At 61.6% G+C, this 57671-nt stretch carries 50 protein-coding genes (1 of these 50 running past the window's edge); 33 read left to right on the forward strand and 17 right to left on the reverse strand.

What is annotated here, in order from left to right:
* Nucleotides 1–266: 266 nt before the first annotated feature.
* From MRX98_RS18235 to MRX98_RS18260, 6 genes are all read left to right on the forward strand, one after another.
* Nucleotides 267–1226: a biotin--[acetyl-CoA-carboxylase] ligase gene (locus MRX98_RS18235; RefSeq protein ID WP_246913424.1), complete on the forward strand. Its 960-nt coding sequence runs from the start codon at nucleotides 267–269 to the stop codon at nucleotides 1224–1226.
* A 6-nt stretch (nucleotides 1227–1232) separates the two neighbouring features.
* Nucleotides 1233–1781, forward strand: a complete 549-nt coding sequence (locus MRX98_RS18240; RefSeq protein ID WP_246913426.1) for a biotin transporter BioY — start codon at nucleotides 1233–1235, stop codon at nucleotides 1779–1781.
* 15 nt (nucleotides 1782–1796) lie between these two features.
* On the forward strand, nucleotides 1797–2567 hold the full coding sequence (locus tag MRX98_RS18245) for an energy-coupling factor ABC transporter ATP-binding protein (protein WP_246913428.1): 771 nt from the start codon (nucleotides 1797–1799) through the stop codon (nucleotides 2565–2567).
* A complete protein-coding gene (locus tag MRX98_RS18250) occupies nucleotides 2555–3310 on the forward strand; it encodes an energy-coupling factor transporter transmembrane component T family protein (protein ID WP_246913430.1) in 756 nt (251 codons plus the stop codon). Before MRX98_RS18245 ends, MRX98_RS18250 begins: the two co-directional genes overlap by 13 nt.
* Before the next feature lie 106 nt (nucleotides 3311–3416).
* Nucleotides 3417–4781, forward strand: coding sequence for a Trk system potassium transporter TrkA (gene trkA / locus MRX98_RS18255; RefSeq protein WP_246913432.1), 1365 nt, complete (start codon nucleotides 3417–3419; stop codon nucleotides 4779–4781).
* On the forward strand, nucleotides 4781–6232 hold the full coding sequence (locus MRX98_RS18260; RefSeq protein ID WP_246913434.1) for a TrkH family potassium uptake protein: 1452 nt from the start codon (nucleotides 4781–4783) through the stop codon (nucleotides 6230–6232). Before trkA ends, MRX98_RS18260 begins: the two co-directional genes overlap by 1 nt.
* 105 nt (nucleotides 6233–6337) lie before the next feature.
* On the opposite strand, the gene MRX98_RS18265 is transcribed toward MRX98_RS18260, so the two are convergent.
* The 5 genes from MRX98_RS18265 to MRX98_RS18285 all read right to left on the reverse strand — a co-directional run bounded on the left by MRX98_RS18265 (nucleotide 6338) and on the right by MRX98_RS18285 (nucleotide 14101).
* On the reverse strand, nucleotides 6338–8068 hold the full coding sequence (locus MRX98_RS18265; protein WP_246913436.1) for a long-chain-fatty-acid--CoA ligase: 1731 nt from the start codon (nucleotides 8066–8068) through the stop codon (nucleotides 6338–6340).
* 264 nt (nucleotides 8069–8332) lie between these two features.
* Nucleotides 8333–10420: an acetate--CoA ligase family protein gene (locus tag MRX98_RS18270; RefSeq protein ID WP_246913438.1), complete on the reverse strand. Its 2088-nt coding sequence runs from the start codon at nucleotides 10418–10420 to the stop codon at nucleotides 8333–8335.
* On the reverse strand, nucleotides 10417–11256 hold the full coding sequence (locus MRX98_RS18275; protein ID WP_246913440.1) for a DUF169 domain-containing protein: 840 nt from the start codon (nucleotides 11254–11256) through the stop codon (nucleotides 10417–10419). Before MRX98_RS18275 ends, MRX98_RS18270 begins: the two co-directional genes overlap by 4 nt.
* Nucleotides 11257–11691: 435 nt before the next feature.
* Nucleotides 11692–12930 carry a hypothetical protein gene (locus MRX98_RS18280; RefSeq protein ID WP_246913442.1) on the reverse strand — a complete coding sequence of 413 codons (1239 nt, stop codon included), beginning with the start codon at nucleotides 12928–12930 and terminating at the stop codon, nucleotides 11692–11694.
* Between the two features lie 31 nt (nucleotides 12931–12961).
* On the reverse strand, nucleotides 12962–14101 hold the full coding sequence (locus MRX98_RS18285) for an SPFH domain-containing protein (RefSeq protein ID WP_246913444.1): 1140 nt from the start codon (nucleotides 14099–14101) through the stop codon (nucleotides 12962–12964).
* 293 nt (nucleotides 14102–14394) lie between these two features.
* On the opposite strand from MRX98_RS18285, the gene MRX98_RS18290 reads away from it, so the two are divergent.
* The 6 genes from MRX98_RS18290 to MRX98_RS18315 all read left to right on the forward strand — a co-directional run bounded on the left by MRX98_RS18290 (nucleotide 14395) and on the right by MRX98_RS18315 (nucleotide 19733).
* Nucleotides 14395–14592: a ferredoxin gene (locus MRX98_RS18290; RefSeq protein ID WP_246913447.1), complete on the forward strand. Its 198-nt coding sequence runs from the start codon at nucleotides 14395–14397 to the stop codon at nucleotides 14590–14592.
* Between the two features lie 150 nt (nucleotides 14593–14742).
* Nucleotides 14743–15894, forward strand: coding sequence for an efflux RND transporter periplasmic adaptor subunit (locus tag MRX98_RS18295; RefSeq protein ID WP_246913449.1), 1152 nt, complete (start codon nucleotides 14743–14745; stop codon nucleotides 15892–15894).
* Nucleotides 15891–16571, forward strand: a complete 681-nt coding sequence (locus MRX98_RS18300) for an ABC transporter ATP-binding protein (protein ID WP_246913451.1) — start codon at nucleotides 15891–15893, stop codon at nucleotides 16569–16571. Before MRX98_RS18295 ends, MRX98_RS18300 begins: the two co-directional genes overlap by 4 nt.
* Complete coding sequence (locus tag MRX98_RS18305) at nucleotides 16568–17773, forward strand: ABC transporter permease (RefSeq protein ID WP_246913453.1); 1206 nt, start codon at nucleotides 16568–16570, stop codon at nucleotides 17771–17773. Before MRX98_RS18300 ends, MRX98_RS18305 begins: the two co-directional genes overlap by 4 nt.
* A gap of 45 nt (nucleotides 17774–17818) precedes the next feature.
* Nucleotides 17819–19018: an ABC transporter permease gene (locus MRX98_RS18310; RefSeq protein ID WP_246913454.1), complete on the forward strand. Its 1200-nt coding sequence runs from the start codon at nucleotides 17819–17821 to the stop codon at nucleotides 19016–19018.
* A 418-nt stretch (nucleotides 19019–19436) separates the two neighbouring features.
* Nucleotides 19437–19733 carry a hypothetical protein gene (locus MRX98_RS18315; RefSeq protein ID WP_246913463.1) on the forward strand — a complete coding sequence of 99 codons (297 nt, stop codon included), beginning with the start codon at nucleotides 19437–19439 and terminating at the stop codon, nucleotides 19731–19733.
* 14 nt (nucleotides 19734–19747) lie between these two features.
* On the opposite strand, the gene MRX98_RS18320 is transcribed toward MRX98_RS18315, so the two are convergent.
* The 11 genes from MRX98_RS18320 to MRX98_RS18370 form a co-directional block, all read right to left on the reverse strand.
* Complete coding sequence (locus MRX98_RS18320) at nucleotides 19748–22801, reverse strand: PAS domain S-box protein (RefSeq protein WP_246913465.1); 3054 nt, start codon at nucleotides 22799–22801, stop codon at nucleotides 19748–19750.
* Nucleotides 22802–23075: 274 nt separating this feature from the next.
* Nucleotides 23076–23927, reverse strand: coding sequence for a glycine betaine ABC transporter substrate-binding protein (locus tag MRX98_RS18325; RefSeq protein ID WP_246913466.1), 852 nt, complete (start codon nucleotides 23925–23927; stop codon nucleotides 23076–23078).
* Nucleotides 23928–24018: 91 nt separating this feature from the next.
* Entirely contained in the window at nucleotides 24019–24861 is an 843-nt protein-coding gene (locus MRX98_RS18330; RefSeq protein ID WP_246913468.1) for an ABC transporter permease, read from the reverse strand.
* Nucleotides 24861–26063, reverse strand: coding sequence for a quaternary amine ABC transporter ATP-binding protein (locus MRX98_RS18335; protein WP_246913470.1), 1203 nt, complete (start codon nucleotides 26061–26063; stop codon nucleotides 24861–24863). The genes MRX98_RS18330 and MRX98_RS18335 overlap by 1 nt, the downstream gene beginning before the upstream one ends.
* Before the next feature lie 72 nt (nucleotides 26064–26135).
* A complete protein-coding gene (locus MRX98_RS18340) occupies nucleotides 26136–26672 on the reverse strand; it encodes a MarR family winged helix-turn-helix transcriptional regulator (RefSeq protein ID WP_246913472.1) in 537 nt (178 codons plus the stop codon).
* Between the two features lie 171 nt (nucleotides 26673–26843).
* Entirely contained in the window at nucleotides 26844–29120 is a 2277-nt protein-coding gene (topA, locus tag MRX98_RS18345; RefSeq protein WP_246913474.1) for a type I DNA topoisomerase, read from the reverse strand.
* Between the two features lie 65 nt (nucleotides 29121–29185).
* Complete coding sequence (dprA, locus tag MRX98_RS18350) at nucleotides 29186–30292, reverse strand: DNA-processing protein DprA (RefSeq protein WP_246913476.1); 1107 nt, start codon at nucleotides 30290–30292, stop codon at nucleotides 29186–29188.
* A gap of 15 nt (nucleotides 30293–30307) precedes the next feature.
* The gene (secF, locus tag MRX98_RS18355) at nucleotides 30308–31339 is read right to left on the reverse strand and encodes a protein translocase subunit SecF (RefSeq protein ID WP_246913479.1); all 1032 of its coding nucleotides are present in this window, start codon (nucleotides 31337–31339) and stop codon (nucleotides 30308–30310) included.
* A 112-nt stretch (nucleotides 31340–31451) separates the two neighbouring features.
* Nucleotides 31452–33035 (reverse strand): protein translocase subunit SecD, encoded by a 1584-nt coding sequence (gene secD / locus MRX98_RS18360; RefSeq protein WP_246913480.1) that lies wholly within the window; start codon nucleotides 33033–33035, stop codon nucleotides 31452–31454.
* A 114-nt stretch (nucleotides 33036–33149) separates the two neighbouring features.
* Nucleotides 33150–33497 carry a preprotein translocase subunit YajC gene (gene yajC / locus MRX98_RS18365; protein ID WP_246913482.1) on the reverse strand — a complete coding sequence of 116 codons (348 nt, stop codon included), beginning with the start codon at nucleotides 33495–33497 and terminating at the stop codon, nucleotides 33150–33152.
* 500 nt (nucleotides 33498–33997) lie between these two features.
* Nucleotides 33998–35467 carry an Rne/Rng family ribonuclease gene (locus MRX98_RS18370; protein WP_246913484.1) on the reverse strand — a complete coding sequence of 490 codons (1470 nt, stop codon included), beginning with the start codon at nucleotides 35465–35467 and terminating at the stop codon, nucleotides 33998–34000.
* Nucleotides 35468–35750: 283 nt separating this feature from the next.
* Between MRX98_RS18370 and leuS the strand changes: the two genes are divergently transcribed.
* A complete protein-coding gene (gene leuS, locus MRX98_RS18375; protein ID WP_246913486.1) occupies nucleotides 35751–38333 on the forward strand; it encodes a leucine--tRNA ligase in 2583 nt (860 codons plus the stop codon).
* On the forward strand, nucleotides 38326–38880 hold the full coding sequence (locus MRX98_RS18380) for an LPS-assembly lipoprotein LptE (protein ID WP_246913489.1): 555 nt from the start codon (nucleotides 38326–38328) through the stop codon (nucleotides 38878–38880). The genes leuS and MRX98_RS18380 overlap by 8 nt, the downstream gene beginning before the upstream one ends.
* 107 nt (nucleotides 38881–38987) lie before the next feature.
* Here the strand turns inward: MRX98_RS18380 and rpsT are convergent, their stop codons facing one another.
* Nucleotides 38988–39254: a 30S ribosomal protein S20 gene (gene rpsT, locus MRX98_RS18385; RefSeq protein WP_246913491.1), complete on the reverse strand. Its 267-nt coding sequence runs from the start codon at nucleotides 39252–39254 to the stop codon at nucleotides 38988–38990.
* 71 nt (nucleotides 39255–39325) lie between these two features.
* Here rpsT and murJ point away from each other — a divergent pair, with 71 nt between their 5' ends.
* The 19 genes from murJ to dapF all read left to right on the forward strand — a co-directional run.
* On the forward strand, nucleotides 39326–40990 hold the full coding sequence (murJ, locus tag MRX98_RS18390) for a murein biosynthesis integral membrane protein MurJ (RefSeq protein ID WP_246913505.1): 1665 nt from the start codon (nucleotides 39326–39328) through the stop codon (nucleotides 40988–40990).
* Nucleotides 40987–41283: an FtsB family cell division protein gene (locus MRX98_RS18395; protein WP_246913507.1), complete on the forward strand. Its 297-nt coding sequence runs from the start codon at nucleotides 40987–40989 to the stop codon at nucleotides 41281–41283. The genes murJ and MRX98_RS18395 overlap by 4 nt, the downstream gene beginning before the upstream one ends.
* Before the next feature lie 127 nt (nucleotides 41284–41410).
* The gene (locus MRX98_RS18400; RefSeq protein ID WP_246913509.1) at nucleotides 41411–41680 is read left to right on the forward strand and encodes a hypothetical protein; all 270 of its coding nucleotides are present in this window, start codon (nucleotides 41411–41413) and stop codon (nucleotides 41678–41680) included.
* A complete protein-coding gene (locus tag MRX98_RS18405; RefSeq protein ID WP_246913511.1) occupies nucleotides 41674–42168 on the forward strand; it encodes a hypothetical protein in 495 nt (164 codons plus the stop codon). The genes MRX98_RS18400 and MRX98_RS18405 overlap by 7 nt, the downstream gene beginning before the upstream one ends.
* 23 nt (nucleotides 42169–42191) lie before the next feature.
* The gene (gene coaBC / locus MRX98_RS18410) at nucleotides 42192–43391 is read left to right on the forward strand and encodes a bifunctional phosphopantothenoylcysteine decarboxylase/phosphopantothenate--cysteine ligase CoaBC (RefSeq protein ID WP_246913513.1); all 1200 of its coding nucleotides are present in this window, start codon (nucleotides 42192–42194) and stop codon (nucleotides 43389–43391) included.
* 102 nt (nucleotides 43392–43493) lie between these two features.
* Complete coding sequence (locus tag MRX98_RS18415) at nucleotides 43494–44243, forward strand: uracil-DNA glycosylase (RefSeq protein ID WP_246913515.1); 750 nt, start codon at nucleotides 43494–43496, stop codon at nucleotides 44241–44243.
* A gap of 49 nt (nucleotides 44244–44292) precedes the next feature.
* Nucleotides 44293–45603 (forward strand): NfeD family protein, encoded by a 1311-nt coding sequence (locus MRX98_RS18420; protein WP_246913517.1) that lies wholly within the window; start codon nucleotides 44293–44295, stop codon nucleotides 45601–45603.
* Between the two features lie 179 nt (nucleotides 45604–45782).
* Nucleotides 45783–46526, forward strand: coding sequence for a slipin family protein (locus MRX98_RS18425; protein ID WP_246913518.1), 744 nt, complete (start codon nucleotides 45783–45785; stop codon nucleotides 46524–46526).
* Nucleotides 46527–46850: 324 nt separating this feature from the next.
* A complete protein-coding gene (locus MRX98_RS18430) occupies nucleotides 46851–47177 on the forward strand; it encodes a Rho termination factor N-terminal domain-containing protein (protein ID WP_246913520.1) in 327 nt (108 codons plus the stop codon).
* Nucleotides 47178–47251: 74 nt separating this feature from the next.
* Nucleotides 47252–48187: a site-specific tyrosine recombinase/integron integrase gene (xerA, locus tag MRX98_RS18435; protein ID WP_246913522.1), complete on the forward strand. Its 936-nt coding sequence runs from the start codon at nucleotides 47252–47254 to the stop codon at nucleotides 48185–48187.
* A gap of 25 nt (nucleotides 48188–48212) precedes the next feature.
* Nucleotides 48213–48773 carry an ATP-dependent protease subunit HslV gene (gene hslV / locus MRX98_RS18440; RefSeq protein WP_246913524.1) on the forward strand — a complete coding sequence of 187 codons (561 nt, stop codon included), beginning with the start codon at nucleotides 48213–48215 and terminating at the stop codon, nucleotides 48771–48773.
* On the forward strand, nucleotides 48766–50139 hold the full coding sequence (gene hslU / locus MRX98_RS18445) for an ATP-dependent protease ATPase subunit HslU (RefSeq protein ID WP_246913526.1): 1374 nt from the start codon (nucleotides 48766–48768) through the stop codon (nucleotides 50137–50139). The genes hslV and hslU overlap by 8 nt, the downstream gene beginning before the upstream one ends.
* Before the next feature lie 153 nt (nucleotides 50140–50292).
* Entirely contained in the window at nucleotides 50293–51903 is a 1611-nt protein-coding gene (locus tag MRX98_RS18450) for a transposase (RefSeq protein ID WP_246913527.1), read from the forward strand.
* A gap of 207 nt (nucleotides 51904–52110) precedes the next feature.
* Nucleotides 52111–53010, forward strand: coding sequence for an acetylglutamate kinase (gene argB, locus MRX98_RS18455; protein WP_246913529.1), 900 nt, complete (start codon nucleotides 52111–52113; stop codon nucleotides 53008–53010).
* A 19-nt stretch (nucleotides 53011–53029) separates the two neighbouring features.
* Complete coding sequence (locus MRX98_RS18460) at nucleotides 53030–54223, forward strand: acetylornithine transaminase (protein WP_246913531.1); 1194 nt, start codon at nucleotides 53030–53032, stop codon at nucleotides 54221–54223.
* Between the two features lie 110 nt (nucleotides 54224–54333).
* Entirely contained in the window at nucleotides 54334–55545 is a 1212-nt protein-coding gene (locus MRX98_RS18465; protein WP_246913533.1) for an argininosuccinate synthase, read from the forward strand.
* A gap of 13 nt (nucleotides 55546–55558) precedes the next feature.
* Nucleotides 55559–56953 (forward strand): argininosuccinate lyase, encoded by a 1395-nt coding sequence (gene argH, locus MRX98_RS18470; RefSeq protein WP_246913535.1) that lies wholly within the window; start codon nucleotides 55559–55561, stop codon nucleotides 56951–56953.
* 67 nt (nucleotides 56954–57020) lie between these two features.
* Nucleotides 57021–57548, forward strand: coding sequence for an LPS translocon maturation chaperone LptM (lptM, locus tag MRX98_RS18475; RefSeq protein WP_246913536.1), 528 nt, complete (start codon nucleotides 57021–57023; stop codon nucleotides 57546–57548).
* A gap of 92 nt (nucleotides 57549–57640) precedes the next feature.
* A protein-coding gene (dapF, locus tag MRX98_RS18480; protein WP_246913541.1) for a diaminopimelate epimerase crosses the window boundary here: on the forward strand, nucleotides 57641–57671 show its start. It continues 797 nt past the right edge of the window; 31 of the gene's 828 nt are visible here — the first part of the coding sequence; the start codon lies at nucleotides 57641–57643; the stop codon falls past the right edge of the window.

Consider the following 57671-nt stretch of genomic DNA (forward strand, 5'->3'; position numbering starts at 1 on the left):
ACTCTCCCCGGCCCACCCGCCGGCGGTGGTTCAACGCACGATACGTATCTCCTCACCATTCGCGTTATTCAACAAAGATCGGATTTCCTATTTTACATTCACATTCATACGAAATCGATTTCGATCCCGATTCCGATTTCGATTTCAAAAAAACCATTATTGCGGTGGGGGGATCCATTTCAAGCGCGATCCCCATTGACACTGCCTCTCATAATTTGTAAACCATGCGAAACGTAACGGTTAACGAAAGGTGCTAAAGGCTAACCATGAAAGCCAAAATCCTTGCGCATCTGCAACAGGCCGATACCCCAGCTTCAGGAGAACGGCTCAGCAAACGCCTGGGGGTCTCCCGGGTTGCGGTCTGGAAACACATGCGGCAATTGCAGGAGGTGGGCTATCTCATCGAAACCACCCCCAAGGGGTATCGCCTGGTCCGGGCACCCGACGCCCCTTTTCCCTGGGTGATGGGCGACCGCGGACCCCTGGTGCACTACCACCTGGAATTGCCGTCCACCATGGACGCCGCCATGACCCTGGCGCGCAAGGGGTGCCCGGCCTTCACCACGGTGGTGGCCGAGCGCCAGACCAAGGGGCGGGGCAGGTTGCAGCGCCGATGGCAATCCACACCCGGCGGCCTTTACTTCACCATGGTATTGCGGCCGCGCATCGCCCTGGCTGAAGCACCCCTGGTCAATCTGGCCGCCGCAGTGGACCTGGCCGACACCCTCCACGATCTCTACGCCGTTGATGTGCAGCTCAAATGGCCCAACGATCTGCTGGTGGAGGGGCGCAAGCTCTCCGGCATCCTTTCCCAGATGGCGGCCGAGCCGGACCGCATCGACTTCATCAATCTGGGCATCGGCATCAATGTGCATAACGACACCCGTGGGGTCAAACCGTCTGCCGTGGCCGTGGCCGTCCTCACAGACCGCAGCGTCTCCCGCGCCCGGATCCTGGAAGGGTTCTGGGAACGTTTGGCCCTGCGGCTGGCCGGTGATCGCCTGGACGGGGTGGTGGACCAGTGGAAGCCCAGGGCGGTGACCCTGGGCCGGATGGTGACGGTGCAGACCCTGACCGACAAGGTGTCGGGGCGGGCTCTGGATGTGGCGCCCGACGGGGCATTGGTGGTGGAAACGGAGACGGGGCGACACGTGAAAGTGCTCTACGGCGATTGTTTTCATGGCGATTCGAACACCAAGGCCACGCGCCTTCCAGCTTCAAGGTGACCCTGCATGTCAGAAGCGATGGATACCGCTGTTTCTCTGCGAATGATGGTTTATGCCGCCCTGATGGCGGCCCTGATTGCCGTGGGGGCCTTTATCGCCATCCCCGTGGGACCGGTGCCCATCGTGTTGCAGAACCTGTTCGTGCTGTTGGCCGCCGTGCTGCTGGGGTCCAAGTGGGCCGCCGTCAGCGTGGGGGTCTATCTGCTTGCCGGCGCCTGCGGCCTGCCGGTGTTCGCCGGAGGCACCGGCGGGCTGGGCCGCCTGTTGGGGCCTACCGGCGGCTACCTGATCGGCTTTTTGGCCGCCGCCGTGGTCACCGGCCTGCTGGCCCGCTGGTCACGGCGCCGGGCAGCCCTGGAGGTGTTGGCCATGGCGGCGGGGGCTTTGGTGATTTACTTGCCCGGCGTATTGTGGCTGCAGTGGGTGGCCGGCATCACCCCGGCCCAGGCATTGGCCGTGGGCTTTTATCCTTTCCTGCCCGGCGATGCGCTGAAGATCGCCGCCGCCGTGCCCATCGTGCGTGCCGTGCGGCCGCTCATCAACCCGCAATCATAGGCCGGAGGTTTTCTTTTGCCGCCCCACGACCACCATCACCCCATCCTCGCCACCCAAGGGCTCAGCCACCGGTTCAAGCCGTCGGGGCGTGGCCTCCATGACATCACGCTTTCCATCCCCAGGGGCCAATTCGTGGTGCTGGCCGGTCCCAACGGGTCGGGCAAGAGCACCCTGCTGCGCCACTTCAACGGCTTGTTGACGCCCCGGGCCGGCACGGTCTGGCTGGACGGCGTGCCCGTCGCCGCCGATCCGGCCCGTGCCAGGCGGATGGTGGGCTTGGTGTTTCAGGATGCCGAGAGCCAGATCGTCGGCGAAACGGTGCGCGACGACATCGCCTTCGGCCCGGAAAATCTCTGCTGGTCCTGTGACGCGGTCGACGCCGCCGTGCGGGCCGCCATGGATCAACTGGGGCTGACCCATTTGGCCGACGAGAGCCCTCATTTACTGTCGGGCGGCGAGCGCCGTCGCTTGGCCATTGCCGGCGTACTGGCCATGGGACCCGAAGTGGTGATGCTGGACGAGCCCTTCGCCAACCTGGACTACCCGGGCATCCGGGAGGTGCTGCGCCAGGTGGTGGCGATGCATGGGCAGGGGCGGACCATTCTCCTGGCGGCCCACGACCTGGAAAAGGTGGTGGGTCATGCCCAGCGGCTGATCATCATGGACAAGGGCCGTATCGCCGCCGACGGACCGGTGGTCGATGTGTTGCCTCTTGTGGAGCAATACGATGTCCGCCTGCCGTGCCAGGCGCGGCTGGGAATGTCGGTGACCTCATGGCTGAACTGAGCGCCTTCGGCTTCCGGCAGCGCCTTACCGTACTGCACGCCTTGGACGCCCGCGTCAAGCTGGCGGCCCTGATGGCCTTGAGCACCGCCGCCCTGGCCGCCGGACCGACCGGTCTGGTGCCGGCCACGGTGCTGGCCGCCGGCGCTTTTTACCAAACCGGGGTGACCCCCCTGCGGGCCGCGGCCGAGATGCGCTACTTCCTGCTGCTCCTGGCGATGGTCTGGCTGGCGCGGGGCCTCAGCAGCCCGGGCGATCCCCTCATTACCTGGGGCGGCTTTGCCGTTACCCACCAGGGACTGGCGGCCGGGGGGCTGCTCTGTTGGCGCTGGCTGTTGATTGCCCTGCTCGGTCTGAGCCTCTGCGCCACCACCCGCTCGGCCCACATCCGGGCGGCCGTGGCGTGGTTCCTGCGTCCCCTTCCCGGTCCCACGGCGCACCAGGTGGGCACCATGATCGGACTTCTGCTGCGGTTCATTCCCGTCATCCTCACCCAGGCCAAGGAGACCACGGATGCTTTGCGCGCCCGGGCCATCAAAAACCGCCGCAATCCGCTGCGCCGTCTGCGGTACATGACCCTGCCCCTGCTGCGCCGCACCTTCCTGACCGCCGACCGCCTGGCCCTGGCCATGGCGGCTCGCTCTTTCGGCGACCGGCGCACACCCCATCCATGGCAAATGAATTACCGGGACTGGGCGGCGCTAATCACCGTGGGCACCGTCTGTGCAGTGATGATTTCGGTTTGACACCCCCGCTCGCACCATAGTATCTATCCCACCGCATTTCATTCGATTCATGAAGGCTGCGACGGCCGTATCGGCCTTGCGATACACCCTGGGGGAGACTTCCGTTTTGAAAATCGTCATCGTGGGGGCCGGTGAGGTCGGATTCCATATCGCCGGGCGTCTGGCCATGGAAAACAAGGAGGTGGTGGTGGTGGAGCGGGATCCCGCCGCCATCCGCCGGGTTGCCGACAGCATGGATGTGCAGACCGTGATCGGCAGCGGCAGCAGCCCGACGGTGCTCGAGGAGGCCGGCATCAAGCAGGCCGAAATCATGCTGGCCGTCACCAACCAGGACGAAACCAACCTGGTGGCATGCCTGATGGCCGATATCCTGTCGCCGGCCACCAAGAAACTGGCCCGCCTCCGGGGTGCCGACTTCGATGCCTACCACGAAACCCTCTGTCAACAAGCACCCCACATCGACACGGTGATCAATCCGGAGGTGGAGGTGGTCAAGACCATCGAGCGGTTGATGCGTGTGCCCGGAGCGGCCGATGTGGGCGAATTCGCCGAAGGGCGCCTCAAGTTCGTGGGGGTCTACCTGGATCCCGATGCCCGCCTGGCAGGGGCGCGCCTGATGGATCTGCCCGACATGTTGGGCCATCGGCGCTTGTTGATTGTGGCCGTGGTGCGGGAAGAGAAGGTGATCATTCCCCGCGGGCCGGACCGTTTGCAGGCCGGCGATCTGGTCTATTTCATCAGCGAGGAGCCGGATTTGCCGGAATTGCTGGCCGCCCTGGACAAACGCCCGCAACCGGTCCGGCGGGTGCTGATCGTCGGCGGCGGGCGCATCGGGATGCGCCTGGCACGGCACCTCGAATCCCGTTCCATCTACTGTAAGATTATCGAAAAAGATGCGGAACGCTGCGCCAAATTGGCTGAACGGCTCAACAAGGCCGTGGTGCTGCATGGCGACGGCTCCGACCAGGGGCTGCTGACCGAGGAGCATATCGGCGATATCGATGTGGTGGTCACCCTCACAGACGATGAGGAGACCAATATCCTCACCTCCCTGTTGGCCCGGCGGATGGGCGCCGGCAAAGCAATTACCAAGATCAACAAGTTCAGCTACTTTCCCTTGATGACGGCCATCGGCATCGAACAGGTGGTCAGTACCCGCCTTTCGGCCATCAACACCATTTTGCAGCACATCCGTCGCGGCAAGGTGCTCTCGGCCATCTCGCTCAAGGGGGAGCAGGCCGAAGCGCTGGAGGTGGTGGCCCTGGAAACCTCCGATATCGTCGGCAAACCGCTCCAAAAGGTCCATTTCCCCAAGGGCGCCATCGTGGCCAGCATCATCCGCGGTGACCAGGTGATCATCCCCACCGGCGACAGCGTGATCCAGCCCGACGACCGGGTGATCATCTTCGCCCAGCGCCGCGCCATCGGGGCCATCGAAAAGTTGCTGGCGGTCAAGTTGGAGTACTTCTGATGCGCTGGCGCTACATTCTTTACACCGAAGGCGCGCTGTTGTTCTTCTTCGGGCTCACCATGCTGCTGCCCATTGGTTTCAGCTTTTTCTACCAGGACGCCGGCGTGCGCCCCCTGCTCTATTCCTTGGCGGCCACCCTGGGCGCCGGCCTCGTGCTGATGCTGTTGTTTCGCGGACCCGGCGTCGCGGCCATCGGGCAGGAGGAGGGCATGGCCATCGTGGCCCTGGGGTGGACGGCGGTGGGTTTTTTCGGCGCCCTGCCGTTCTTCCTGGCCGGCGATCACTGGTCCGTCGTGGACGCCGTCTTCGAATCGGTCAGCGGCTTCTCCACCACCGGTGCCTCCATCCTCGACGACATCGAGGCCCTGCCGCCGGGTCTGCTGCTATGGCGCAGCCTGATCCAGTGGCTCGGCGGCATGGGCATCATCGTGCTTTCCATCGCCATCCTGCCCTTCCTCGGCGTCGGCGGCATGCAGCTCTACAAGGCCGAAGTGCCCACTCCCGTGCCCGACAAGCTCAAACCGCGCATCCGTGACACCGCCAAGATCTTGTGGCAGGTTTATGCCCTTTTCACGGCCCTGGAGGTGGTGCTGCTTATGTTCGGCGGGCTCACCTTCTTCGATGCTTTGTGCCACGCCTTCACCACGCTGCCCACCGGCGGATTTTCCATCTGGAACCGTTCCGTCGCCCACTTCGACAGCCTCTACATCGAGCTGGTGATCCTGTTTTTCATGGTGCTGGCGGGCATCAACTTCTCCTTGCACTACCAGATGCTGCGCGGGCGCCCCCTGGCCTTCTGGCGCGACGGGGAGTGCCGTTTCTTCCTGGCCATCGTCGCGGTCCTGGTGCTGGTGGTCAGCGCCGATCTCCATGCCGCCGCCGTGTTTCGCCACGCCGGCGAGGCGCTGCGCCATGGCGCCTTCCAGGTGGTCTCCATCGTCACCACCACCGGCTTCGCCACCGCCGACTACCAACAGTGGCCCGCCATGTCCCAGTTGATCTTGCTGGCCTGCATGTTCCTGGGCGGCTGTGCCGGCTCCACCGCCGGCGGCATGAAAATCCTGCGCGTGATTATCTGTATCAAGTTTTGCTACAAAGAGCTGTTCAGCCTGGTGCACCCCCGGGCGGTGACCACCATCAAGCTGGGCGGCCGCACCGTTCCGCCGGACGTGATCCGCAGTGTGCTGGGATTCCTGGCCCTCTACATCTCCCTGTTCGCTCTCACCACCATCGTCCTGGCCGGGTTGGGCGTGGACTTTGTCACCGCCATCGGCGCCGTGGCCGCCACCATCGGCAACATCGGCCCCGGCTTCGGCCTGGTGGGACCGGTGGAAAACTACGCCCAGATACCCTTCCTGGGCAAATGGCTGCTCATCTGGTGCATGTTGTTGGGGCGGCTGGAAATTTACACTCTGTTGATTCTGCTTGTGCCGGAGTTCTGGCGCAAATAGGCAGGGCTGCGAGGACGCACGCCAAGAAGTTTTTCGATAGGACGGAAAAGGCCGGGGGCCGGGTGGATCTCCCGAAGCCCCCGGAAATCTCCTCTCGCGGGTGGATTACTTCTTCAGTTCTTCATCGCGCAACACGCGCCGGAGCACTTTGCCGATTTGGGAAACAGGCAAAGCTTCGCGGAACTCGATGCTCCGCGGCCGTTTGTAGCCCGCCAGGCGCTCTTTGCAGAAGGCCAGCAACTCCTCTTCGGTGGCCGTCTCGCCCGGCTTGAGCTGGACATAGGCCCTGACCGACTCGCCGCTCTTGGGGTCGGGGAGACCTACCACCGCCGCGATGGCCACGGCGGGATGCTCGTAGAGCACCTCTTCCACTTCCCGTGGATAGCAGTTGAAGCCGCCCACCAGAATCATGTCCTTTTTGCGGTCGGTGATGGTGACGTAGCCGTCGCCATCGATGTTGCCGATGTCGCCGGTCAGAAAATAACGCCGCCCTTCGATCTGCCGGAACACCTTCTCGTTTTCTTCCGGTTTTTGCCAATAGCCGGCCATCACCTGCGGGCCGCTGATGGCGATTTCGCCGTCCTCGCCCTGGGGCAGCGGTGTCGTGCCCGTATCCAAGTCCACGATCTTCACATCGGTGCCGGGCACCGGAAAACCCACCGAGCCGAATTTGCGGGTTTCGGTGTTACAGGGGTTCAAGGCCGCCAGGGGAGCGGTTTCGCTCAGGCCGTAGCCTTCGAAAATGATGGCGCCGGTTTTGGCCTCGAACTGTTTGGCCGCCTCAACCGGCAGCGGGGCGCCGCCGGAGCCGCAGGCCATCAGGGACGAGAGATCATAGTTCTTGAGCAGCGGGTGGTTGGTAAAGGCGATGAAGATGGTCGGTACCGCGGCCATCACCGTGGTTTTGTACTTTTGCACCGCCTCGAGCACCACGGTGAAGGGCGGGTCGCCGTCCCGGGGGTTGGGGATGCACACCAGCTTGCTGCCGGTGTAGGTCGACCAGAGCATGACCAGGGTCATGCCGAAACTGTGATACCAGGGCAGCACGCCCAGATACGTGTGATATCCGCCCTTGCGCAAATTCTCCGCCGGCCCGTTGGGCTCATGGGGAATTCGGGTCCAGGCGTGGGCCGCCATGACGTTGTGGACGAAATTGGCGTGGGTGAGACTGGCCCCCTTGGGCACCCCGGTGGTGCCGCCGGTGTAGATGATCAGGGCCAGGTCCTGCATGGGGTCGATGGTCACCGCGGGCGCCTCCGGACGGGCGTTGCGCACCATTTCGTCATACATGATGTGGCCCGGTTCGTGTGAGGCGGCCTTGGGGATTTTGCCCAGCAATCCGCCCATGAAGCCCATCAGAAAGGGCAGGTACGATTTGACGTTGCACACCACCACGGTGGCCACATCGGTCTTTTTTATGGCCTGTACGGTAAGGGGGTAGAATTCGGGGTGGTCCATGCAAAAGACCGCTTTGGCGCCCGAATCCCGCAACTGCATGTTCAGTTCCTTGGCGGTGTAGAGCGGGTTGCAGGTGACGCAGACGGCGCCGGCCTTGAGGATGCCGAAGTAGATCTCCGGGTAGTGGGGCAGGTTGGGCAGGAAGATGGCCACCCGATCCCCCTTGCCGATACCCTTGCCGGCCAGGAAGTTGGCCACCCGGTCGGCGGTCTCCTTGACCCGGGTGAAGGTGCGGGTGCCGCCGTTGAATATGGTGAAGGTATGATCCGGGTAGTCGCGCGCCGCATCGTCCAGTATGCTGAACAGCGGCTTGTTGTATCCTTCGATGTCGTGGGGGACGCCCTCCGGCCAGTACGGGGTGGACCAAGTGTCTGTCATGGTTGCTGCCTCCTCTGACGGTCTGGGTGCGCGGTTGCAAAAACCGCCGGCGCCATGGCCGACGGATGGATGGTACAAGCCGCAGTTGGGTTTGGTTATATAAATCGTCTGAAATTGTGTGTCGCGGAATCATTTAATCAAAAATGATTCATTTTGTAAACGAATAGCGTAATTCAGGCCATCAGGAAATGGTCATTTACAAAACCCGGGTTGGGGCTTGCCCCATTGGAAATCGAAATCGGTATGGGTATCGCAGCGAACCGACTATGCCCCTTCCATGATAACGGTGGCATCCACTGCTACGGGGGTGCCCTTGGTAATCAACAATGGATTGATGTCGATCTGGGAGATCGACGGGCAGCGGGTGCCGATGTCGCCCAGGCGGACCAGCAGATCGGCCATGGCGACTTCATCCAGGGGCGGTTTGCCGCGGAAGCCGGTGAGCAGGCGGCGGTTGCGGATGGCACGAATCAGTTGGACGGCGGCCTGGTTGTCCAACGGGGCCAGTTCGAAGACAACATCCGGTTCCAGCTCGGCCAGGATACCGCCCAGGCCGAACATGACGCAGGGGCCGAACTGCGGGTCGCGCAAAAATCCGGCGATCAGTTCATAATCGCCGGTCACCTGCTGTTGGATCAGGACGCGGCCCCTATCGCCCACCTTGTCCCGCAGTTCGGTGTAGGCGCGATCCAGGTCGTGGGGAGCGCCGATGTTGAGTCGCACCAGGCCGCGCTCGCTTTTGTGAGCCTCTCCGGGCGCCAGACCTTTGAGCACGACGGGATAGCCGATGCGGCGGGCCAGGATGGCGGCCTCGGCGGACGAGTCGGTCAGAAACTCGGTCACCACCGGGATGTGGTGGGTGGCCAGCAGCATCTTGCTGTCGTACTCGTCCCAAATCCCGGGTTGGTGGATCGGCAAGGAGGGCGCCGCTGTGATTTGGGCAGGCGGGGTGTCGGCGCCGGGCGCGCTTTGGCGGTGGGCCTGATATCGGGCCACGGCCCGCAGGCATTGGCCGATGCGCAGGGCATCGTCGTGCACCGGAATGCCGGCCGCCCGGGCCTTGTCACGAAAGGTCCGGCTGCCTTCGCGCCGCCCCATGAGCCAGAACATCAGCACTTTCCCGTCCTTGCGGGCGCGGGCCTGCAAGTCCTGGAAGTCGGGCATGTCGGCTTCCAAACCGGCGACGAAGTGAATCACCAGGGCGTCCACCCCGGGGTCTGCCAAGGCGCCGCTGAACGCGCCTTGAAAGGCGACGCGGCGGCCGTTGCGGGCCACGGCGGGGAAAAGATCGATGGGGTTGGCCACCGGCATCCAGGGGGGGAAGATCTCGCCTACCTTGCGCCGGGTCTCTTCGGAGAGGTCGGCGATGGGAATACCGTTTATCTCCAGTGCGTCGCACATCAGGATGCCGGCGCCGCCGCTGAGGGTGAGAATGGCCGTTCGGCCGGCCGGGTTCATGTGGGGAATCATGGAGAGGGTGTGGGCCATGTCCATCATCTGGAAGATACCCTCGGCCATGGTCACCCCGGCCTGAACGAGCACGCTGTTCAGCAGACGTGCGTTGCCGGCCAGACTGTAAGTGTGGCTCATGGCGGCCGTGGCGCCGGCCCGGCTCTGGCCGCCATTGAGCAGCACGATGGGCTTGGCCGCCTGGCGCGCCATGCGGGCGAAGCGTCGGCCGCGGGGCATCGATTCCAGGTAGAGGGCGACGACATCGGTCTGTTCGTCCTGGAGCAGATATTCGAGGATGTCACACTCGTCCACATCGGTCCGGTTGCCGATGGAACAGGCCTTGGCCACACCGATGCCCCGCCGGCCCAGCTCGGCCAGAAAAATGGCCGACATCATACCGCTCTGGACGATCAGGGAGATGCGCCCCGGCAGCAGTCCCTCCCGGCGGATGGCCGGATGCATGAAGGTGAAAAAGCGTTGATTGGGAAGGTCCACCAGCCCCATGCAGTTGGGGCCCCAGAGCCGCATGCCGGCAGCGCGGGCGATGGTGTCGCAACGCGCCTGCAGGGCGATGCCCTCGGGGCCGGTTTCGGAGAAGCCGGCGCTTTCGATGATCACATGCAAAATGCCCTTGGCGGCACAGGCTTCCAGCACGCCGGGTACCGCCCCGGCCGGGACGATGACGATGGCCAGGTCCACGGGGCCGTCGATCTCCGTGACGGCGGCGTAGCAGGTCAGGCCTTCGATCTCGTTGTAGTTGGAGTTGATGGGGTAGATGCCGCCCTGGAAGCCGTTGACGAGGTTCAGCACCACGTGATGCCCCAGGTTCTTGGTGCTCGCCCCGACCACGGCCACGCCGCGGGGGTTGAAAAAAGTGTCCATGCTGCCATTGGGGTTCACTTGCCGCTCTCCTTTTTCGTCAGTGCGCGCAGTTGGCGCCAGGTGTTGCGCTCGATGAACGACCCGGCCACATTGGCCTCCATTTCCTGAAAGAGCCGATAGGGAACGGCGAAGCTGAGCACATCCTTTTTCAGGATGCGCTTGAGGGCCAGCCGTGCCGAGATGTCGTTGAGGCCCAAAACGGCCCGGGGTTGCTCCCGCTGTGCTTCGGCAAAGGGGTGGATGCCGATGGACTGACAGCCGGCGGCATAAGGGAAGATCACGTTGTCGTTGGTCGGGCGGTGGTAGTTGGCCAGGATGGTCAGGCCGGCGATCTGATCCATGTCCCCGAGAAAAACCACCACCTCGGGGGACGGCGCGTCGGCGGCGATTTGTTCCAGGGGCTTGAACACCACGTAGGTTTCCGGATTGTCGACGATGGGCAGCTCATCGATGAACTGCCGCACCCGCTGGGGGGACTGCTGGTAGCGTTCGCCTTGCATGAAGTCGTCATAAAAGTCTTCGCCGAAGTGGGGTTTGATCTGCTCCCCCACTTGCCGGCCGCTTTCCGACTGCGCGTTGCCGATGGAGAGAAAGTGGCAGAACCCATCTTCCCCGCCGGGAAAGTTTTTATACTGGTTGCCGAAACCCAGGCCCACGCCTCCGCCCCAGCAGCCGTAGGTGCTGCGGTCGAAGACGGCTTGGGCGCCTTGGGCGGCCGCCGCGGCCAGCATGAACATTACACAACCCCAGCGCCGTTCCTTGAACTGCCGGGCGTTTTCCGGTTTGTCGTTGGTGCGCACAACGGCCACCGGTGCGAAAGACAATTCGAGGGCCGAATGGATTTGACTTTGCATACTGAAAACCTCCTGTGGTTGTAGGCCGACGGCGTGGTTTGAATCCGTTGAGTGTTGACCGCCATGGTGTTCATCTTGCTGTATGGTGGATGGATACAACGCAGGATTCAATTTACACCATCGGAGTGCGGATTACAATCATGGGGGAATGGCAATAGAATGTTTCGTTTGAATTTTGTTAACACTTAAATTACAGGAGGATGGATGCTGTCAAGGGATCGGATTGTACGGCATTGACGTACATATGTGCATATCAGGTGAACAGTGGGTCTCTTTCAAGGAAGAATTGCGCCCAACAGGCGGCTTTTACCCGAACAGCAGTGGATTCAAGACGACAGGTCCGTCGTTAGGGGCACACTTTCATCCTCTTCGGTCTTGGGGGCCTATGCCCGATGGTTTTGGTCGAGAGGGTGCCGGAGAGAAGAGATCGACCATCTACATCCGGCGGGCATGGCTCAACAGGTTCTTGTTGATGGCCAGCAGCATGTCGCGGTGGATCCATTCGTGGTGGCCTTCTTCGAAGGGCAGGTAGACCAGGCGATAGCGGCGGGCCTTGATCTGCATGGTTTGCAGCACCTCTTCCAGACGCTTGCGCGGCCGCACGAAAACGGCCAGGAGCAGCTTTAGGCTTTCCACCGCCTCCTGAATCGACAGGTTGACGCCGTGGACGGTGGCGGACCGGGGTGGATAACCGGCGGTTTGTTCCGCGGCGGGCTGGGCAGCGGTGACATGGGCGCCGAAAGAGAGAAAGCGGTGGGGGCGGACCTTGAAGGCCGGGGTCCAGAAATAGAAGGGCTGTGTGTCCATGCCCGGCTGTGCCACCTTGGGCAGGTTGGCCACCCGGATCAGATCGGCATAGCTTTTCAGGGCCACACCGGTCACATCGGCCTGGATGCGCCAGAAGGGCATGTAAACATTGTCTTGCGTTTCTCCTGCCACGAAATGGGTGGGCAAGCGTTCCAGGCGACCTTTGCGGGCCCACCAGACCGTTTGGCAGTTGTCGCAGGTCAGGGCCAGGGCGTCGCTGGTGCCGTGCAGGTCCCAGCCGCATTGGGGGCAGAGCGTGGCAATAAAGTCGATGGGCCATTTAGGCGGCTCATGGTCGTCGAGAAAGGGCGCCACCCCTTCCGCCGAACCGGTGGGCACCGGTTCGTTCAAAACGGCGTCCATCAACCGCTCTTTCAAATAAAAGGGGGCGTAGAGCAGACTGAGGGTTTCGCCGATTTGGGCCTGGTGAAGCACCGGCTTGCGTAGGTTGGCCCGGAAGCGTTGATTGAGTTCCGCGACAAGATCCGTTTTGGAAAGGCGCGGCTTGAGAAACACCCCTTCCGGGCGTCCGACGGCAAAGCGCAACTTCTGGGTCTGACTGCGAAACCCGAGATGCACGGGAAAGTGGTGGGTGGCGATGGCCTGGCGGGTGACATCGGCGAACCGTTTGTCCATGCCGCCCGGATAGCAGGAGAAGCACATTCCCTTGAAGCGCCAGTAGGGCACGTAAATCAATTCCGTTCCGGCCGGCGCGCGATCCGGTAACAGATAACGGAACACCCCGGCGGGCGCATGCAGGTAGGACTTGACCCGACAGAACCCGCACTGCACCAACCGGTCGGTCTCGGTCAGCTCCGCCGGCGCACCGCATTGGGGGCACTGGTGCTCGATTTTGAAAGTCGTCATGCCGCTCCTGCGCGGAATTCAGTTGCCGGTATCAATACTTCTCGCCGCACGCATTGCAGAATTTTGCGTCGGGCAGGTTTTCGGCGCCGCACTTGGCGCATATTTTGGGTTGCGGCTTCTCTTCCGCCTTGGCGCCGCAGCGGGAGCAGAAAAGGGCGCCGGGGGCCAGGTTCTTGCCGCACTGGGCGCATTGCTGGAACACCAGTTGCTGGTGGCCGCACATGGGGCAGAACTTGGCGTCCACGGGGATCGATTGTCGACACTCAGGGCATTGGGCGTCGCCGGCCGGAGCCGCCGGTGCGGCGCCGGTGCGCCCCTGGGCCAGAGGGTGGGCGAAGTATTGGGCCAGCATGGCCGGCATCATCAGCCCCAGCCCGGCACCCATGCCTTGCGCCCCGGTTTCGCCCTCGGAAGCCTTTTCCATGGCCATGGCGGCTTTCATCTGCATCAACTTGTTCATGTCGTTGAAGACGCCCATGCGGCTGCGGTCATCGATGGCCTGCTGTACCTCGGGCGGCGGGGTCACCGAATTGGTGTACAGATGGGTCAGGGCCAGACCGAAGTGGGAGAAGTCCTCCTGCAACCGGGCGGCCAGTCCCTCGGAAAACTCGTCGTACTGGGCGGGCAAATGAATCATCGAGTCGATGGTTTCGCCCATGTAGTCGTTGAAGCGCGAAACGATCACCCGGTTGAGATACTCTTCCACGGCCTCGGTGGTGAAGATGCCCTGGGTGCCCACCATGCGGTTGATGAACAGCACGGGCTGCACCACCTGCATGTTGAACACGCCGAAGGCCCGCAGCCGGATCAACCCCAGCTCGCTGTCCTTGAAAGCCACGGGATCCCGGGTGCCCCACTTGAGGTTGGTGAACACCTTCATGTTCACGAAATACATTTCGGCGCGCAGGGGGCTGGTCATGCCCCAGGGGATGCTGGCGATCTTGGTCAGGATGGGGATGTTGGCCGTGATCAGGGTGTGGCGCCCCGGGCCGAAGGCCTCCACGGCCTTGCCTTTATAAAAGAAGACACCGACCTGGCTCTCGCGTACGGTCAGTTGGGCTCCGAACTTGATTTCCCCCGATCCTTGTTCGGGCAGACGGTGCACCAGGGTTTGGCCCGAATCGTCGAACCACTCCAGAATTTCGAGGAAAACGCGATTGTTGGCTGTCATTGGCCGCTCCTTGTAATAGGGTGATGCAACCTTATCGGTCCTTGCAGGTAGGATCTTGAGGTCTCGGCGCCATTTTTCCGCGCAGACCATAGCCCATTTGGCGGATATAGGACAAGAGGGTGGTAAGGCGATATCGGGGGTTGGCCTTCCGGGCGGATCGTTCCTATATTGTTGCCATTGGCTTTTTGAACAGCAAATACGATCCGGCGCCGGGGTCCAATGTCTTCAGCGGACCATTTTAGATCTTGAAGGTCCGGCGCCGGTTGGCTATGCCGACAAAAGGAGGATTCAAAATGGCTAAAGTGATTGTGATCGACAGTGATGAGTGCATCGGCTGCGAGTCGTGCGTAGAGCTTTGCGCCGAGGTGTTCACTTTCAACGAAAACGAACAGAAAGCCGAGGTGATCTTGCCCGATGGCGGTTCCGCGGATTGTATCGAGGAGGCCATCGAAACCTGCCCGGTGGAGTGCATTCGTTGGGAAGAGCAATAAGGTCCCGTAACCATGAACCTTTGAATCACGGTCCGGGGGGCATCCGGCCCTTTCCGGACCGTGTATCCTTTGCCGCCGCTTTTCCTTTGCGCATGGAATACGCGCTGTGGTATTTTGCCCGCATCCTGACACAAAACAAAGGAGGCGAGGTTGCGACGTTTAGCGCGATGGGTCCTTCTGCTGCTGATGATCGCCGCCGCCATTTTCCTGATTTGGTGGACCACCCGTCCCGAACCGGTGGCGGTGGCGGTGCGGCAAGTGGATTTGGGGACTGTGGAGCGCACGGTGGCCAACACCCGTGCGGGGACCATCAAGGCATGCCGCCGGGCCAAGCTGTCGCCCAGCGTGGGGGGGCAAATCGCCTATTTGCCCGTCCACAAGGGGGATCGGGTTGAACGGGATCAAGTGCTGCTGGAGTTGTGGAACGACGATCTCAAGGCCCAGGCCGTGCTGGCGGAGCGGGAGGCGGAAGCGGCGCAGAGCCGGGCCCGGGCCGCCTGCCTCAAGGCGGAGGTGGCGCAGCGCAATGCCGATCGCCTGGTGCAATTGCGCAAAGCCGACGTGGTCAGCGAAGAGCGTGTCGAAAACACGGTGGCCGAAGCCACCGCCCTGTCGGCCGAATGCGATGCGCGGCGCACCGAAACGCAGGTGCTGGCGGCCAAGGTGGCGGTGGCGCGCGCCAATATCGCGCGTACTCGCCTGACGGCCCCCTTTGACGGGGTGATCGCCGAAATCACCGGCGAGCTGTTCGAGTTCGTCACGCCTTCACCCATCGGCATCGCCACCCCGCCGGTGATCGACATCCTGGAAAACACCTGTTTTTACGTCGCTGCGCCCATCGACGAGGTGGACGCGGCCGGCATCGCCGTCGGCATGCCGGTGCGGCTGACCATCGACGCGTTTCGCGGTCAACGCTTCCAGGGGCGTGTGCAACGCATCGCCGACTATGTGCTGGATATCGAACGGCAAGCCCGCACGGTGGAGGTGGAGGCGGCCTTCGACCGGCCGGAGGACTTGGAACAGTTGTTGGCCGGTTACAGCGCCGACATCGAGGTGATCCTGGAGGTGCGCCGCGATGTGGTGCGGGTGCCCACCGAGGCGGTGTTGGAGGGGCGCCGGGTTTTCGTGTTCCGTGCCGATCCCGGACGGCTCGAGGCGCGGGAGGTCCGGACGGGTCTTTCCAATTGGGATTGGACCGAGGTGACGGCCGGCGTGTCGCCCGGCGAGTGGGTGGTGGTCAACGTGGATCACCCCGATGTGCGGGATCAGGCCGCCGCCCGGCGCTTGGAGGAGCGACCGTGATCCGTTTGACGGCAATCGAGCGCGCTTTCACGGTCGGAGACGAGCGAGTCCATGCCCTGCGTCGGGTCAACCTGACCATTGCGACCGGCGAGTATCTGTCCATCATGGGCCCTTCCGGGTCGGGCAAATCAACGCTGTTGAACATCTTGGGGCTGCTGGACCGGCCGGATGCCGGCACCTATTTATTGGAGGGGCGGGACACCACCGCCTTGAACGACCGCCAACAGGCCGCCCTGCGCCGCCATCAGATCGGTTTCATCTTTCAATTCTTTCACCTGGTGCCCCGCCTGACCGCCGCCGAGAATGTGGAACTGCCCATGACCTTGGCCGGCATCGCGCCGGCCGAGCGCAAAGCCCGGGTGGCCGCCGCCTTGGCGCGCCTGGGATTGACCGACCGCGCCCGTCACCGTCCCGATCAACTCTCCGGCGGGCAGCGGCAACGGGTGGCCATCGCCCGGGCCACCATTTTGCGCCCGGCCCTGGTGTTGGCCGACGAACCCACCGGCAACCTGGATCGCGCCTCGGGCCAGGAGGTGATCCAGACCATCGAGGCCCTCAACCAGGAGGGCATGACGGTGGTCATGGTGACCCACGATCCGGAGTTGGGTGGGCGCACCCGGCGCCAGGTGCGCATGCAGGACGGCCGTATCGTGGAAGATTCGGGGGGTGGCGGATGAAGGCCACGGACCTCGGTAGATTCTGCTTCCGGGCGCTGACCGGCTATCCCCTGCGCACCGGTCTGATGTTGCTGGCCATGGCCATCGGCGTGGCCGCCGTGGTGCTGCTCACCGCCCTGGGCGAGGGGGCGCGGCGCTATGTGGCCGGGCAGTTCACCTCCCTGGGAACTCACCTGTTGATCGTACTGCCGGGCCGTTCGGAAACCGTGGGCGGTCCGCCGCCGCTGATGGGCGAAACGCCCCGCGACCTGACCGTGGACGACGCCCTGGTCCTTTTGCGCAGCAGCACCATTCGTCGGGTGGCGCCGATCATGGTGGGGTCGGCCCCGGTGCGCCACGGCAACCGCAGTCGCGATGTGATCGTCATGGGCAGCACGGCATCGCTGTACGAGGTGCGCAACCTCGCCATTGCGCGGGGACGATTTCTGCCCGAGGGGGAGGCCGATCGGGCCGACGCCGTCGTGGTGCTGGGCCACACTTTGAAAAGTGAACTGTTCGGCAACACCTCCGCCGTGGGGGCTTTTGTGCGGATCGGCCAGCGGCGTTTCCGGGTGATCGGCATCCTGGCCCGGCAGGGGGAGTCCCTGGGTGTGGACATGGGGGATATCGCCATCATCCCCGTGGCCTCCGCCCAGGCGCTTTTCAATCGTTATTCACTGTTTCGGATCCTTGTCCAGGCCTCCGGCCGGGAGACCGTTGCCAGGGCCCAACAGGCCGTTCTGGATATCATTCGGGAGCGGCACGACGGCGAGGACGATGTGACGGTCATCACCCAGGATGCCATGCTGGCCACCTTCGACCGCATCTTCCAGGTGCTCACCCTGGCGGTGGCCGGCATTGCCGGCATCAGCCTGGCGGTGGCCGGCATTCTGATCATGAACGTGATGCTCATTGCCGTCTCCCAGCGCACCGGCGAGATCGGCCTGCTCAAGGCGCTGGGGGCACCCGGTGGGCAGGTGTTGCGCCTCTTTCTGGCCGAGGCGGCCATGTTGTCCATGGTGGGCGCCGTCGTCGGCTTGCTGCTGGCCGCGGCCGGGCGTATGGGGCTGGCCCATCTCTTTCCCGACTTTCCCGTGGCCGTGCCCACCTGGGCGCCCATTGCCGCGGCGGGGGTGGCCATGGGCACCGGACTGGTGTTCGGTGTGCTGCCGGCAAGGCGGGCGGCCCGCATGGATCCGGTGGCTGCGCTGGCGCGGCGCTGACGGATAGCATTTGCTTTATGGGGATGGGGTAGGGATTCGATTGTCATGCTTTTGCGCGATGCCGCCACGCTATCGCTGCAGGCCGTTCTCAGCCATCGGTTGCGCAGCTTTCTGACCGCCCTGGGCATTGCCGTGGGGATCGGGGCGGTGGTGCTGCTCACCTCTTTGGGTGAGGGGGTGCATCGTTTCGTGGTGGCGGAGTTCACCCAGTTCGGCACCAATTTGATCGGTATCACGCCGGGCCGGACCACCACCACCGGGTTTTCCGGCGGGGTCATCAGCAATGTGCGACCCCTGACCATCGCCGACGCCATGGCATTGGAGCGGTTGCCGCGGGTGGTGGCCACCGTGCCCATCGTGCAAGGCAACGCCGCCGTCAAATTCGGCACACGCAGCCGGCGCACCTATGTGCTGGGCGTCGGCACGGCGGTGCCCCGGGTGTGGCGCATGGAGGTGGCCCAGGGCCGATTTTTGCCCGCCGACGACCCGCGCGTGGCACGGCCCTTCGTGGTGTTGGGCAACAAGGTCAAGAACGAGCTGTTCGGCGCGCAAAACCCGCTGGGAAGGTCGGTGCGCATCGGCGGGGAACGCTACCGGGTCATGGGGGTGATGGCCGGCAAGGGACAGCTGCTGGGGTTCGATCTGGACGATGCGGTGTTCATTCCCGCCGGCCGTGCCCTGTCCCTGTTCAATCGCGACAGCCTGATGCAGATCGACCTGCTCTTCGGCGAGGGCAGCGACTCGGCGGAGGTGGCCGAACGGGTGCGTCGGCTGTTGATCGAGCGGCACGGCGACGAGGATGTGACCATCATCACCCAGGACCAGATGCTGGCGGTGCTGGGTTCCGTGCTCAATGTGCTCACCATGGCGGTGGGCGCCTTGGGCGGCATTTCGTTGCTGGTGGGCGGAGTGGGGATTCTGACCATGATGACCATCGCCGTGCACGAACGCACCGCCGAGATCGGCCTGCTGCGGGCCCTGGGGGCCGGCCGCGGGCAGATCCTGGCCCTGTTCATCGGCGAGGCGGTGGTGCTGGCCGCTCTCGGCGGGCTGGCCGGCCTGGGCCTCGGCGCCGGAGGGGCCTGGTTGCTCGGCCTGCTGGTGCCGGCCCTGCCCACCTACACCCCCTGGGGCTATGTGCTGGCCGCCGAACTGCTGGCGGCCGCCATTGGGTTGCTGGCGGGCGTGTTGCCCGCGCGTCACGCGGCCCGCCTGGATCCGGTGGAAGCGTTGCGGGCGGAGTAGCAATGAACCGCGAGCATTTATTTTTTCCGTCTCCTGCAAAACATGTCGCTTCCCTTAGGGCTCGCGAAACAATAGATTCGCATTTTAGGCGCCCGGATTTGGGTCGGATTGGTTTGATCAGCGGATTCAAAACCGGAGGCATAGCGAGCTATTCCGAGGATTTTGAATCCGCTGATCGGGCCAAGACGGCCTGAAGCAGGGATGCATAAAATGGGAAGCTATTGTTTTGCGAGCCCTTAAGACACTCCGTACCGGAGGTGTGGTTGACAACATCGGGATCCGGTTAAATGTTTACGCCAGCGGTTCAGCGGCCGGCAACATCCGTCGGCCGTTGCTGAAATGCAGTAAAGCGACTTCGGGGCCACGCTTGCTGCATGCAGCAAGTTAAGCGCCCCGCCCGAAGCATGGAGGTTTCCCAATGAGCCAAACCATCAAGAGTGATCGCGTCAAAGTGTTCTTGCAGAACGTTCGCCTGCTGTCCGAAGACGAGCGCGCCAACCTTCCCGAGGCCAAACGCAAAGCCGCCGAGGCGGACGGTCAAAGCGGTGTTTGGGTGGAGGTGACCTGTCCCGCGGGCGCATGCAGCACCGGTGACGGCAAAATCACCATCCCGGCGGGCATGGTGGAGGGCGAGACCGATAAGCGCGGCATCTGGTTGAACCTCTTCTGTCCGGACGATGAGTGTGTCATCGAAGCCAGCTCCCAGCTTCCCTGAAGCGTACCGGACTTTTATGCATCAACGTCCAGGATTCCGCGCAGCTTGATCGAGAGTTCCTGCATGCCGAAGGGTTTCTGGATAAAGCCTTTGCACCCTTGATCCATGATGCTTTTCGCCTGGCCGTTGATGCTGTATCCGCTGGAAAGCAGTACTTTTACCTGGGGATCGATTTGTTGCAGGGCGGCGAAGGTTTCGCCGCCGCTCATTCCGGGCATGATCATGTCCAGCATCACCAAGTCGATGGTGTCCTTGTGGCGGGCGAACAAATCCACGGCCTCTTGCCCGCCCGCGGCGAGGATCACCTTGTAGCCCAGCTTTTCCAACAGTAGCAGACCGATCTCCCGGATTCCCTTCTCGTCGTCCACCAGAAGCACCGTCTCCTGGCCGGTAACGATCTCCGTTTGCGGGTCCTTGCGGGCCGACACGGCCTTGTTGGATGCCGGCAGATAGATGTTGAAGGTGCTGCCGGCACCCGTTTCGCTGTAAACGGTGATGATGCCGCCATGGTTGGCCACGATGCCGTAGGCGGAGGCCAGACCGAGGCCTGTGCCGCGGCCCAGGCGGCGCGTCGAGAAGAAGGGGTCGAAGATGCGCTTCAGATCCCGGGGATCGATCCCCACTCCGGTATCCGTCACGGACAGCTTCACATAGCGGCCCGGGGTGATGCCGTAGGGCCGGGCATAATCTTCATCCAGGCTCTGGTTGCTGCTCTCGAGATAGAGGTCGCCGCCGCCGGGCATGGCGTGGGCCGCGTTGACGAACAGATTCAACAGCACCTGTTCGATCTGGCCCTGGTCCACTTCCACCGACCACAGATCGGGGTGGAGCCGCTTGTGCAGGGTGATCTCCTTGCGGGTGCGGCCGAACAGGTCGGCGCCGGCGGCCGCGAGTTGATTCAAATCGGTGGGCCGCACTTCGTACTTGCCGCCCCGGGCGGCGCCCAGCAGTTGCTTGGTCAGGTCGGCACCGGCCTTGACATAGGCTTCGATGCTCTTGAGGTGTTCCCATTGGGGATTATCGGGGCCGCTGTCCATCACCATCAGCGAGGCGTTGCCCTGGATGCCCATCAACAGGTTGTTGAAGTCATGGGCGATGCCGCCGGCCAGGGTGCCCACCGCCTCCATTTTCTTGGCCTGCAGCAGTTGGGCCTCCATTTTTTTCTGGGGCGTGATGTCCCGCAGAAAATTGAGGGTCGCCGGTTCGCCCTCCCAGGTGATGCCCACCGTGCTCAACTCCACCCACAGTGTTTCACCGGCCTTGTTGCGCATGCGGAATGCGAAGACGCCCGGCCGATGGGCTCCTTCCAGTTGGCGCAGCGGGTCACTGTAGCCTTTTTCCCGATCTTCGGGGTGCACCAGGTCGACGAAAAACCTGCCTTCCAATTCGTCGGGCGTGTACCCGGCGATGGCGGCGATGCGGGGGTTGGGAAACTTGATGCGCCCTTGTTGAAGAATGTAGATGCCTTCGTTGGCATTGTTGAAGATCAGGCGCAGGCGGGCTTCGCTCTCTTCCAGGGCCATTTCGGCCTGCTTGCGCTCGGTGCGGTCGCGGGAGATGCCCCAGAAGCCGACGATGGTCCCCTCCGGGGCACGCAACGGATAGGCTGACATTTCCACCATGCGCGCCTCACCATCCGGGCGGTGAATGGTATGGTCCAGGATGGTGGCCGGCACGCCCGTGCGATAGATCTCCTGGAAGACGGCTTTGACCGCTTGCGCCGCATCCCGGGCCAGATATTCGCGGTAGTGTCTGCCCATCAGTCGGTCGGCCGGACATCCGTGCATTTGGCGGGAGGCCTCGTTGAAAAAGGTGTAACGCCCCTTCAGGTCGATTTCATAATAGCCTTCCTCCATCGTCTCCAGGACGTTGCGGTATTTCTCCTCGCTGAGGCGCAGTGATTCCTGGATCATTTTCAGGGCGGTGATGTTCTTGGCGATGACCAGCAGACAATCCTCACCCTGGAACGGAAGGGGTTGGGCGGAGACCAGGTCGGTGACGATGGCGCCGTCGCGCATGCGAAAGTCGATCTCCATGCCGTCCACCCTTCCTTCCCGGCGCAGGCGGGTGAGCAGGCGATTGCGGTCTTGCGGATCCACATAGAGATTCAGATCGGACGGGGTTCGGCCGATGACCTCTTCCCGCTTGTATTGGGTGTCGCGGCAAAAGGCGTCGTTGACCTGCAAATAGCGGCCATCGGTCATGCGGCTCAAGGTGATGGCGTCGGGGGCCAGCGCCAACAGGCTGCGGTAGCTCTCCTCGCTTTGGCGCAGGGCCTCCTGGGCTTCGATCTGGTCCGTGCGGTCCCGTACGACACCGTAGAAGCCGACAACACGGCCCGAGGGATCCCGTTTGAGGCTGGCCGATGTTTCCACCCGAACGATTCGTCCGTCCTTGCGGGCGATGGCATATTCGACCATCCGGCTGGGGCCGCCGGTGCGGTATACTTCATTGAACACCCGGTAGATGCGGTCGACCGTGTCGGCCGTCACATAGGCGCGGTAGTTCAACCCCAAAAGCTCCTCCCGCGGATAGCCTATGATCCTTTCGGCGGCCGCGTTGCAGAAGGTGATGGTGCCGTGCAGATCGGCTTCGTAATAGGCTTCGGTAATGCTCTGCAGAATGCTGCGGAAACGGTTTTCGGTCTCCTCCAGGGCACTGTGGGCCCGGCGCAGGGATTCGGTGACGGTGGTGACCACAAGGACGCAAGGCCGGTCGTTGAAAGAAACGGATCGGGCCGACAGATGATTGTAAAAGGTGGTACCGTCCTTGGCTCGGAATTGCACATTATCCAGTTCGGCACGGCCGTTTCGGCGAAGCTGTTCGATCAGCGAACGGCGCTCGGCGAGGTCCACATAGAGGTGGAGATTTTCCGCCGAGCGGCCGATGATCTCTTCCGGGCGATAGCCGGTGTTGCGGCAGAAGGGCGGATTGACCATCAGATATCGGCCGTCCTCTTGGTCCAGGATGGCAACGGAGAGCGGCGTGATGTCCAGGAGCCGGTGCAACAGGTCATCGTAGCTTTGCAGGCGTGCTTCCAACGCTTCATAGGTCGGTTTGTCGGGCATGGTGATGGCCTGTTCCGTATCGGGTTTTATGAGCGAAGCCGGTGCTTGAGGAAGTCGTCGAGTTTTCTTTACATTGGCGACATTATTTTGTTTTTATTACTGAAGATGGGTTGATGTCAAGCCTTGGGCCCTGTTCGAGGAGCGGCGAGAGGGCGCCGATGCGGCGGTGGGGGCGGGCATGGGGATCCCGCATGACGAAAAAACACAGCGGGTCGGGTGGCGCATACCACCCGACCCGCTGTTTCGGGTCACACATTCAATGCGGCGGCAAAGGCTATGGCAGCCATGCTTTCACTTTTTCGGGGTTCTCTTCGATCCAGCGCTTGCCGGAGTCATAGGGATCGGCGCCTTCCGCGTTCCAACCCTGCACTTCGCCGATGTCGGCCAGGGTCCAGTTGAAATTGTCCATCACATGGTACACTTCGGGCATGTCCTCTTTCAAACCTTTGCGTACGATGGTGTGGATTTGTTCGGCACCGCCGTAAATCCCTTTGGGATCCTCGAGATATTTCAAATCCCAGGTGGCGAACTTCCAGTGCGGAGACCAACCCGTCACCGCGACCCACTCGTTGTTGCGGATCTTGTCCCGCAAAACGGCCGTCATCATGGCGCCGGTGGATTCCACCAGGGTAAAATTGCTCAAACCGTATTCTTTGATGGCCTCTTCGGTTTTGGACATGATGCCGGCACCCGGATCGATGCCCACGATGCGGCCTTCGAACTTGTCCGCATGGGCATTCATTTCATCGATGGAATCGATGGTCACATAGGTGGGCACCACAAGCCCGATGCCCGCGCCGTCGAGGTTGACCCCAAGGTCTTCCAGCCGGTTCTCGAACCGTTTGAGGTAGTGGCCATGGGTCACCGGCAACCAGGCGGTGGTCATCCCGTCCACATCACCGCTGGCGATGGCCTGCCACATGGCCGCGGCACTGACGGAGGTCAGTTCGACTTCATACCCCAGCTTTTCCTGGAGCACCGCCTTTACAACATTGGCGCTGGCCACCGCGCAGGCCCACTCCACGTAGGCGATTTGTACTTTCCCTTTGCTCGCGAGGGCGTTGGAAGTGGTGCCCAGGGCGAGCGCCAATACCAGCAAACCGACAATCAGCAGTTTCTTCTTCATGATAACACCTCCATTTTTCGTAAAGGGTTCAATGGTTCAAGGGTTTCGTGTTTCGCCGACAATATAACCGTTTGGTCATTCGGCTCCGCGCCTACTGCTGTTTCTTCGAGCCGCCGCCCAGCTTCTGCATGATGCGGTCGAGGACGATGGCCACGATGACAATGCCCAGGCCGGCTTCGAATCCCTTGCTGGGATCGAGCCGCTGGATGGCGCGCCACACCTCGCCGCCCAGTCCCCCGGCGCCGATCATGGCGGCGATCACCACCATGGACAGGGCCAGCATGATGGTCTGGTTGATACCGGCCATCATGGTGGGCGTGGAGATGGGCAGTTGCAGCTTGATCAACTTTTGCCACTTGGTGCTGCCGAAGGCGTCGGCCGCTTCCACCAGCTCCTTGGGCACTTGCTTGATGCCCAGGCAGGTGAGGCGAATGGCCGGCGGCATGGAGAAGATGACCGTGGCGAAAATGGCTGCCACCGGTCCCAGACCAAAGAAGGGAATGGCCGGGATCAAATAGACGAAGGCCGGCATGGTCTGCATCAGATCGAGGATCGGCATCACGATGCGGTAGAAAACGTTGTTGAGGGCCGCCAGAATCCCCAGGGGGACGCCGATCAGAATGGAAAAAAGGGTGGCGATGGTGACCAACGCCAGGGTGTCGATCGTGGGGGCCCACAGCCCCAGGTTCCAGATCAGCGCCAGGCCGGCCATGGTGAAGATGGTGATGCCGCGGTTGCGGCTCAGCAGCCAGGCGATGGCGCTGAGAACGAGGATCAGCAACCAGGGTGGGAAAAACATCATGGCACTGACCATCAGACTGATGCCGTTGTCGGCGATGCCGGCGAAGGCTTTGGTGGCGAAAGAAAAGTGATCGACAAAAAATTCGATGGTCGCTTCAATGGCGTTGCCAATGGGTATTTTGAACTGATTCATCAGGACGCTCCTCCTGTTTGCATGCCTTCGGCCAGACCCGCCAGTAGTGAACCTTTGATGATGACCCCCACCAGTCGACCATCGTCATCCACCACCGCCAGGGGATAGTTGATGCCCGCCAGGATAGGGAACAACTCTATGGCCGGTGTGTCCCGCGTGACGGTTTGCATGCCGGTGATCAGGATGCTTTCCAAGGTTTTGGCGTCGGTTTTGATGATCTTGGCCACGTCGTCGGCGGTGACCATGCCGATCAGCTTGCCGTCCCGACGAACGAAGATGCTGGAAATACCGGCTTTTTGCATTTTGCGCAGGGCCGCGTGGGGGCCGTCGGATTTGAAGTAGGCGATGGCCGACGGTTTGACCATGACCGATTCGGCGGTCATGATTTTGGTCATGTCCACTTCCTCCACGAACCGGGCCACGTAGTCGTTGGCCGGGTTGGTGAGGATCTCTTCGGCCGTTCCCACCTGCACCGTACGCCCGTCTTTCATCAGCACGATACGGTCGCCGAGCTTGATGGCTTCGTCCAGGTCGTGGCTGATGAAGACGATGGTCTTCTGTACCCTCTCCTGCAGGTCCAGCAACTCATCCTGCATGTCGCGGCGGATCAAGGGGTCCAAGGCGCTGAAGGCTTCGTCCATCAACATGATGTCGGCATCCAGGGCCAGGGCGCGGGCCAAGCCGACGCGCTGTTGCATGCCGCCGCTGAGCTGGGACGGATAGTTGCTTTCCCACCCCTTGAGGCCCACCTGGGTCAGCGCCTGCATGGCCTTGTCCCGCATGGTGTTCGGATCCACCCTTTGGATCTCAAGGCCGTAGGCCACGTTTTGCAAGACGGTGCGATGGGGAAACAGGGCGAAATTTTGAAACACCATGCCGAAATGCTTTTGGCGGAAGTGGAGCAGTTCGTCCATGGTGAGCTGGGTGACATCTACGCCATCGACGATGACCTTGCCGGCGGTGGGCTCGATCAGGCGGTTGATGCAGCGCACCAGGGTGGATTTGCCGCTGCCCGAGAGGCCCATGACCACCAGGATTTCGCCCTCCTCGACGGTGAACGAAACCCCGGCCACGCCCACCGCGTGCCCGGTTTCTTCCAGGATTTGTTCGTTGGTGTGGCCCTTGTCGATCAAATCCAGGATTTTTTCCGGATGTGAGCCGAATATCTTGTAAACATTATCGACAACAATTTTTTCGCTCATCGCAATTTTAAACCCTTCGTGCTTTAGGTGGCGGGAAACGACGTCGCTGTCACAAGCGTGGAACGGACGGTGCTATGGCTCTTTTTCGGGTGCAGGCAGCAGGTCGGACAGATCGCTCCATTCACCGGCGCCGACGATGGGCCAGGCGTCGATGTCCTGGGCCTCCATCATGTGGACGATCTGGTCGAGCACCCGGTTGATCATGGCCTGATCCTGCCGGGGCAGAGCGAACAGCCGCTCGGCAAACCGCTCTTGCAACGGCCAGGGCATGGTTTCGGCCATTCGGCGCCCTTCAGGTGTGAGAGACAGTAAAACCTTGCGGCGGTCCGTCTGGCCGCGTTGACGGGTGACCAGGGCGCGGTTTTCCAACCGATCAATGATCCCGGTGAGGGTGGCCTGGCTCAGGGAGACGAAGCGCGCCAAGTCCCCCGGCGAACAGTCGCCGTTGCGATAGAGCTGACGCAGGCACACCAGCTGCGGCACCGTCAGGTTGAAGCGGGCGCTCAACTCTCTGCTGTGCAAATCGATGGCGCGGATGATGCGCCGCAGAGACTTGAGGATGTTTTCCGCGTAACCGTTCGCTATGGGTTGGTTGGTTTCGCCTGCCATGTTTCTCCATTGCGCCACCTTCGAAATCCGTCTGACTGTTGCGGTTTTTGCGATCGGCGCTGCCCAAAATTATTTGTACACTAAAGATTAGAACACATAACATTTGTGCACAAATCGGTCAAGTCAAGGGTTGATGATGGCAGGGCGGGATTCGCGGTTACCCGTTGGGCACTATGGATTTTCCTTGTAGCCGCACTCCCGGTTGACGCAGGTGAGATAGGTCCCTTCCCGTTTGCTGGTCTTTTCCACCAGGTAGGCGGCACCGCAGACGGGACATTGTTTGGCCACCGGTTTGTCCCAGGTGGCGAAGGTGCAGTCGGGATAGCGGTTGCAGCCGTAGAACACCTTGCCGCGTTTGGACCGCTTTTCCACGATTTCGCCTTGGCAACCCGGTTCGGGGCATCGGACACCGATGGTTTTACCGTTGCCATTACCATTGACCGATTCGGTGTGGTTGCATTGGGGAAAGCCGGTGCAGGCGATGAACTCGCCGTATTTGCCCCGTTTGAGCACCATGGGTTTGCCGCATTTGGGACAGGTTTTGTCCGTGACGGCCTCTTGGCTGGGTTCCACCGGTTGGATTTGCCCCCGCTCGTCGCGCACGTAATCCCGCGAATAGGTGCAATCGGGATATCCGCTGCAGGCCAGGAAGTGGCCGTTTTTGCCGATTTTGACGTGCAGCTTGTTTTTTTGGCATTGGGGGCAGGTCAGTTCGGTGGCAATACCGACCCCTTTGACGCTGAGCATGTCGGTTTCGGCGGCCGTCAACCGCTGCTGAAAGGGACCGTAAAAGCGATTGAGGATGTTCAGCGCATCCATTTCGGCGGTTTCCACTCGGTCCAGGAGGTCTTCCATATTGGCGGTGAATTCCACGTCGAAAATTTCGGGAAAGTTGGCCACCAAGAGATCATTGACGATGAAGCCCAACTCGCTAGGGTGGAAATAGCCCTTGATCAGCTCCACATATCCTTTGTCGCGTATGGTCGAAAGAATGGCGGCGTAGGTGCTGGGACGTCCGATGCCGTTTTCTTCCAGCTCCTTGACCAAGGAGGCTTCGGAAAAGCGTGGCGGCGGTTGTGTGAAGTGCTGCTTGGGCATGATGTCGTGCAATTTCAGGCGGTCCCCTTCGGCCAGGAGAGGCAGGGGCTGCTCCTTGCGGCTGCTTTCGGCCTCCTCGTCCACGGTCTGGTAGACCCGCATGAACCCGGGGAATTTAAGGGTGGACCCGGTGACGGTCAGCGTATAGGGGCCGGCTTGAATGGAGACGGTGTTCTGGTCGATGAGGGCCGGTTGCATCTGGGAGGCGACGAAGCGGCGCCAGATCAATTGATAGAGCGCCAACTGGTCCTTGCTCAGATAGGCGGCCACCTTTTCAGGGGTGTTGAACACCGCCGTGGGGCGGATGGCCTCATGGGCATCCTGTACCTTTTTGCGGTTTTGAAAGAAGCGGGGTTTGTCCAGGGCGTAATCGTCGCCGTGGGTTTGGCGCACCCAATCCAAGGCCTCGTGGGCCGCTTCGGCGGCAATGCGGGTGGAATCGGTGCGCATGTAGGTGATCAACCCCACCGGCTCGCCAGGCCCCAGGTCCACTCCCTCGTAAAGTTGCTGGGCGATGAGCATGGTCTTCTTGGCGGAGAAGCGCAGTTTGCGAATGGCCTCCTGCTGGAGCTTGCTGGTGATGAAGGGGGGTTGGGGGTTTTTGCGGACGGTCTTTTTGACCACCGCCGCCACCTGGAAGGGGGCGCCGCGCAGCTCCTCGACGATGGCCGAGGCGGCGGCTTCGTCGCCGATGGTGAGCTTTTTACCGTCCTTTTTGACCAGCTTGGCGTCGAAGGGCGGCGGCGTGCCACCTTCCAGACGGGTCGTGATGGACCAGTACTCTTCGGGTTCGAACCGTTGAATGGCCCGTTCCCGTTCGCAGATGATGCGCACCGCCACCGATTGCACCCGCCCGGCGCTCAAACTGCCCTTGACCTTTTTCCAGAGCAGGGGCGACACTTGATACCCCACCAGGCGATCGAGGATGCGCCGCGTCTGCTGGGCTTCATATTTGTTTCGGTTGAGGGGCTCGGGATGGGCCATGGCTTTTTCAATGGCGCTGTGGGTCAGCTCATGGAACAGCACCCGGTGGAAACGGCGTTCCTTCTTTTTAAGCACCTCGGCGGCATGCCAGGCGATGGCTTCTCCTTCCCGGTCCGGGTCGGGGGCCAGGTAGATGTCCTGTGCGTCGCCCGCCGCCGAGCGCAGGGCGTTGATCACCTTCTGCTTGCCCGGTATGTTGCGGTACAACGGCTTGAAATCGTGGTCGATGTCGATCCCCAATTCCTTGGGCGGCAGATCCTTGATGTGGCCCACCGTCGCCGCGACATTGTACTCTTTGCCCAGGTATTTTTGGATGGTGCGAATTTTGGTCGGGGATTCCACAATAACCAGCGGTTTGTCAGACACGATGTACCTCTGTGGTGTTGATGGTTTGTTGGATCGTTTCGGCGTTGTTGCGTATGTGCATACCCTTAATCGATGAAGTCGGCGTGGCGCAAGAAACGTTTGCCGGGCTCCTGCACGATGACCCCCTTGATCTCCAGCCGCGAGAGGGTATCGGTCAGAACCGCGGTGGATTGATCCATCTGCAGCGCCAACGCGTCGATATGCACCGGATCCGTGCCGATGATGGCCAACAGTGCTTGTTCCGCCGCCGAAAGGGGCGGCAGGGGACGTGCCCGGACGGCTTCGCACGAATCAGGAACCACCAGCTGGGCGGCGATTTCTTCAAAGATGTCTTGTGCGCTTTCCACCAGTTTGGCGCCCTGTTTGATCAGGTCGTGGGTGCCGCGGGCGTTGGCCGTGTGAATGTTGCCCGGCACGGCGAACACCTCCCGGTTTTGTTCGGCCGCCAAGCGGGCGGTGATCAGGGAGCCACTTTTGCGCGCCGCTTCCACCACCACGGTGCCGAGGCTCATACCACTGATGATGCGATTGCGCATGGGAAAATGGCGCGCTTCCGGCCCGGCGTCAAGGGGCAATTCGCTGACCACGCATCCCTTTTCGGCGATTTCATGGAACAGCTTGAGGTTTTGCGGCGGATAGACGTGGTTAAGACCCGAACCGAGCACCGCGATGGTCCGGCCGCCGCCGTCCAGGGCGCCGCGATGGGCCATGGTATCAATGCCGCGGGCCATGCCGCTGACAATGGTGGCACCATGCCGGACCAGATCCGTGCAGAGCCGGTGTGTGGCGGTGCGACCATAGGCCGAGGCGTTGCGGGAGCCGACCACGGCGACGGGGCACGGTTCGGCGCTCAGACGGCCGTTGACGTACAGGAGCGGCGGCGGATCGGGAATCTGAAGCAGCAGGGATGGGTACGAGGGATCGTGCAGGGTGATCAGGTCGTAGCCTTTCCGTTGGACCGCTGCCAGTTCGCGGTGCACCCCGTCGGGGGTGGGGTGGCGGTGAATGCGCCGGGCCAGTTCGGGTTTTACGCCCGCCACCTGTGACAGCGCAGCCACGGAGGCGGCCAAAACCTTTGCCGGCGTTTCAAAGGTCGCGATCAAGCGATTGAATAAAAGGTTACCGACACCGGCGACGCTTTTAAGGGTCAGCCAGGGGATCAGGTGTTCCATGGTGCTGTCTTAGCATCATCCACGTCGTTGCCAAGCCAACAAGATGGGGCTGGCAACAAAGATCGATGAATAGGTGCCGACGCAAATGCCCACCAGCAGGGCGAAGGCGAAATCGTGGATGATGCCGCCGCCCAGGAAAAACAACGAGAGCACCACCACCAAAGTGGTTCCCGAGGTGAGCAAGGTGCGGTTGAGGGTTTCGTTGATGCTGCGATTGACGATTTCGTTCAAGGGCCGCTTGTGCAGTTTGCGCAGGTTCTCGCGGATGCGGTCGAACACGATGATGGTGTCGTTGAGCGAATAGCCGATGATGGTCAACAGGGCGGCGACGATGGGCAGGGTGAACTCCTTGCCGAAAATGGAAAAGACCCCCGCGGTGATGACCACGTCATGCAGCAGCGCCACGATGGCGCCCATGGCATATTTGAGTTTGAGGACCCAGAACAGCACCAGGCTGAGCACCACGGCGGCGGCCATCAGCATGGGGATGTCCATGTGGATCAGGCGCAACAGGTAGATCATCAAGGCCAGGGCAACGGCGATGCCGGCGCTGAGGAGCCATTTGAGCTCGAAACGGCCGGAAATGTAGACCGTAATGAACAGCAGGGCGAAAAACATGGCCAGCAGCGCTTTTTCGCGCATGTCGCGCCCCACCTGGGGGCCGACCATTTCGAAGGATTCGAGGGTGGCGCCTACCTGGGTGTGGGTTTCCAGGCCGTCTTCCAGATCCCGGGCCAGATTTTCACTTTCCGATGCGTCGGCGGCGACAACGATGCGATAGTAGTCCATCGCCCCCCGGTCGTCATACTCCTGCACGGCGGCATTGAGGCCCATGGTGTCCAGTGCCCTGTTGATCTGCTCGGTGGTCACCGGCCCGTCGAACTGCACCAGCGCTTCGGCGCCACCGGCGAAATCGATGCCGTACTTGGGGCCGCCATGCAAGACAAGGGAGAGGATGCTGGCCAGTATGACGACCAGTGATATGATATAGGCGATTTTCCGCCGTCCGACAAAGTTGATGTTGACGTCCGGTTTGACGATCTGCATGGTCGGTTTCCCTCGATTTACCGGTAAACTGAATCAAGGCCCCGTCGGGGCCGAATGCGACTATCGCAACCAAATGCGCCGAGGGCGTTTGATTAGCGCCCTCGGCGCGTTGTCAGATGCTCAGTGCCTTGACTTTTCGCTTGGACAGAATGACATCGAAAATCGTCCGCGACAGGATCAGGGCGGTGAACAGACTGGCCACCACACCCAAGCTCAAAGTGACGGCAAAGCCTTTGACCGGCCCACTGCCGAACTGAAACAGCACCAGGGCGGCGATCAGGGTGGTCACATTGGCATCCAGAATGGTCAGGGTGGCGCGGTCGAACCCGGCATCCACCGCCGCCCGCGCGGTTTTGCCCAGGCGCAGCTCTTCGCGGATACGTTCGTAAATCAAAACGTTGGCATCCACCGCCATGCCGATGGTGAGGATGATGCCGGCGATGCCCGGAAGGGTCAGGGTGGCGCTGAAGGCTGCCAACCCGCCTGCGATCAGGAGAATGTTCATGAGCAGCGCGGTGTCGGCGATCAAGCCTGCCTTGCGGTAATAGATGACCATCAGCAAAATGACCAGTACCCCGCCGATCAGCATGGACATCAGTCCCTTTTCGATGGAGTCCCGTCCCAGGGAGGGGCCCACCGTTTTTTCATAAAGGATGGTGACCGGTGTGGGGAACGCTTCCCGCAGTACCAGGGCCAGGCTGCGGGCGCTTTCGTCGGTGAAATTGCCGGTGATCATTCCCTCGCCGACGATTTTGGATTGGATGGTGGGGGCCGAATAGACCTCCCCGTCCAATACAATGGCCAGCCGCTGATGGATGTGCTCTTCGGTGATGCGGGCGAAGATGCGCGACCCTTGGGGGTTGAAGCGGATCGAGACATAGGGTTGGCCCGTGGATGGATCGAATCGCACCCGCGCCTCGCTCAGGTACTCGCCGGTCAGCAGGGTGGTGCTGCGCAGCAGGATGGGCCGACCCGCCATGTCGGGGTCGTCCTTGCGGAAATAGCGGATTTCCGAGCCAGCCGGCACGTTGCCGCGCAATGCTTCGCCGATATCGTTCACCTCGTCCACCAGCTTGAATTCCAGGTTGCCGGTACGGCCGATCTCCTGGCGTGCCCGTTCGGCATCGATCACCCCGGGCAGCTGCACCACGATGCGGTCCGTGCCCTGGGGACGGATGTCCGGTTCCCGCGCGCCGTACTCATCCACCCGGTTGCGCACCTTCATCAGCGCTTTTTCGAAGGCCAGCCGCTGGACCCGCTCCACCTCTTCGGGCTTGAGGGTCATCAGAAGGGTGGGCGTGCCGTCCACGGTGCGTTCGCTGAAATTGTAGTCGCCGAATTCGTTGGCGATCAATCCTCGCGAAGCGGCAACCTTTTCCGGCTCCGTCAAGGTCAACGCGATCGTGTCGCCGGCCTGTTTGCGCAGGGTGCCGATGCGAATCCGGTTCTGGCGAACGAAGGCCCGCAGCTCCTCGACGGTCCGGTCGATCATGTTTTCCACGGCCTTTTCGGTTTCCACCTGCAACACCAGGTGCATGCCGCCCTGCAGATCAAGCCCCAGGTTGATCTGTTTGTAAGGCCATATGGTCGGCTCTTCTTTTCCCTCGAGCGCCATTTGCAAGGTGGGCAACACGTAAACGAAGGCGGCCAAAAGAACCACAATGACGGCGATGGGGCGCCAGGAAATCGTTTTCAAAGCTTTTTCCTCTACATTCGGTTGATCCCGAAGCCGGTGGCGACCGCTGTCCGCCGGACAATGGCGTGGCGGTCGCCACCTGGTGCGATGTCGGGAATGAAGCCTGCGGGGTGGTTATTTCTTGTCCGGTTCAGCCGCCGGTTTGGCGGCCGGCTGGGCCAGACCCGCCACCATGGCCCGGCTGATTTTAACCCGGACCTTGTCGGCGATTTCAACGGTCAGGGTGGTTTCCGTCAGTCCGGTCACCCGTCCATACAATCCGCCGGAGGTGATGACCATGTCCCCCTTTTTGAGATTGCTGATCATCTCGCGGTGCTCTTTTTGTTTTTTTTGCTGCGGACGGATCAGCAGAAACCACATGATGACCAGCATCAAGATGATGGGCATCAACGGCGTCGCCAGAAAACCGCCGCCACCTTCCGCCGCAGCGCCGCCTTGACCCATTGCATAAGCAATATTCATACTGTCGGACCTCCCTTTCGTAGCTGTAGTGCAGCCCGGTTAAACCTGGCCGAGCATATGGATGTCGGCGCTGATATACTTGAAATGGGCGCCCAGGTCAAACCCTTCTTGGAAAGGGACGGTGAAAATTGAATTGGGTTATAGGGCCCTGGCGGGCCAGTTATAGGGCCCTGGCGGGCCAGTTTAAAGTTTTAAGTTTTAAGTTTTAAGTTGAAGGAATTCTATCGGTTAGAGATGGTTGGGGTTGGTGGCCAGCAGTGTAGGGGTGAGTCTGTGGGTTTGTCCGGTGGGTAAATCGGGTTTGTTGGTCAAGGCGATGGGTGTACGGTTGAGCCGCATTTGTGAAACACTTCCTGGCCTACATCCACCGGCAACACCCCCGACTCCTACACACATATACACATCTAAATGACAGAATTCCTTCAACTTTAAACTTAAAACTTAAAACTTAAAACTGCCCGCCATGGGCGGGCGCCCAAACTGCCCGCCAAAGGCGGGTCTCAGCATTGTGGATCGCAATCGATGCGGCACTCATGGGGTGCCAGTTCGGCGCTGCCTTCGATGGTCAGGGCGAAGCCGCGCTGCATTTCCAGGTCGCTGATCTCCTTGCGTTTGCGGTTCAGCAAATAGTCGGCCACGGCTTGGGGAACACTGCCGTGCACCCGTTGCAGGCCGCTTTTGCGGGTCATCATCTTCAACTGGCGCAAAAAGCGCAGGGCCAAGGTTTCGGTGGAGGCGGTCAGCCCCTTGCCCCGGCAAAAGGGGCAGGGAATCAGGCTGCCCAGGTCGATGGAGGGGGCGAGCCGTTGGCGTGCCATTTCCAGGAGCCCGAATTGCGAGATGCGGCCGATGCGCACCCGGGCCTTGTCCCGTTTGACATGCTCGCGCAGTGCGCGCTCCACCGCATTGCGGTTTTTCTGGTCGCGCATGTCGATGAAATCCACCACGATCAGGCCGCCCAGATCCCTCAACCGGAGCTGGCGGGCTACCTCCTCGGCCGCCTCCAGATTGGTGGTCAACGCGGTCTGCTCCAGATCCCGTTCTTTGGTGGAACGGCCCGAATTGACATCGATGGCCACCAGGGCCTCGGTCTGTTCGATCACGATGGAGCCGCCCGATTTGAGTGCCACCCGGTTCTCGAAGATGGTGGCGATTTGATCCTCCAGTTGGTATTTGGCGAATATGGGCTTGTCCGCGGTGTAGTGCTTGACGATCCGTTGATGGCGCGGCGAGATGATCCCCATGAAACTTTTCACCTCTTGGTACACCCCTTCATCGTCGATGAGGATTTCGACCACATCGGGCGTGAAGTAGTCGCGTATCGACCTGACGGACAGGCTGCGCTCTTTGTATAAGGTGGCCGGGGCGGTTTCGCGTACCGCCTTGCTTTGTATGCTGCGCCACAATCGCAGGAGGTAGTTGAGGTCCTTGGCCAGTTGGGCTTTGGTGCACCCCATGCCCGCCGTGCGCACGATGACCCCGAAGCCTTCCGGCAGGTTGATCGTCTGCAACAGTTCCTTGAGCCGGCGCCGCTCCTCCTCGTCCTCGATTTTGCGGGATATGCCCCGGGTCTGGGTGCCCGGCATCAGCACGATGTGGCGGCCGGGCAGGGAAATGTAGGTGGTCAGCATGGCCCCCTTCTTCATGATGGGGTCCTTGGTGACCTGCACCATCACCTCCTGGCCGTTTTTGACCAAGCTTTGCAGGGACCGGTCACCCGAGCTGTTTTCAAGGTAAAAATCGCTGTGGATTTCATGCTGTTGCAGAAAGCCATGGCGCTCGCCGCCGAATTCGACGAAAACCGCCTGCAGGCTCGGTTCGATGCGTGTGATTATGGCTTTGTAGATGTTGCCATGCAGGATTTCGCGGCCCGCGGTTTCGATCTGGAACTCTTCCATCCGGCCATCCATGACCTTGGCGATGCGGACCTCTTCGGGGTCGATGGCGTTAATCAGAATTTTACTGCCCATCCTCTGTCGGTTCCTGTGGCCGTTGGGGGTGATGACTTGGCGGATCAAGATCGCCGGATGTCGGCGGTGGTCGTAACGCGCTGATACGTATGCGATTGCTTTTGAATTTGCGCGATTCTACCCGCGGCGGGCGCTAAGATCAAGTCAAAAGGTGATATGAACCTTGTATTGCACTTTGCGCCCACTTATGGCATGGGAATTCGGAATCTTAAAGCGTGTTATGACAGTGCGCCGCCGGCGGGCGGCCGGAGCGGTGTCTTACGCGGAACAACAGGTGGAAAGAATGGATGAGCGATACGATGCGCGTGCAATAGAGCAAAAGTGGCAATCGGTCTGGGAGCGGGACAAGCTGTTCAAGGTGGACGTTCAGGCCGATACCCCCAAATACTATCTGCTGGAGATGTTTCCTTACCCTTCGGGCAAGATCCACATGGGCCATGTCCGCAATTACACCATCGGCGACGTGGTGGCCCGTTACAAAAGGATGCGGGGCTTCAACGTGCTACACCCCATGGGCTGGGACGCCTTCGGCATGCCGGCGGAGAATGCGGCCATCGCCAACAACACCCATCCGGCGGAGTGGACGTACCAGAACATCGATTATATGCGCAACCAGCTCAAACAGCTCGGTTTCTCCTACGATTGGGACAGGGAGATCGCCACTTGCACACCCGACTACTACCGCTGGGAGCAGTGGTTGTTCCTGAAAATGTACGAGCTGGGCATGGCCTACCGTAAGGAGGCCTTCGTCAACTGGTGCGAGCCGTGCCAGACGGTGCTGGCCAACGAGCAGGTGGAGGCGGGGATGTGCTGGCGCTGCGGCAAGCCGGTGCGGCAGAAAAAGCTCAACCAATGGTTTTTCCGTATCACCGATTATGCCGAAGACCTGCTGCTCCATTGCGACCAGTTGCCGGGTTGGCCGGAAAAAGTGACCACCATGCAGAAAAACTGGATCGGCCGCAGTCAGGGGGCCGAAATCCGGTTCGCGGTGGAGGAGAGCGATCTGGTGATTCCCGTATTCACCACCCGTCACGACACGGTGTTCGGCGCCACCTTCATGTGTTTGGCGCCGGAACATCCCATGGTGCCCCAACTGGCGGCGGGCACCGACCAGGCGGCCGCGGTGGATGCCTTCATCGAGCGGATCAGTTTGCAGGAGCGTTCCGCCAAGGCCATGGAGGGTTACGAGAAGGAGGGGGTGTTCACCGGTCGTTATTGCACCAACCCCATGACCGGCCGGCGCATGCCCATTTACACCGCCAATTTCGCCCTGATGGAGTATGGTACCGGCGCCGTGATGTCGGTGCCGGCCCACGACCAGCGCGATTTCGACTTCGCCCGCAAATACGGCCTGCCGGTGGTGCCGGTGGTCAACCCGGCCGATGGCGACCTGGATGGCGACGCCATGGCGGCGGCCTACACCGAAGACGGGGTCATGATCAATTCGGGCGAATTCAACGGCTTGCCCAACCGCCAGGCCATGGAAGGCATCGCCGACCTGCTGGAGCGCAAAGGGCTGGGCAAACGGGCCGTCAGTTACCGGCTGCGGGATTGGGGCATATCGCGGCAACGCTATTGGGGGGCGCCGATTCCCATCATTCACTGCGATCGCTGCGGCATCGTGCCGGTGCCGGAAGCCGATCTGCCGGTGGTGCTGCCTGAGGACGCTCACCTGCTGGACGGCGGCCGATCACCGCTGCCTCACTTGGATGCCTTTCAGCGCACCACTTGCCCCCAATGCGGCAACACCGCGGCGCGCCGCGAGACCGACACCATGGACACCTTCGTGGAGTCTTCCTGGTACTTCGAGCGCTATTGCAGCCCGCGCTGCGGCGACGCCATGTTCGACCCGGCGGCGGTGCGTTACTGGATGCCGGTGGATCAGTACATCGGCGGGGTGGAGCACGCCATTTTGCATCTGCTCTATTCGCGCTACTTCACCCGGGTACTAAAGGATGTGGGCCTGATCGATTACAAGGAACCTTTCACCCGTTTGCTGACCCAGGGCATGGTGTGCAAGGAGAGCATGTCGTGTCCGGAACATGGCTATCTTTTCCCCGACCAGGCACGCGAGACCGACGACGGGTTGCGCTGTGCCTTGTGTGAGCGGCCGGTGGTGATGGGCCGGGTGGAAAAAATGTCCAAATCCAAGCGCAACGTGGTGGACCCCAACGTGCTGCTGGACCAGTATGGGGCCGACACCACCCGCCTCTTCTGCCTGTTCGCCGCACCGCCGGAGCGGGATCTGGAGTGGAGCGACCAGGGGGTTGAAGGCAGCGCGCGCTTTCTCAATCGGGTTTGGCGTCTGGCCCTGGCATGGATGCCCCACCTGGCCGGCAAAGCGCCCTACAGCGGCCCGCCGGACGAACTGCAGGCCCCCTGGCGCGCCGTGTACCAGAAGAGCCATCAGACCATCGAGAAGGTGAGCCGCGACATCGAAGAGCGCTTCCACTTCAACACCGCCATCAGCGCGGTGATGGAACTGGTCAACCAGATGTACACCGTGGAACCGGGTAGCGACGGGGCGGCGGTGATGCGCCATGCGTTGGAGTCGGTGGTGTTGCTGCTCTGTCCCATCGTGCCCCATTTCGCCGAAGAGCTCTGGCAGGAACTGGGCCATGACCAAAGCACTTTGTTCACTCCCTGGCCCTCCTTCCGGGCCGATGCCCTGGTGCAGGATGAGGTGACCATTGTGGTGCAGGTCAACGGCAAGTTGCGCAGCCGCTTCGACACCGCCCTGGATACGGACGAACAGACATTGCAACGCCAGGCGCTGGCCGACGAGCGGGTGCAGAAATTCATCGGGTCCAATGGGCCGAAAAAGATCATCGTCGTCAAGAACAAGTTGGTGAACATTGTTGCTTAATTCGACATCCTGTCCTGGCAAAGGAACGGGCGGCCGCAGGCGGTGGCTGCTCCGATCGGCGTTCCTCGGCCTGCTGACCTTGCTGACCGCTTGCGGCTACCAGCTGGCCGGCGAGGGGCCGTTACCGGGCGGGGTGAATACCATCGCCGTCACCATGCTGGCCAATCGAACCGGTGAATCGGGGGTGGAGGCGGTGATGACCAACGCCCTGATCGACGAGTTGACGCGCCGCCGGCAGGGGGTGCTGGTGGATGCGCAGCGGGCCGATGCCGTATTGAGCGGCACCATCACCGGTCTGAGTGCCGACACGCTCTCGCGCAGCGCCACGCTGACCGCCAGGGAGCGACGCCTGGTGGTGACCGCTTCACTTACGCTCAAGGATCGCAACGGCAACGTGCTGTGGCAGGAGGGGCAATTGCGGGCCGAGACCTCATATCCCGTGGCCGGCACCAAGGCCGGCACGGAAACCAATCGCCGGCTGGCCATCGGCAAAGTTGCCCAACGGCTTGCCGAATATGTGTATGAACGGCTTACGGATACGTTTTGAAAGAGGTGGACCGGTTTCCCGTGCGGCCGGCCCGAAACTGCAAGGGGCGCATCCATGAAAAGGATGCGCCCCTTGCAGTGGCAAGCCTTGGAAATCCGATACGGCAATCAGGACGACATGGATTGGGTCAACTTGGCCAGGCGGGATATCTTGCGCGCGGCGGTGCGCTTGTGCAGCACGCCTTTCTTGGCGGCCTTGTCGATGGTCGCCTGGGCCGTCGTCAGCCGCTGGGCGGCATCCTCGGGGGCTTTTGCATTGACGGCCTGGCGCACTTCTTTCACCACGTTCTTGACGCGGCTTTTCACCGCTCGGTTGCGCAGACGCCGGGTTTGATTCTGACCCGCACGTTTGAGTGCTGACTTATGGTTGGCCACTGGACTGCTCCTTTCAACTTTCACATGATGACTGTTTTCAAAATGCCATCCTTTATAGAGTTCCACAGGGTATGTCAATAATTTTTCGCAAGGGGCTCCGGATCTCCCCGGAAGACGCCCCGTCGCCATCGGCGACATCTCCGGACGATACCGCTTCGGTGGCGGAACAGGCCAATGTCGCCCGGCGGGCCGGCATGGTGGGCGGTGCGACCCTGCTCAGCCGCCTGTTGGGAGCGGTGCGGGACGTGGTGATGGCCTCCTTCTTCGGCACCGGCATGGCGGCCGAAGCCTTCATCGTTGCCTTCCGGCTGCCGGAGTTCTTGCGCCGCCTGCTCGGCGAAGGATCCTTGAGCATCGCCTTCGTTCCTGTTTACACCGACTACGTGCATCGTCAAGGGCGGGCTGGCGCCGACCGAATGGCCGGCAGCGCATTGCGCGCATTGGCCTTGCTGCTGGCGCTGGCTACTGCGGTGTGTATTTTGCTGGTCCCCTGGTGGGTGCAGGTGGTCGCCCCCGGTTTTGCCCATACGCCTGAGAAGTTCTCCCTGACCGTTGCCCTGGCCCGCGCCATGACCCCCTATTTGTGGTGTGTCGGTTTGATGGCGCTGTGCATGGGGATTCTGAATGTGCTGGGCCATTTCGCCGCGCCCGCCTTTTCGCCGGTCTGTCTGAATCTGGCCATGATCGGCGCTTTGGTGATCGGGGTGGGTTTCGGCAACAGCGACGGGGACCTGGCCATGTGGTTGGCGGCCGGTGTGGTGTTGGGGGGCGTTTTGCAGTTGGGGTTGCAGGTGCCTTTCCTGTTACGATACCGTTTCCCGCTTTGGCGCCGCGCGCCCATATGGCATCCGGCCTTGGCGCGCATTGTGAAGCTGATGGGGCCGGTGCTGTTCGGGGCGGCGGTGTTTCAAATCAACAGCCTGGTGGTGATCTTGTTGGCCTCTTGGCTGCCCCAGGGCAGTGTTGCCTATTTATATTACGCCGACCGCCTGGTGCAGTTCCCCTTGGGGGTTTTCGGATTTGCCGTGGCCACCGCCGTGCTGCCCACAATGGCCCGGCAGACGGCCGAAGGTCGCATCGACGCCATGGGCCGCACCTGCGGCCAAGCCATCGGCTTGGTTTGCTTCATCACTTTGCCCGCCACGGTGGGTTTGATCGTTTTGCGCGAACCGATCGTTGCCCTTCTGTTCCAGCGGGGAGCCTTCGACACCCAGAGCATGCAATTGACGGCCGGGGCCCTGTTATACTATGCTATGGGCCTGTGGGCATTTGCGGCCGTGCGCATCGTTCTCAACGCCTTCTACGCCCTCGAGGACACGCGCACGCCGGTGTGCGTGGCGGCCGTTTCCATCAGCGTCAATGCGCTGTTGGGTTGGTGGCTGATGGGATTCATGGCCCACAACGGGCTGGCCCTGGCGTTGACCCTTTCTTCGGTGGTCAATTTTCTCCTGCTGACCCTTTTTCTGCGGCGGCGCCTGGGCGCCATGGGATGGCGGGAAATTGCAAGTTCGGTGGCCAAATCAGGGATCTGCGCCGCCATCATGGGCGTCTTGGTTTGGGGATTGGCCGGGCAAATGCTGCCCGGCGACGGCCGGGTCGGGTTGGCCTTGCTGCCGGGTTTGTTGGTCTGTATCGGTGCCGGTGCCTTGATTTATGCGACAGCGGCGCGCATCATGGGTGTCGAGGCGCTTGAGGTCCTAAGGCAAATAATTCCGGGAAGGATTGCAAAGCGGTGACCTTGCGGCAAAAATGGGGATACGGCATCTTGGCTGGCGCGCTTTTTCTGTTGTTGCTGGTGATCGTGTTCGGCGACAACGGTCTTCTCGAATTGCAACGACTGCGGGTCGCCCACCAACAACTGGTGCAGCAGAACGAATGTCTCGGGCAGGAGAACTTGCGCATGTACCGGGCCATCGAGCGACTGCAGAACGATGCGGCCTATATCGAATACGTGGCCCGGCAAGAGCTGGGGGTGATTCGCGCCGACGAGACGATATTCAAGTTCGCCGACAAGGCCTCCCAACCCTGATCCGACCCTTGCGTTTGCGCTGTTCGCAATGCTTCCGCCAGGCCGCCAAGGCCCTTGATCGATGGGGAGTGAATGCGCAACCCCTGTCAGCGGACCCGGGGTTACCGGCGAATGAGGTTCAAATACCATGACACCCAAGGAAGTGCCCTGCACGGCCGCCATGGCCCATTTGCTGGCCGAACAGGGATATTGGCGCAAAGCCGCGGCCATGTATAGAGCGTTGATTGCGCAACATCCCGAACGGGGCGATTTGCGTTCGGCGCTGCAGCATTTGGAACAACGGCAGGCCGAACGCCAAGCGCCCACGCGCCGGGATGTGGCGTTGCTGCTGCGGGAATGGTCCGATGAACTGAGAGCAAACAACAAACAGCGTTCTGGAGGGAAGAAAACATGTTGAAGAAAACGCGGGCGGTGCGGATTCGGTTCTTTTTGGCAATGGTAGGGATGTTGGTGATGACAATGTCGGCCGTCGGGTGCACGACGCTGCAATCGGACAAGGCGAACTCCAATGACGCCGAAACGGCAGCGGCGGTTCCCAGGGAAAGTGCCTCGGTTTATCACGATTTCGGCGACGTCATGATTCCCCGGGCGCTGCAGGTCCATCCCAAGGATTCCTTCGTTATGCACAGTGCCGGCGCCACTTCGGGGGTACTGATGCTCAGCGGCAAGGTGGACGGCAAGTCCCTGGTCAACTTCTTCGAAACCAAAATGCCCCAGGACGGTTGGCGCAAGACCGGCGCCTTCAAGTCGGCCCGTTCCCTGATCCTGTTCAACAAGCCCAATCGGTCCTGCGTCATCATTGTCAGCGAGGGGCGTTTCAAGACCAACGTGGAAATCTGGGTGGCCCCCACCCTGGACGGCGCCGGTGTGCCGTTGAGCCGCTAGCCGACCGCGTGGAAGGAATGTCAATGGGTTGCACCCTTGAAGGAAAACATCTTGTGCTGGGCGTTACCGGCGGCATCGCGGCCTACAAGAGCGTCGAACTGTTGCGGCTGCTGGTCAAGGAGGGCGCTTCGGTGCGGGTGGTGGTGACGGAAAACGCCACCCGCTTCGTGGGGCCCATGACCTTCGAAGCGCTCAGTCAACGCCAGGTTTGCCGCAATTTGTTCGCTTCCACCGATGATGCCTCCGTACAGCACATCCACTGGGCGGAGGAGGCCGAAGGCGTTGTGATCGCACCCGCTACGGCCAACATCATCGGCAAGCTGGCCAACGGCATCGCCGACGATGCCTTGAGCACCTTCATGTTGGCGGTCACATGTCCAGTCCTGATTTGTCCGGCCATGAACAGCAACATGTACGCCAGCCGCCAGGTGCAGCGCAATCTGACGTTGCTGCGCGATTACGGCTACACCGTGCTCGAACCGGGATCGGGTGAGCTGGCCTGCGGCACCACCGGTCCCGGTCGGCTGCCCGAACCGCCCATCATCCGTGATGCCCTGGAAACGTTGCTGGCGCCCAAGGATTTCCAAGGGCGACGGCTGTTGATCAGCGCCGGGCCGACCCGCGAGGCCATCGACCCGGTGCGTTTCATCACCAACCCCTCCTCGGGCAAGATGGGTTATGCCATCGCCCGCGCCGCCGCCATGCGCGGGGCCGTTGTCACCCTGGTCACGGGTCCCACGGCATTGACGCTCCCCGCAGACGTGACCTGCGTACCGGTCACCTCCGCCGCCGAGATGGCGACGGAGGTGCTCGAGCGTCTGGAAGATGCCGACATCATCATCAAAACCGCGGCCGTGGCCGATTTTCGACCGGCCACGGCTGCCTCCCGGAAGGTCAAAAAGGAGACGGCCGACCTGAATTTGCCCCTGGAGCGCACCCAGGACATTCTCAAAGCCTTGGGTGAACGAAAAGGAGGCCGCATTCTGGTGGGGTTCGCCGCCGAAACCCACGAGCTGGACCGTTTCGCCGCCGGCAAACGCGAGGCCAAAAATCTCGACATGATCGTCGGCAATCTGATCGGCGGAGCCGATGCCGGGTTCGGCGCCGACACCAACCGGGCCACCTTTTATTTTAAAGACGGCAGGCGGGAGACGGTGGATTTGATGACCAAACAGGCGCTTGCCCACCTTCTGCTGGATCGGGTGGGACGCCTGATGCGTTGAAGGTCCGAGCGCCTGAACCGGCGAACGATGAACCCATGGGCGGCGGCGGCCGATGACCGTTGCCCCGCCGGCTTTGTTTGGTCGGCCCCTGGAGCGGTTGGCATGCAGATCCCTGAAACCATGAACGATACCTTGACCGCCCTGCGGGACACTCTTGTGCAACTGGAGCGCTGGGGCTGCCGCGGTTTTGATTGCAACCCGCGCTCCATCGCGCTGTCGGAGGGGTGGTTGCGCTCCGCGGCCGAGGGGCCCAAAAGCGCGGCCGTGAAACCGCCGGGCGCGGATGTAAAACCTGCGGGCGAGAATTTGGCGCACATTCAAGCCGACCTGGGAGACTGCCGCCGATGCGGCTTGAGCGCCGGCCGCACCCATCTGGTGTTCGGCGAAGGCGATCCCAAGGCGCGGCTGATGTTCGTGGGGGAGGCGCCGGGGGGCGAGGAGGACCGCAGCGGACGGCCCTTCGTGGGTAATGCCGGGCGGCTGTTGACCCGCATCATCGCCGCCATGGGACTGACCCGCGAAGAGGTATATATCTGCAATGTGATCAAATGCCGCCCGCCGGGCAACCGCAACCCCGCCCCCGAGGAAATTGCGGCCTGCCTGCCGTTTCTGGAACGCCAGATTCGTGCCGTGGCGCCCGAGGTGATTTGCGCCCTGGGCACCTTTGCCGCCCGGGCGTTGCTCGAATCGCCATTGCCCATATCGCGGCTGCGCGGCCGTTTTCACGACCGACACGGCATCAAGGTGATGCCCACCTTCCATCCCGCCTATCTGCTGCATAACCCCGACCAGAAAAGGGCCGTTTGGGATGATGTCCAAAAGATAATGGCCTTATTGCGACTCCCACGGTAGGATATATAGTGTATAGACGACGCCGACCCCACAATGAGGAGTCCGTTTCATGCGATGGATAGCCCTGTGCATAACCGCCCTGATGCTGCTGATGCTGCCGACCCTTGGGGGGGCCGTGGAAGAGGCCGACCGCGGTCAAATCATGACCGTGACCGTGGCCGACCCCATCGGCCCGGGCGTGGCGGAATTCATCGAAGATGCCATTGAAACCGCATCGACCCACCAGGCCGCCAGCCTGGTGATCCTGCTCGATACACCGGGCGGCAGCGTGGAGGCCATGCGCAAAATCGTGCAAGCCATCTACGGCAGCCTGGTGCCGGTGGTGGTCTATGTTTCGCCCAGCGGGGCGCGGGCCGCCTCGGCCGGGGTGATGATCACCATGGCGGCGGACATCGCGGCCATGGCGCCGGGCACCAATATCGGTGCCGCCCATCCCGTGGGCGCCGGCGGCCAGGGGTTGGATGAGACCATGGCCGAAAAGGTGGTCAGCGATCTGGTGGCCTTCACCAAGGGCATCGCCGAGCGGCGCAATCGCAACGCGGAGTGGGCCGAAAAGGCGGTGCGCGAAAGTGTTTCGGTGACCGCCGACGAAGCGCTGGAATTGAACGTGATCGATCTGGTGGCTACCGATCTGGACGACCTGATCGCCCAGTTGCAGGGTCGCGAGGTCAGCGACAAGGGCGTAGTGCTCGAATTGGAAGGGTTGCAGGTGGTGGAGATCGAACCCAACCTGCGGACCCGCATTCTCAAGATCATCAGCGATCCCAACATCGCCTACATCCTCTTTATGATCGGGCTGGCGGGGCTTTACTTCGAACTGTCCAATCCCGGGGCCATCTTTCCGGGGGTGGTGGGGGCCATCGCTCTGATTCTGGCCTTTTTCGCCTTCCAGACCCTGCCGGTCAACATCGCCGGCATTTTGCTGATTCTGCTGTCCGCCGTGCTGTTCATCCTGGAGATCAAAGTGACCAGCTACGGCATGCTCAGCGTGGCCGGCGTTATCTCCATGCTCCTCGGTTCCATGATGCTGTTCAAGGGGGCCGGGCCCGAATTCCAAGTGGCCTGGCGCGTGATGATTCCCACGGTGACGGCCATCAGCGGCTTTTTCATCATGGCGGTCACCCTGGTGGTGCGGGCCCATGTGCGCCGCCCCTACACCGGCAGCGAAGGGCTGGTGGGCGAAGTGGGCCTGGTCAAGCAGGTCAACGGTGCTGAAGGCAAGGTGCAGGTCCACGGCGAACTGTGGCGGGCACGCTTCGATGGACCGGTGCAGCTGGGGGACAAGGTGCGGGTCACGGCGGTGGAGGGGCTTGTGTTGACCGCCCGGCCCGCCGATGAGGCCGGCGGCCGGAACCGCTAGCGCGCCGTTTGCCGGGTCCCCTCGCGGATGCAACACATCGGTGCCGTCGACCACCAAACCATCCGGGCAAAAGCCGGCACCGACATCGATTCCTGAACCCTTAACGCGCGCGACAATCGGCTTGTCGCTTCGGTGCGCGTTCGTAACACACCACCATGCAATGAGAAAGAGAGGTCGGCATGCTCACACCCGTTATCACCATTGTCGTACTGGTGCTTTTCTTTTTATATTCCGCCATCAAGGTTTTGAACGAATATGAACGGGGCGTCATTTTCCGTCTGGGGCGGGTGATCAAGGCCAAAGGGCCGGGACTGATCATCCTGATTCCGGTCATCGATCGCATGGTCAAGGTGAGCATGCGCCTGGTGGCCTCCGATGTGGATCCCCAGGACGTGATCACCCGGGACAACGTCTCGGTGCAGGTCAACGCGGTGATCTATTTTCGGGTGGTCAACCCCGTCAAAGCCATCGTGGAGGTGGAACACTACGCCTACGCCATGTCCCAGTTGGCCCAGACCACCTTGCGCAGCGTTTGCGGCCAGGCGGAGCTGGACGAGCTGCTCAGTGAACGGGACAAGATCAACGCCCAGTTGCAGGAGATTCTCGACACCCACACCGATCCCTGGGGCATCAAGGTGGCCACGGTGGAGCTCAAGCACATCGACCTGCCCACGGAGATGCAGCGCGCCATGGCCAAGCAGGCCGAAGCCGAGCGCGAACGGCGGGCGAAGGTGATCAACGCGGAAGGCGAATTCCAGGCCGCCCAAAGGTTGGCCGATGCAGCGGAAATCATCGCCCATCATCCCATGGCCCTGCAATTGCGCTACCTGCAAACCATGCGCGAGATGGCCAACCAGAGCAACGCCACCATCGTTCCTCTGCCCCTCGACCTGCTCAGGGGGGCCTTGGGCGGCAAGTCCTGAGCGACAGTTCAACATAGGTAAAGCAAGCCCTAAGCACGGCGACGGCCCAATGCCCGGTTGACAATTCCCTGCGCCATAGGTTAGTTAGTGCCCATCCGGCAAGGGTATGGTACGGTCGCCGCCGCCGGCCTCGTTTGCAAGGGGCTCGCAGCCACCGCCCGCTGTTTGCGGTTGCCGAATCACCGCGGCTGAAATTCGCGCCGCAGGCGATGCTTTAGGGAAGGAAACGAGTCGCAAATTTTCGTCGCGGAGGCTCCACGGGCCTCCGCAGGTGCTTTGCGACACCGGAACCCAATTCAATCGAACCAAGGAGAAGGATGGACCATGGGGGCCAAAAAAAAAGGTGACAAAGAAAAACCGCTGGAGAAAATGACGGTGGTCGAACTGCGTGAGATCGCCAAGCAGATCGAAGGCATCGTCGGTGTGCACGGCATGAACAAGGCCGAACTGCTGACCACCATTCGTGAAGAGCGCGGGATCGCCGAACCGCCCAAGACCAATAGCAGCGTGGACACCAAAAAGGTGAAGGAAAAGATCCGAGCCCTCAAGGCCAAGCGCGGTGAAGCTCTGGCGGCCAAGGATAAAACCATTGCCACCCGTTTGCGCCGTCAGATTGCCCGGCTGAAAAAGCAGACCCGGCGCGCGGCTTAAGCCCGGGCGGACAATGATCCGCCGGTTCGTGCCGGACCGACGAAAAAGGGGTCGTAAAGGGGCGATACCGTCCGATGACCACCCACTGCCTGATCGCCTGCATCGAGACCTACCTCGAGCGCCTGGCCGCCGAAAAGGGCTTCTCTCCCCATACCGTGCGCGCCTATCGCAACGACCTGTTGGCGTTCACCGCTTTCCTGGCCGACCGGCCGGCGGACGCACCCTTGGACCGGGAACAGCTGGCCGGGGTGGGCTTGGACCAGGTGGACGGGTTGTCCCTGCGGCGCTACCTGGGGCAACTGCACGGGCAGAAAAAAAGCAAAACGACCATCGCCCGCAAGGTGGCCGCCATCCGGTCCTTCTTTCGCCATTTACACAAGACCGGCGTTTTGCAAGACAACCCGGTGGAGGGGGCGCGGGCGCCCAAGCACGGCAAGCCCATGCCCACTTATCTGGTGGTGGACGACATGTTCCGGCTGCTGGAAGCAGTGGTGCCGGAGGGGCTCCTCGGACTGCGCAACCGTGCCTTGCTCGAGACGCTCTATTCGGCGGGCGTACGGGTTTCCGAACTGGCGGGACTGGATGTGGAAGACGTGGATTTTCGCAACGGCACCATCCGCGTTCTGGGCAAGGGCAACAAGGAACGTATCGTGCCCGTCGGGCGCAAGGCCCTGGCGGCCATCGAGGCCTATCGGCAGGCGCTTGCCGCAGCAGACGTTTCGGCACCGGCCGGCGGCGCCCTCTTTCTCAACAACCGCATGGGCCGCCTGACCACGCGTTCCATCGCCCGGGTGGTGGAACGCTTCGCCCGCGCCTGCGGTTTGCCGGTGCCGGTATCGCCCCACGCCCTGCGCCACTCTTTCGCCACCCACCTGTTGGATGCCGGCGCCGATTTGCGGGCGGTGCAGGAGCTGCTGGGGCACCGCAGCCTCTCCACCACCCAACGGTACACCCATGTGAGCATCGATCGCCTGATGGCCGCCTACGACAAGGCCCATCCCCGGCGGTGATCTCTTTTGTCGAAGGATGGCCTCCATGAACACTTATGCCGCGAACACCCCCCACGGCACCACTATTCTGGCCTTGCGTCACCACGGCAAGTTGGTATTGGCCGGCGACGGACAGGTTTCCATGAACGCCACGGTGATCAAGCACCAGGCGCGCAAAGTGCGCCGCATTTACAACGACCGCATCCTGGTGGGCTTTGCCGGGGCCACGGCCGATGCCATGAACCTTTCCGAGCGGTTGGAAGGCAAGCTGGAACGGTACAACGGCAACCTGACCCGCGCCGCCGTGGAATTGGCCCGCGACTGGCGCACCGACAAGGTGCTGCGACGGCTGGAAGCGTTGATGATCGCCGCGGACCCCCGGAAACTGTTCCTGATTTCGGGCACCGGCGATGTGATCGAACCGGACGAGGGGGTCATCGGCATCGGTTCGGGCGGCGTGGCGGCCCAGGCGGCGGCCGTCGCCCTGATGCGCCACAGCAGCCTGGACGCCAGACAAGTGGCCGAGGCGGCCATGCAGATCGCCGCCGATCTTTGTGTCTACACCAACCAGTTTTTAACCTTCGAAGAGTTGACCGCTGATGCATGATTTGAAACCCATCGAAATTGTCGACCAATTGGACCGCTATATCATCGGCCAGGACAAGGCCAAACGATCGGTGGCCATCGCCCTGCGCAACCGGTGGCGACGCCGACAGGTGGCCGAAGCGCTGCGGGACGAGATCGCACCGAAGAACATCATCATGATCGGCCCCACGGGTGTCGGCAAGACGGAAATCGCCCGGCGGCTCTCCCTGCTCACCGATTCGCCCTTTTTCAAGGTGGAGGCCTCCAAGTTCACCGAGGTGGGCTACGTGGGACGGGATGTGGAGTCCATGGTGCGGGACCTGGTGGAATTGACCGTCAACGCCGAGCGTCAGCGCGAGCAGGTGGCGGTGCGGGACAAGGCCCGCACCATCGCCGAAGAGCGATTGCTCGATCTGCTGCTGCCCAAAACGGGGAGCAGTGCCTCGCCCGGGCCGGATGCGCCTCCGCAAGGGGACGCAACGGCATTGCCGGCCCCCGTCGAAGACCAGGCCTCCACCCGCGAAAAGCTGCGCCGAATGCTGCAGAACGGCAAGCTGGACAGCCGCTATGTGGACCTGGAGGTGTCCGACCGCAACATGCCCATGGTGGAAATTTTCTCCAATGCCGGCATGGAGGAGATGGGCATCAACTTCAAGGACATGCTGGGCGGTTTAATGCCCAAGAGCCGCAAGCGCCGCAAGGTCAAGATACCCGAGGCGCTGGAGATGTTGACCCAGGAGGAGGCCCAGAACCTGGTGGACATGGACAAGGTGGTGCGCGAGGCCGTGGCCAAGGTGGAGCAGGCGGGCATCATCTTCCTGGACGAAATCGACAAGATCGTGGGCAAGCACCAGGGCCAGGGGCCCGAGGTTTCCCGCGAGGGGGTGCAGCGCGACCTGCTGCCCATCGTCGAAGGCAGCACGGTCAACACCAAGTATGGACCGGTGCGCACCGATCATGTGCTGTTCATCGCCTCGGGGGCCTTTCACGCCATCAAGCCGTCGGACCTGATTCCCGAGCTGCAGGGCCGTTTTCCCATCCGGGTGGAGCTGGACGACCTGGGCGCCGCCGAGTTCGTGCGCATTCTCACCGAGCCGCGCAATGCCCTGCTGCTGCAATACCAGGCGCTCCTGGAAACCGAGGGGGTGGCGCTGCGCTTCACCGACGATGCCGTGCAGCGCATCGCCGTCATCGCCCAGGAGGTCAACGAGCGCACCGAAAACATCGGCGCGCGCCGACTGCACACCTTGATGGAGTACTTGCTGGAGGATTTGCTGTTCCAAGCCCCCGACCCCGCTTTGCGCAGCGTTGAGATCGATGCGCAGTATGTGGATCGCAAGTTGGAGAAGATCAAGGGGGATGAGGATTTGAGTCGGTATATTTTATAAAGAAAGATAGTTTTAAGTGTTGATGGTCTCGTAAAAAGTCCAAAACGACTCAAGCGGTTGAAAATTTTATAGAAAAACAAAAATCAGGCCTTGCCTTTTACTTCGGTTTTTGCTATGGAAAAACAAACAATTCAAAAGGTTAAGGTCGAAACTATGATCACGGTGAAAAGTCCAAATCAGCTCTACATTTTCGATCCATGGGACTTTCTCAGTCCCAAAAGACGCCAAATGCTCGATACCGGATGGCCGGGGCTGTTCAGGCAGCACATCCTTCCCACGTTGCCGGTCGATAAGATCATCAAGCATTTTGACAGTCAAGTGGGTCGGCCTTCCAAAGAGCTCTATGCCATGCTCGGTGCGCTTGTCCTGCAACAGACTTTCGATTTGACCGATGAAGATACGGTCCAGCAGTTTTCGTTCAACATCCAATGGCATTATGCGCTGAACATCACTGAGGATTCGGACACGGCCAAATACCTTTCCCCCAAAACCTTGTGGAACAATCGCAACACGGTGGCTCGCAACAACCTTGAAGATGTCATCTTCGACAATGCCACCAAGCAGTTGGCAACAGCGTTCAATGTCGATACGGAAAAACAGTGCATCGACTCGGTTCATATCAAATCCAATATGCGGCGGCTGGGGCGCATCGGCATTTTCAGTGAATGTATCCACAAGTTTTTGGTCAATCTCAAACGCCAGCACCAGGATCAATTCAACAGCGTCAATCAGAAAATTGTCGACACCTACCTGAGCAAAGAGGCCCTGGGGTGTTTTTCCAGAGTAAAGCCATCCGAAGCCCGAAAAACCCTTTCACAGGTAAGCAAGGATCTGTTTGAGCTGGTTGAGCAGTTCAAGGCGATGAAGCCGGTCGTTTCCATGCACAGCTACAAGTTGCTTGTACGGGTGTTGTCCGAACAGTGCAATTTGACCGGTGATGCGCACAGCCCCGTCAAGCTCAAAGCGCCCAAGCAGATCGTATCGGACTCATTGCAAAACCCTTCCGATCCGGATGCCACCTACAGCGGCCATAAAGGGCAAGGTTACCAGGTGCAGATCATGGAAACCTATTGCGATGATCCGCAGCAAAAGCCGGAGCGCGTCAATCTGATCACCCATGTTGCGCTCGAGCAGGCCCATCGGTCCGATGCCAATGCACTGGTTCCCGCCATCGAGGCGGCAAAACAGCGCGATCTCAAACCCGCACAGTTGACCGCCGACGCCTTGTACGGCAGCGATAACAACGTCGAATCGGCAAGGCAACAGGACGTGGAGTTGATCGCTCCGGCCATGGGGGCCGTAAAACAAGACAAGCTGAGCCTTGCTGACTTCCAATGGACCGAACAGGCGCAAGTGCTCGCCTGTCCCTGTGGTCATGAGCCTGCACGTGTCAAAAAAAGAAAAACCATCAGCGTCGGATTTGATGCACAGCATTGTCAGAGCTGTCCCGACTTGCCCATATGCCCTGTTAAAAAAGGCAGCAAGCATTACTTCATCCATTTTAATGCCAAGCAGGCCCGCATAGCGGTCCGCAGACAATACGAACGCAGCGACAGCTTCACAGAACAATATCGATGGCGCGCAGGGGTTGAAGCCACCATGTCGGAGTATGACCGGCGCACCGGAGTCAAGCGCCTTCGCGTACGAGGTATGAAGGCCGTACGATTATGTGCGGTGCTCAAAGCCTTGGCCATCAACATCTTTCGCACTGCTGCGGCCAGAGCGGCCCGAATGGTGCCGGATCCGGACCCCTGTATGCTGTAATGGCAGACAAAGGCTGTAATTTTTGTTTTTTCAAAGAGCAAAAGGGCGAATTGTCAACCATTCATTTGCTGATCGATAATTCATTTTACGTATTGCATTTATCGTCCTCCAGCTGGGGGCCGACTTTTTACGAGACCATCAAGTGTTAAGTGTTAAGTTTTAAGTTGTGGAATGCTACCGTTTTAATTTTTTGATGGGGCGAAGCGAATGAGTGTTGAGAATGGGGTGCCGCGGGCGAGTGTGGCGGAGATATTGATCGAGGCGTTGCCGTACATCCGGCGGTTTGCGGGGATGACGGTGGTGATCAAGTATGGCGGGCATGCCATGGTGGATGAGCAGCTCAAGGTGGATTTCGCCCGGGACGTGAGTCTGCTCAAATTCATCGGTATCCACCCGGTGGTGGTGCACGGCGGTGGACCCCAGATCAATCAGGTGTTGGACAAGATGGGCATCCGGCCCAAGTTCGTGCGCGGCATGCGCATGACCGATGCGCCCACCATGGATGTGGTGGAGATGGTGCTGGGCGGTAAGATCAACAAGAGTATCGTGGCCCAGCTCAATCAGCAGGGGGTGCGGGCCGTGGGGCTCAGCGGCAAGGACGGGGGACTGATCCAGGCCAGTAAAATGCAGATCGTCTTCCAGGAAGACATGGCCAAACCCCCGGAAATCATCGACCCGGGGATGGTGGGGCAGGTAACCCAGGTGCACCCGGCCATCATCCACACCCTGACCAAGGACGGCTTCATTCCCATCATCGCCCCGGTGGGGGTGGGTGTCGAGGGCGAGACGTACAACATCAATGCCGACCTGGTGGCCAGCCACATTGCCATGGCCTTGAACGCCGGCCGCCTGATCCTGATGACCGATGTGGACGGCGTGCTGGACGAAGCCGGCCGGTTGATCTCCAGCCTGGATGCCGACAGGGCCCGGGAGATGATCGCATCGCAGCAGATCACCGGCGGCATGATTCCCAAGATCGAGTACGCCATCGAGGCGCTCAAGGGCGGGGTCAAGAAGGTGCCCATCATCAACGGCAAGAAACGGCACGCCATCCTGCTGGAGCTGTTCACCGACCAGGGGATCGGAACGGAAGTGACGTTGCGCTAGGCGACAGGGAGAGAAGCGAATGGATATTCAACAACTGGCCGATGCCCACATTGCCAACACCTACGCCCGGTTTCCACTGGCTCTGGTAAAGGGGCAGGGGTGCACCGTGTGGGATGATCAAGGGCGCGCCTATACCGATTTCATCGCCGGTATCGCGGTGTGCAACCTGGGGCACAGCCACCCGGACCTGGTGGCGGTGTTGAGCGAGCAGGCCCGCACCCTGTGGCATGTTTCCAATCTCTACTACACCGGCCCCCAGGCCGAGCTGGCCGCCTGGTTGACGGCCCACAGTTTCGCCGACCGGGTTTTCTTCGGCAACAGCGGCGCCGAGGCCAATGAGGCGGCCATCAAGTTGGCCCGCAAGTACTTCAAGGACCAGGGTGCGCCGGAGCGCTACCGCGTGGTCAGCATGAAGCAATCCTTTCACGGCCGCACAATGGCCACCCTTTCGGCCACCGGTCAAGAGAAGGTGCGCAAGGGCTACGATCCCATCCTGGAAGGGTTCGACTACGCCGCCTTCGACGACATCGAGGATTTGAGCTGCCTGGTGGGGCCGGCCACCTGCGCCGTGATGCTCGAACCGATCCAGGGCGAGGGCGGGGTGGTGGTGCCCGACAAAGCCTACCTGGCCGAGGTGCGCCGGCTGTGCGACGAGACCGGCTGTCTGCTGATCTTCGACGAGATTCAGACCGGCATCGGCCGCACCGGCAAACTGTTCGCCTACGAGCATTTCGGCGTGACCCCCGACATCATGACCCTGGCCAAGGCCCTGGGCAACGGACTGCCCATCGGCGCCATGCTGGCGACCGAAAAAGTGGCGGCGGCCTTCGTGCCCGGCGCCCATGCCAGCACCTTCGGCGGCACGCCCCTGGTGACGGCCGTGGCCCTCAAGGTGCTGCAAATCCTCACCGAGGAGGGGGTGCTGGAACAGGCGGCGAAAACCGGTGCCTACCTGCGCGAGGCCTTGATGCGATTGAAAACCAAGCACGCGGCGATCCAGGAGATCCGCGGCATGGGGCTGCTGGTGGCGGCCCGCATCGATCGTCCCGCTGCGCCCATCGTGCGCGCATGCATGGAACAGGGCTATCTGATCAACTGCGTGCAGGACAACATCCTGCGTTTCGCACCGCCCCTGATTGTTACCCCGGAGCAGATCGACGGCCTCATGGTCTGCCTGGACAAGGTGCTTTCAGGCGCCGACAAGCAACGGTAGGGATTTACATGGCGTGCCGCGGCCCGACGGATCGGCGGCAGGCCCTCACTTGTGACCGTGACGTAAACACATGAAACTGCCGGCGCGGCCGGATAAAGGAGCGGACTTCCGTGAACGACCAAGTCAAAAAAGTGGTGCTGGCCTATTCGGGTGGATTGGACACCTCGGTGATTCTCAAATGGCTGATCGAAACCTACCAGTGCGAAGTGGTAGCCTTCTCCGCCGACCTGGGCCAGCCCGAGCCCATGGGCGACGTGGAGCAAAACGCCCTGCGCACCGGGGCCGTCAAGGCCTATGTGGAAGATCTCAAGGAGACTTTCGTACAGGATTATGTCTTTCCCATGTTCCGCGCCAACGCCATATACGAGGGCGAGTATTTGCTGGGCACCTCCATCGCCCGACCCCTGATCGCCAAGCGGCAGATGGAGATCGCGCAGCGGGAAGGGGCCGATGCGGTCAGCCACGGCGCCACCGGCAAGGGCAACGACCAGGTGCGGTTCGAGTTGAGCTACCTGGCCATCGATCCGCAGATCAAGATCATCGCCCCCTGGCGCGAGTGGGATCTGGATTCACGCACCGCCTTGATGGCCTTCGCCCAAAAGCACGGCATCCGCGTGCCCACCACGCCCGCCAAGCCGTACAGCACCGACGGCAACCTGCTGCATATCAGCTACGAGGGCGGCATCCTGGAAGACCCGTGGCAGGCGCCGACCGATGACATGTTTCAGTTGACCGTATCGCCCCGGGAGGCGCCCGATACCCCCGAGACCATCGAGATCACTTTCGAGCGGGGCAACCCGGTGGCCCTCAACGGCGAACCGCTCTCTCCGGCCAACATGCTGGCGGCCCTCAACCGATTGGGCGGTAAGCACGGCATCGGCCGGGTGGACATCGTGGAAAACCGCTTCGTGGGCATGAAGTCCCGGGGGGTGTACGAAACCCCCGGCGGCACCATATTGCGCAAGGCCCACATGGCCATGGAGTCCATCACCCTGGACCGTGAAGTGCACCACCTGCGCGACAGCCTGGTGCCCAAGTATGCCGAATTGATCTACAACGGCTTCTGGTTCGCACCGGAACGGCTGCTGCTGCAGTCCATGATCGACGACACCCAGCAGCATGTCGCCGGCGTGGTGCGCCTGCAGTTGTACAAGGGCGCCTGCACCGTAACGGGCCGCAAATCCGATTACTCTCTTTACAGCGAAGCCCATGCCACCTTCGAAGGGGATGTGGTTTACAGCCAGAAGGACGCCGAAGGATTCATCCGCCTCAACGCCCTGCGGCTCAGAATTCGCAAACTGATGCAGGACAAGCAGCAATAGAAGGAACGCTTACATGAGTGAGAAACCGTGGGACGGCCGGTTTGCCGAGCGCACCGACACCAGCGTGGAGGCCTTTACATCCTCCATCCAGATCGACAAACGGCTTTACCCCTATGACATCGAAGGCAGCGTGGCCCATTGCCGCATGCTGGCCAAGGTGGGTGTAATCACCGAGGATGAGTCGGCCGCCCTGGTGGAAGGGCTGTGGCGCATTCAACGGGAGCTGGACCAAGGCCATTTCCAGTTCGACGACAGCCTGGAAGACATCCACATGCACATCGAAGCGCGGTTGCTGCAGGAGGTGGGCAAGGTGGCCCGCAAGCTGCACACCGCCCGCAGCCGCAATGATCAGGTGGCCCTGGACACCCGCATGTTCCTGCGCGACGCCACCGGGCGCATCATTGAAGGGTTGCGCGCCCTGCGCGGCGTGCTGGTGGCCCTGGCCGATCGGCACTTGGATGTGATCCTGCCCGGCTACACCCACCTGCAGCGTGCCCAGCCGGTGCTGCTGGCCCACCACTGGATGGCCTACTACGAGATGTTCACCCGGGATGCCGAGCGGTTCGGCGACAGCCTCAAGCGCACCAACGTGATGCCCCTGGGGGCCGCCGCCCTGGCCGGCACCACCTATCCCATCGACCGCCATTACACCGCCGAACTGCTGCACTTCCCGGCCGTGGCGGCCAACAGCATGGACGCGGTGGCGGACCGCGATTTCATTCTCGAGTTCCTGGCGGCCGCCAGCATCTGCATGGTCCATTTCAGCCGGCTGTCCGAGGAACTGGTGATCTGGTCTTCTTCCGAATTCCGCTTCATCGAGCTGGCCGATGCCTTCTCCACCGGCAGCAGCATCATGCCCCAGAAGAAAAACCCGGACATTCCGGAACTGATCCGCGGCAAAACCGGCCGCGTCTTCGGCGACCTGATGGCCCTGCTTACCCTGATGAAGTCCCTCCCGCTGGCTTACAACCGGGACATGCAGGAAGACAAACCCCCGCTGTTCGACGCCGTGGACACCCTGCAGGGGTGCCTGGACATCACCATCAAAATGCTGCCGACCATCAAAGTCAAACCCGATGTCATGCGGCAGTCCGCTTCGGTAGGATTTCTCAACGCCACCGACCTGGCCGACTACCTGGTGGGGCGGGGGGTCCCCTTTCGCAACGCCCACAGCATCGCCGGTCGCTGCGTGGCCCACGCCCTGGCCCAGGGTAAGGAGCTGCACCACCTGACCCTCCAGGAGTTGCAGAATTTCTCCAAGGTCATCGAGGCGGATCTCTTCGATCACTTGACCCTGGAGCACATGATCAACCGCCGCCAATCTTACGGCGGGACGGCCACGGAGAACGTGCGGGCCGCCATCGCAGCGGCCGGCAAGCGGTTGGCGGAAGAAAAGGTGGCGGCGTGAAAGGTGCCGATGTGTCCGCAAGATGGCATCGTGCCTTTGCAACAGTGAACTGATCGAGGTGACGATAATGAGACCAGGCGGGTTCGGACGTTGGCGAAGCGGTGTTGCGGTCTTGCTGGGCGCCATGCTGCTTGCTGCTTGCGGCGTCAAGGGGCCGCCGGTGCCGCCCAAGCGCCCCCCGCTACCGGCGGTGGCGGGGCTCACAGGCATTCTGGAAGGGGACACCGTCACCCTGACATGGCGCCACGATACGGGCGCCAAGGGCGTGGCCGGCTACCTGGTGCTGCGATCCCAGGCCGATCCGGCGCAGCCGTCCTGCCCGGGATGCCCGGTAGTCTACCAGCGGGCCGGCACCATCGAGGCCGACAAGGACAGCCGCACCATCACCTTCAGCGAACAGGTGTCGGACGGTTTCCGCTATACCTACACGGTGCGTGCTCTGGGCGCCGGCGGCGATCAGGGGCCGGACGGCGACCCCGTCGTCATCGACCGCTCGCCCGACGATGCGCAACCACCACCTGCCGCGCCCGGCATCGTTCCGTCCGTCGAAGAAGCGACGGACCCACGCGCGCCGGCCATTGATCCACAACAGTAGACGCAAGGCAGGTGCATCAGGCAAGCTCGTCATCCTTGCAACGCGGTAAGCGGCCATCCCGCCCCGAACGGTAACCCAGCGCGAGACAGACCATGAACCCCATCCCTTTCTGGAAAATGAGCG

Origin of the sequence: Desulfatitalea alkaliphila, assembly GCF_022968795.1 — a bacterium.
GTDB lineage: Bacteria > Desulfobacterota > Desulfobacteria > Desulfobacterales > Desulfosarcinaceae > Desulfatitalea > Desulfatitalea alkaliphila.

Excerpts from the sequence above, each read along its gene's own strand:
- MRX98_RS18235 (WP_246913424.1), top strand. The coding sequence starts at position 267 with ATGAAAGCCAAAATCCTTGCGCATCTGCAACAGGCCGATACCCCAGCT.
- MRX98_RS18240 (WP_246913426.1), top strand. The coding sequence starts at position 1,233 with ATGTCAGAAGCGATGGATACCGCTGTTTCTCTGCGAATGATGGTTTAT.
- MRX98_RS18250 (WP_246913430.1), top strand. The coding sequence starts at position 2,555 with ATGGCTGAACTGAGCGCCTTCGGCTTCCGGCAGCGCCTTACCGTACTG.
- MRX98_RS18260 (WP_246913434.1), top strand. The coding sequence starts at position 4,781 with ATGCGCTGGCGCTACATTCTTTACACCGAAGGCGCGCTGTTGTTCTTC.
- MRX98_RS18265 (WP_246913436.1), bottom strand. The coding sequence starts at position 8,068 with ATGACAGACACTTGGTCCACCCCGTACTGGCCGGAGGGCGTCCCCCAC.
- MRX98_RS18275 (WP_246913440.1), bottom strand. The coding sequence starts at position 11,256 with ATGCAAAGTCAAATCCATTCGGCCCTCGAATTGTCTTTCGCACCGGTG.
- MRX98_RS18280 (WP_246913442.1), bottom strand. The coding sequence starts at position 12,930 with ATGACGACTTTCAAAATCGAGCACCAGTGCCCCCAATGCGGTGCGCCG.
- MRX98_RS18285 (WP_246913444.1), bottom strand. The coding sequence starts at position 14,101 with ATGACAGCCAACAATCGCGTTTTCCTCGAAATTCTGGAGTGGTTCGAC.
- MRX98_RS18290 (WP_246913447.1), top strand. The coding sequence starts at position 14,395 with ATGGCTAAAGTGATTGTGATCGACAGTGATGAGTGCATCGGCTGCGAG.
- MRX98_RS18305 (WP_246913453.1), top strand. The coding sequence starts at position 16,568 with ATGAAGGCCACGGACCTCGGTAGATTCTGCTTCCGGGCGCTGACCGGC.
- MRX98_RS18310 (WP_246913454.1), top strand. The coding sequence starts at position 17,819 with ATGCTTTTGCGCGATGCCGCCACGCTATCGCTGCAGGCCGTTCTCAGC.
- MRX98_RS18315 (WP_246913463.1), top strand. The coding sequence starts at position 19,437 with ATGAGCCAAACCATCAAGAGTGATCGCGTCAAAGTGTTCTTGCAGAAC.
- MRX98_RS18320 (WP_246913465.1), bottom strand. The coding sequence starts at position 22,801 with ATGCCCGACAAACCGACCTATGAAGCGTTGGAAGCACGCCTGCAAAGC.
- MRX98_RS18325 (WP_246913466.1), bottom strand. The coding sequence starts at position 23,927 with ATGAAGAAGAAACTGCTGATTGTCGGTTTGCTGGTATTGGCGCTCGCC.
- MRX98_RS18330 (WP_246913468.1), bottom strand. The coding sequence starts at position 24,861 with ATGAATCAGTTCAAAATACCCATTGGCAACGCCATTGAAGCGACCATC.
- MRX98_RS18335 (WP_246913470.1), bottom strand. The coding sequence starts at position 26,063 with ATGAGCGAAAAAATTGTTGTCGATAATGTTTACAAGATATTCGGCTCA.
- MRX98_RS18340 (WP_246913472.1), bottom strand. The coding sequence starts at position 26,672 with ATGGCAGGCGAAACCAACCAACCCATAGCGAACGGTTACGCGGAAAAC.
- dprA (WP_246913476.1), bottom strand. The coding sequence starts at position 30,292 with ATGGAACACCTGATCCCCTGGCTGACCCTTAAAAGCGTCGCCGGTGTC.
- secF (WP_246913479.1), bottom strand. The coding sequence starts at position 31,339 with ATGCAGATCGTCAAACCGGACGTCAACATCAACTTTGTCGGACGGCGG.
- yajC (WP_246913482.1), bottom strand. The coding sequence starts at position 33,497 with ATGAATATTGCTTATGCAATGGGTCAAGGCGGCGCTGCGGCGGAAGGT.
- MRX98_RS18370 (WP_246913484.1), bottom strand. The coding sequence starts at position 35,467 with ATGGGCAGTAAAATTCTGATTAACGCCATCGACCCCGAAGAGGTCCGC.
- leuS (WP_246913486.1), top strand. The coding sequence starts at position 35,751 with ATGGATGAGCGATACGATGCGCGTGCAATAGAGCAAAAGTGGCAATCG.
- murJ (WP_246913505.1), top strand. The coding sequence starts at position 39,326 with ATGTCAATAATTTTTCGCAAGGGGCTCCGGATCTCCCCGGAAGACGCC.
- MRX98_RS18400 (WP_246913509.1), top strand. The coding sequence starts at position 41,411 with ATGACACCCAAGGAAGTGCCCTGCACGGCCGCCATGGCCCATTTGCTG.
- MRX98_RS18405 (WP_246913511.1), top strand. The coding sequence starts at position 41,674 with ATGTTGAAGAAAACGCGGGCGGTGCGGATTCGGTTCTTTTTGGCAATG.
- coaBC (WP_246913513.1), top strand. The coding sequence starts at position 42,192 with ATGGGTTGCACCCTTGAAGGAAAACATCTTGTGCTGGGCGTTACCGGC.
- MRX98_RS18415 (WP_246913515.1), top strand. The coding sequence starts at position 43,494 with ATGCAGATCCCTGAAACCATGAACGATACCTTGACCGCCCTGCGGGAC.
- MRX98_RS18420 (WP_246913517.1), top strand. The coding sequence starts at position 44,293 with ATGCGATGGATAGCCCTGTGCATAACCGCCCTGATGCTGCTGATGCTG.
- MRX98_RS18425 (WP_246913518.1), top strand. The coding sequence starts at position 45,783 with ATGCTCACACCCGTTATCACCATTGTCGTACTGGTGCTTTTCTTTTTA.
- MRX98_RS18430 (WP_246913520.1), top strand. The coding sequence starts at position 46,851 with ATGGGGGCCAAAAAAAAAGGTGACAAAGAAAAACCGCTGGAGAAAATG.
- xerA (WP_246913522.1), top strand. The coding sequence starts at position 47,252 with ATGACCACCCACTGCCTGATCGCCTGCATCGAGACCTACCTCGAGCGC.
- hslV (WP_246913524.1), top strand. The coding sequence starts at position 48,213 with ATGAACACTTATGCCGCGAACACCCCCCACGGCACCACTATTCTGGCC.
- hslU (WP_246913526.1), top strand. The coding sequence starts at position 48,766 with ATGCATGATTTGAAACCCATCGAAATTGTCGACCAATTGGACCGCTAT.
- MRX98_RS18450 (WP_246913527.1), top strand. The coding sequence starts at position 50,293 with ATGATCACGGTGAAAAGTCCAAATCAGCTCTACATTTTCGATCCATGG.
- argB (WP_246913529.1), top strand. The coding sequence starts at position 52,111 with ATGAGTGTTGAGAATGGGGTGCCGCGGGCGAGTGTGGCGGAGATATTG.
- MRX98_RS18460 (WP_246913531.1), top strand. The coding sequence starts at position 53,030 with ATGGATATTCAACAACTGGCCGATGCCCACATTGCCAACACCTACGCC.
- argH (WP_246913535.1), top strand. The coding sequence starts at position 55,559 with ATGAGTGAGAAACCGTGGGACGGCCGGTTTGCCGAGCGCACCGACACC.
- lptM (WP_246913536.1), top strand. The coding sequence starts at position 57,021 with ATGAGACCAGGCGGGTTCGGACGTTGGCGAAGCGGTGTTGCGGTCTTG.